45 protein-coding genes and 1 tRNA gene (1 of these 46 only partly in view) are annotated in these 57,671 nt (G+C 70.1%); 20 read left to right on the forward strand and 26 right to left on the reverse strand.

Annotation, left to right across the window (positions count from 1 at the left end):
• Positions 1-231: 231 nt before the first annotated feature.
• The 10 genes from BM076_RS36440 to dnaA all read right to left on the reverse strand — a co-directional run bounded on the left by BM076_RS36440 (position 232) and on the right by dnaA (position 13,258).
• Entirely contained in the window at positions 232-372 is a 141-nt protein-coding gene (locus tag BM076_RS36440) for a DLW-39 family protein (protein ID WP_177246315.1), read from the reverse strand.
• Positions 373-485: 113 nt separating this feature from the next.
• Positions 486-559, reverse strand: a tRNA-Ile gene (locus BM076_RS04130).
• A gap of 72 nt (positions 560-631) precedes the next feature.
• The gene (locus BM076_RS04135) at positions 632-1,261 is read right to left on the reverse strand and encodes a DUF3566 domain-containing protein (protein WP_407640615.1); all 630 of its coding nucleotides are present in this window, start codon (positions 1,259-1,261) and stop codon (positions 632-634) included.
• Positions 1,262-1,265: 4 nt separating this feature from the next.
• Positions 1,266-3,917 carry a DNA gyrase subunit A gene (gyrA, locus tag BM076_RS04140; RefSeq protein WP_407640616.1) on the reverse strand — a complete coding sequence of 884 codons (2,652 nt, stop codon included), beginning with the start codon at positions 3,915-3,917 and terminating at the stop codon, positions 1,266-1,268.
• Positions 3,918-3,962: 45 nt separating this feature from the next.
• Positions 3,963-5,963 (reverse strand): DNA topoisomerase (ATP-hydrolyzing) subunit B, encoded by a 2,001-nt coding sequence (gyrB, locus tag BM076_RS04145; protein WP_093711957.1) that lies wholly within the window; start codon positions 5,961-5,963, stop codon positions 3,963-3,965.
• Between the two features lie 400 nt (positions 5,964-6,363).
• On the reverse strand, positions 6,364-6,834 hold the full coding sequence (locus tag BM076_RS04150; RefSeq protein ID WP_093712228.1) for a DUF721 domain-containing protein: 471 nt from the start codon (positions 6,832-6,834) through the stop codon (positions 6,364-6,366).
• A 155-nt stretch (positions 6,835-6,989) separates the two neighbouring features.
• Entirely contained in the window at positions 6,990-8,150 is a 1,161-nt protein-coding gene (recF, locus tag BM076_RS04155) for a DNA replication/repair protein RecF (RefSeq protein ID WP_093711958.1), read from the reverse strand.
• Positions 8,151-8,268: 118 nt separating this feature from the next.
• Complete coding sequence (gene gnd / locus BM076_RS04160; RefSeq protein ID WP_093711959.1) at positions 8,269-9,147, reverse strand: phosphogluconate dehydrogenase (NAD(+)-dependent, decarboxylating); 879 nt, start codon at positions 9,145-9,147, stop codon at positions 8,269-8,271.
• A gap of 140 nt (positions 9,148-9,287) precedes the next feature.
• Entirely contained in the window at positions 9,288-10,418 is a 1,131-nt protein-coding gene (gene dnaN, locus BM076_RS04165; protein ID WP_093711960.1) for a DNA polymerase III subunit beta, read from the reverse strand.
• A gap of 812 nt (positions 10,419-11,230) precedes the next feature.
• Positions 11,231-13,258, reverse strand: a complete 2,028-nt coding sequence (gene dnaA, locus BM076_RS04175; RefSeq protein ID WP_093711961.1) for a chromosomal replication initiator protein DnaA — start codon at positions 13,256-13,258, stop codon at positions 11,231-11,233.
• A gap of 378 nt (positions 13,259-13,636) precedes the next feature.
• Between dnaA and rpmH the strand changes: the two genes are divergently transcribed.
• The 9 genes from rpmH (at position 13,637) to BM076_RS04220 (ending at position 20,355) form a co-directional block, all read left to right on the forward strand.
• Positions 13,637-13,774 (forward strand): 50S ribosomal protein L34, encoded by a 138-nt coding sequence (gene rpmH / locus BM076_RS04180; protein ID WP_003975051.1) that lies wholly within the window; start codon positions 13,637-13,639, stop codon positions 13,772-13,774.
• Between the two features lie 19 nt (positions 13,775-13,793).
• Entirely contained in the window at positions 13,794-14,192 is a 399-nt protein-coding gene (gene rnpA, locus BM076_RS04185) for a ribonuclease P protein component (protein WP_093711962.1), read from the forward strand.
• A complete protein-coding gene (yidD, locus tag BM076_RS04190) occupies positions 14,189-14,506 on the forward strand; it encodes a membrane protein insertion efficiency factor YidD (RefSeq protein WP_093711963.1) in 318 nt (105 codons plus the stop codon). Before rnpA ends, yidD begins: the two co-directional genes overlap by 4 nt.
• Positions 14,506-15,747, forward strand: a complete 1,242-nt coding sequence (gene yidC / locus BM076_RS04195; protein ID WP_093712229.1) for a membrane protein insertase YidC — start codon at positions 14,506-14,508, stop codon at positions 15,745-15,747. Before yidD ends, yidC begins: the two co-directional genes overlap by 1 nt.
• Positions 15,748-15,781: 34 nt before the next feature.
• Entirely contained in the window at positions 15,782-16,279 is a 498-nt protein-coding gene (locus BM076_RS04200; RefSeq protein WP_407640623.1) for a Jag family protein, read from the forward strand.
• A 179-nt stretch (positions 16,280-16,458) separates the two neighbouring features.
• Positions 16,459-17,196 (forward strand): 16S rRNA (guanine(527)-N(7))-methyltransferase RsmG, encoded by a 738-nt coding sequence (rsmG, locus tag BM076_RS04205; RefSeq protein WP_093711965.1) that lies wholly within the window; start codon positions 16,459-16,461, stop codon positions 17,194-17,196.
• 246 nt (positions 17,197-17,442) lie between these two features.
• Positions 17,443-18,567 carry a ParA family protein gene (locus BM076_RS04210; RefSeq protein ID WP_093711966.1) on the forward strand — a complete coding sequence of 375 codons (1,125 nt, stop codon included), beginning with the start codon at positions 17,443-17,445 and terminating at the stop codon, positions 18,565-18,567.
• Positions 18,564-19,661, forward strand: coding sequence for a ParB/RepB/Spo0J family partition protein (locus BM076_RS04215; protein ID WP_093711967.1), 1,098 nt, complete (start codon positions 18,564-18,566; stop codon positions 19,659-19,661). The genes BM076_RS04210 and BM076_RS04215 overlap by 4 nt, the downstream gene beginning before the upstream one ends.
• A gap of 76 nt (positions 19,662-19,737) precedes the next feature.
• Complete coding sequence (locus BM076_RS04220) at positions 19,738-20,355, forward strand: GNAT family N-acetyltransferase (RefSeq protein ID WP_093711968.1); 618 nt, start codon at positions 19,738-19,740, stop codon at positions 20,353-20,355.
• Positions 20,356-20,458: 103 nt separating this feature from the next.
• On the opposite strand, the gene trxA is transcribed toward BM076_RS04220, so the two are convergent.
• The 7 genes from trxA to BM076_RS04255 all read right to left on the reverse strand — a co-directional run bounded on the left by trxA (position 20,459) and on the right by BM076_RS04255 (position 30,651).
• Complete coding sequence (gene trxA / locus BM076_RS04225; RefSeq protein WP_093711969.1) at positions 20,459-20,788, reverse strand: thioredoxin; 330 nt, start codon at positions 20,786-20,788, stop codon at positions 20,459-20,461.
• A 50-nt stretch (positions 20,789-20,838) separates the two neighbouring features.
• Positions 20,839-21,822: a thioredoxin-disulfide reductase gene (gene trxB, locus BM076_RS04230; protein WP_093711970.1), complete on the reverse strand. Its 984-nt coding sequence runs from the start codon at positions 21,820-21,822 to the stop codon at positions 20,839-20,841.
• A gap of 95 nt (positions 21,823-21,917) precedes the next feature.
• Positions 21,918-22,787 (reverse strand): anti-sigma factor, encoded by an 870-nt coding sequence (locus tag BM076_RS04235; RefSeq protein ID WP_093711971.1) that lies wholly within the window; start codon positions 22,785-22,787, stop codon positions 21,918-21,920.
• A complete protein-coding gene (sigM, locus tag BM076_RS04240) occupies positions 22,784-23,455 on the reverse strand; it encodes an RNA polymerase sigma factor SigM (RefSeq protein WP_093711972.1) in 672 nt (223 codons plus the stop codon). Before sigM ends, BM076_RS04235 begins: the two co-directional genes overlap by 4 nt.
• A 59-nt stretch (positions 23,456-23,514) precedes the next feature.
• Complete coding sequence (locus BM076_RS04245; protein ID WP_093711973.1) at positions 23,515-25,581, reverse strand: protein kinase family protein; 2,067 nt, start codon at positions 25,579-25,581, stop codon at positions 23,515-23,517.
• Positions 25,582-25,711: 130 nt separating this feature from the next.
• Positions 25,712-28,282, reverse strand: coding sequence for a murein biosynthesis integral membrane protein MurJ (gene murJ / locus BM076_RS04250; RefSeq protein WP_093711974.1), 2,571 nt, complete (start codon positions 28,280-28,282; stop codon positions 25,712-25,714).
• 26 nt (positions 28,283-28,308) lie between these two features.
• Positions 28,309-30,651: a DUF6049 family protein gene (locus tag BM076_RS04255; protein ID WP_245795708.1), complete on the reverse strand. Its 2,343-nt coding sequence runs from the start codon at positions 30,649-30,651 to the stop codon at positions 28,309-28,311.
• Positions 30,652-30,893: 242 nt separating this feature from the next.
• Here BM076_RS04255 and BM076_RS04260 point away from each other — a divergent pair, with 242 nt between their 5' ends.
• Positions 30,894-32,333, forward strand: coding sequence for a CCA tRNA nucleotidyltransferase (locus BM076_RS04260; protein ID WP_093711975.1), 1,440 nt, complete (start codon positions 30,894-30,896; stop codon positions 32,331-32,333).
• Between the two features lie 104 nt (positions 32,334-32,437).
• Here BM076_RS04260 and BM076_RS04265 read toward each other — a convergent pair whose 3' ends face one another.
• The 3 genes from BM076_RS04265 to BM076_RS04275 all read right to left on the reverse strand — a co-directional run bounded on the left by BM076_RS04265 (position 32,438) and on the right by BM076_RS04275 (position 35,612).
• Entirely contained in the window at positions 32,438-33,742 is a 1,305-nt protein-coding gene (locus BM076_RS04265) for an MFS transporter (RefSeq protein WP_093711976.1), read from the reverse strand.
• Positions 33,743-33,861: 119 nt separating this feature from the next.
• The gene (locus BM076_RS04270) at positions 33,862-34,944 is read right to left on the reverse strand and encodes an inositol-3-phosphate synthase (protein WP_093711977.1); all 1,083 of its coding nucleotides are present in this window, start codon (positions 34,942-34,944) and stop codon (positions 33,862-33,864) included.
• 23 nt (positions 34,945-34,967) lie between these two features.
• Positions 34,968-35,612, reverse strand: a complete 645-nt coding sequence (locus BM076_RS04275; protein WP_093711978.1) for a PadR family transcriptional regulator — start codon at positions 35,610-35,612, stop codon at positions 34,968-34,970.
• An 878-nt stretch (positions 35,613-36,490) separates the two neighbouring features.
• Here BM076_RS04275 and BM076_RS04280 point away from each other — a divergent pair.
• Positions 36,491-38,800 carry a transglycosylase domain-containing protein gene (locus BM076_RS04280; RefSeq protein WP_093712231.1) on the forward strand — a complete coding sequence of 770 codons (2,310 nt, stop codon included), beginning with the start codon at positions 36,491-36,493 and terminating at the stop codon, positions 38,798-38,800.
• A 48-nt stretch (positions 38,801-38,848) separates the two neighbouring features.
• Entirely contained in the window at positions 38,849-40,378 is a 1,530-nt protein-coding gene (locus tag BM076_RS04285) for a glycosyltransferase family 87 protein (protein ID WP_093711979.1), read from the forward strand.
• Positions 40,379-40,409: 31 nt separating this feature from the next.
• Here the strand turns inward: BM076_RS04285 and BM076_RS04290 are convergent, their stop codons facing one another.
• The 3 genes from BM076_RS04290 to BM076_RS04300 all read right to left on the reverse strand — a co-directional run bounded on the left by BM076_RS04290 (position 40,410) and on the right by BM076_RS04300 (position 43,040).
• Positions 40,410-41,453, reverse strand: coding sequence for an alanine racemase (locus tag BM076_RS04290; protein ID WP_093711980.1), 1,044 nt, complete (start codon positions 41,451-41,453; stop codon positions 40,410-40,412).
• Between the two features lie 31 nt (positions 41,454-41,484).
• Positions 41,485-42,606, reverse strand: a complete 1,122-nt coding sequence (locus BM076_RS04295; RefSeq protein WP_093711981.1) for a lipid II:glycine glycyltransferase FemX — start codon at positions 42,604-42,606, stop codon at positions 41,485-41,487.
• 125 nt (positions 42,607-42,731) lie between these two features.
• Positions 42,732-43,040 (reverse strand): hypothetical protein, encoded by a 309-nt coding sequence (locus BM076_RS04300; RefSeq protein WP_093711982.1) that lies wholly within the window; start codon positions 43,038-43,040, stop codon positions 42,732-42,734.
• Positions 43,041-43,301: 261 nt separating this feature from the next.
• Between BM076_RS04300 and rpsF the strand changes: the two genes are divergently transcribed.
• The 4 genes from rpsF (at position 43,302) to rplI (ending at position 45,079) form a co-directional block, all read left to right on the forward strand.
• Entirely contained in the window at positions 43,302-43,592 is a 291-nt protein-coding gene (gene rpsF, locus BM076_RS04305; protein ID WP_093711983.1) for a 30S ribosomal protein S6, read from the forward strand.
• Positions 43,593-43,725: 133 nt separating this feature from the next.
• Positions 43,726-44,331 (forward strand): single-stranded DNA-binding protein, encoded by a 606-nt coding sequence (locus BM076_RS04310; RefSeq protein ID WP_093711984.1) that lies wholly within the window; start codon positions 43,726-43,728, stop codon positions 44,329-44,331.
• 42 nt (positions 44,332-44,373) lie between these two features.
• Positions 44,374-44,610 (forward strand): 30S ribosomal protein S18, encoded by a 237-nt coding sequence (gene rpsR / locus BM076_RS04315; RefSeq protein WP_037911393.1) that lies wholly within the window; start codon positions 44,374-44,376, stop codon positions 44,608-44,610.
• Positions 44,611-44,629: 19 nt separating this feature from the next.
• Positions 44,630-45,079 (forward strand): 50S ribosomal protein L9, encoded by a 450-nt coding sequence (gene rplI, locus BM076_RS04320; RefSeq protein ID WP_093711985.1) that lies wholly within the window; start codon positions 44,630-44,632, stop codon positions 45,077-45,079.
• A 130-nt stretch (positions 45,080-45,209) separates the two neighbouring features.
• Here rplI and BM076_RS04325 read toward each other — a convergent pair whose 3' ends face one another.
• A complete protein-coding gene (locus BM076_RS04325; RefSeq protein WP_093712232.1) occupies positions 45,210-46,598 on the reverse strand; it encodes an MATE family efflux transporter in 1,389 nt (462 codons plus the stop codon).
• A 682-nt stretch (positions 46,599-47,280) separates the two neighbouring features.
• On the opposite strand from BM076_RS04325, the gene dnaB reads away from it, so the two are divergent.
• Positions 47,281-49,794, forward strand: coding sequence for a replicative DNA helicase (dnaB, locus tag BM076_RS04330; protein ID WP_322934423.1), 2,514 nt, complete (start codon positions 47,281-47,283; stop codon positions 49,792-49,794).
• 35 nt (positions 49,795-49,829) lie between these two features.
• Here dnaB and BM076_RS04335 read toward each other — a convergent pair whose 3' ends face one another.
• Positions 49,830-50,396: a dihydrofolate reductase family protein gene (locus tag BM076_RS04335; RefSeq protein ID WP_093711987.1), complete on the reverse strand. Its 567-nt coding sequence runs from the start codon at positions 50,394-50,396 to the stop codon at positions 49,830-49,832.
• A gap of 195 nt (positions 50,397-50,591) precedes the next feature.
• Between BM076_RS04335 and BM076_RS04340 the strand changes: the two genes are divergently transcribed.
• Complete coding sequence (locus BM076_RS04340) at positions 50,592-52,160, forward strand: PH domain-containing protein (protein ID WP_093711988.1); 1,569 nt, start codon at positions 50,592-50,594, stop codon at positions 52,158-52,160.
• Positions 52,161-52,248: 88 nt separating this feature from the next.
• On the opposite strand, the gene BM076_RS04345 is transcribed toward BM076_RS04340, so the two are convergent.
• Positions 52,249-55,503, reverse strand: coding sequence for a discoidin domain-containing protein (locus tag BM076_RS04345; RefSeq protein ID WP_245795749.1), 3,255 nt, complete (start codon positions 55,501-55,503; stop codon positions 52,249-52,251).
• 367 nt (positions 55,504-55,870) lie between these two features.
• Between BM076_RS04345 and BM076_RS04350 the strand changes: the two genes are divergently transcribed.
• Positions 55,871-56,857, forward strand: coding sequence for a class I SAM-dependent methyltransferase (locus BM076_RS04350; protein ID WP_093711990.1), 987 nt, complete (start codon positions 55,871-55,873; stop codon positions 56,855-56,857).
• Between the two features lie 318 nt (positions 56,858-57,175).
• Positions 57,176-57,671, forward strand: partial view of a serine hydrolase domain-containing protein gene (locus BM076_RS04355; protein WP_093712233.1) — the 5' end (the start) only. The gene runs 917 nt beyond the window's last position; the window shows 496 of its 1,413 coding nt (coding positions 1-496); its start codon is at positions 57,176-57,178; its stop codon lies off the right edge, out of view.

Consider the following 57,671-nt stretch of genomic DNA (forward strand, 5'->3'; position numbering starts at 1 on the left):
GTCGTCACGTCCCCCTCGCCAGACTTGATTTGCACAAGCAAAGCTAGAGATTTGCTCAGGCAAACTCAAGCCGTTCCTGTCACGGTCCGGCAACAACGAGACCCGGCCCGGCGCCCGGCGACAACGAAGCCCCGGCGGCACTCAGCTCATGAGTGCGGCCGGGGCCCGGAGACGGTGTGTGCCGTGCGTACCGTGCATACGTTCAGGCCGACGTGCCGGCCGTCCGTACGCTCAGGCGGACGTGCTGGATCCCGCCGGAACGGTGTCGGTCGCTTCGGTCCACAGGTCCTGCTCGGCGCGGTCCGCCTGAATCTGTCGGTACACGAACAGTCCGGCGACGGCGGCCAGGGCGACCAGAAGAAACTTCTTCATCGCGTGACCTCCTCCTTGATTCCGTGGGAAGAGCTTCTGACGCGCCCGACTATACACAGCGGGACAAAAGCCAAAGGCCCCCGACCGTCAACCGGTTGGGGGCCTTCACGCGGTGGGGCTACCAGGACTTGAACCTGGGGCCTCTTCCTTATCAGGGAAGCGCTCTAACCGTCTGAGCTATAGCCCCGCGCTGCACCGAAAGATTAGCGCACCCCGGGCCATGTCCCAAAATCGGTATCCACGGCCCCGGGGTACGCGGCTACTCGTCCTCCGCCAGCGTCAGCTCGATACCGCCGACGAAGCCCGCGGACAGGTTGTAGACGAAGGCCCCGAGGGTGGCCAGCGCGGTGGCCAGGATCACGTCGATCACCGCGATCACGGTGGTGATCATCATCACCCGGGAGAGCGACAGGAACGACACCAGGTCGAAGCCGCCGCTGCCGCCCTGCTCGGAGGTGGTCGCCTCGCTGATGGTGTCGCCGACGGTGCTGAAGACGCCGATCGCGTCCAGCACCATCCACAGCACCGCCACGGCGATGATCGTGCAGATGCCCAGCGCGATGGAGAGCAGGAAGCTCACCTTCATCACCGACCACGGGTCGGCCTTGGCGATCCGCAGCCGCGCCTTGCGGGTGCGCGGCACCGACCGGGCCGCGGGGCGCGGCTTGCGCACCCCGGCGGCCGCGGGGTTGCCGCCGCCCGACGCCGACGGCGGCGCGCTGGGCGCCGGCGGCGCGTACGCCTGGGCCGGCTGGTGCGGCGGCGGCTGACGGGTGTCCGTCACGGTGTATCCCCCCTCTTGAGGGCCGCTGAGGTTGGCCGAGCCACGGCCATGGGCACCACCCCCGGTCCGCCCGGCCCCACCTGTGGCGCCCGTGGCTCCACTCACGGCTTTACTCCTCCGCTTCACCGGCCACGGGCTCCAGACCCGCGACCGCTCCGTCGTCCTCGCCGGCCTCGGCCACGATGGCCGACTCCGGGTCGTCGTCCGCTTCGGCGTTGCGCGCGATGCCGACAACGGCGTCACGCTTGCCGAGGTTGATCAGTTGGACGCCCATGGTGTCACGGCCCGTCTCCCTGACCCCGTTGACCCGCGTACGGATCACGCCACCGCTGAGCGTGATGGCCAGGATCTCATCGGTTTCCTCGACAACCAAAGCGCCGACCAGAGAACCCCGGTCCTCCACGATCTTCGCCGCCTTGATCCCGAGTCCGCCGCGCCCCTGGACGCGGTACTCGTCCACCGTGGTGCGCTTGGCGTACCCGCCGTCCGTGGCGGTGAAGACGAACGTACCGGGCCGGACGACATTCATCGAGAGGAGTTCGTCACCGGGGCGGAAACTCATCCCCTTGACGCCCGACGTCGCGCGGCCCATCGGGCGCAGCGCGTCGTCCGTCGCGGTGAACCTGATGCACTGCGCCTTCCGGCTGACCAGCAGCAGGTCGTCCTCGGCGGAGACCAGCTCGGCGCCGATCAGCTCGTCGGACGTCGCCGCGGTCGCGCCCTCGCCGTCCGCGTCGCCCTCGGCCGCGCCGGACTCGCGCAGATTGATCGCGATGACACCGCCGGCCCGCGGCGAGTCGTAGTCCTTGAGCGCGGTCTTCTTCACCAGACCGGCCTTGGTGGCCAGCACCAGGTACGGCGCCGCCGCGTAGTCCTTGATCGCCAGGATCTGGGCGATCCGCTCGTCCGGCTGGAAGGCCAGCAGATTCGCCACGTGCTGGCCGCGCGCGTCCCGGCCGGCGTCCGGCAGCTCGTACGCCTTGGCGCGGTAGACCCGGCCCTTGTTGGTGAAGAACAGCAGCCACTGGTGGGTGGTGGTGACGAAGAAGTGGTCGACGATGTCGTCCTGCTTCAGCTTCGCGCCCCGCACGCCCTTGCCGCCGCGCTTCTGCGACCGGTAGTCCTCGGTCTTGGTGCGCTTGACGTAGCCGCCGCGGGTGATCGTGACGACGATGTCCTCCTCGGCGATCAGGTCCTCGATGGACATGTCACCGTCGAAGGGCACCAGCTTGCTGCGCCGGTCGTCGCCGAACTTGTCGACGATCGCCTGCAGTTCCTCGCTGATGATCTGCCGCTGCTTCTGCGGCGAGGCGAGGATCGCGTTGTACTCGTCGATCTTCTGCTGCAGTTCGTCGTGCTCGGCGACGATCTTCTGCCGCTCCAGGGCGGCCAGCCGGCGCAGCTGCATCTCCAGGATCGCGTTCGCCTGGATCTCGTCGATCTGCAGCAGGCCCATCAGGCCCTCGCGCGCGACCTCGACGGTCTCGCTGCGCCGGATCAGCGCGATGACCTCGTCGATCGCGTCGAGCGCCTTGAGCAGGCCGCGCAGGATGTGGGCGCGCTCCTCGGCCTTGCGCAGCCGGAAGCGGGTGCGCCGGACGATGACCTCGACCTGGTGGTTCACCCAGTTGCGGATGAACGCGTCCAGCGACAGGGTGCGCGGCACGCCGTCGACCAGGGCCAGCATGTTGGCGCCGAAGTTGGTCTGCAGGTCGGTGTGCTTGTACAGGTTGTTGAGCACGACCTTGGCGACCGCGTCCCGCTTGAGGACGATGACCAGGCGCTGGCCGGTGCGCGAGGAGGTCTCGTCGCGGACGTCGGCGATGCCGCCGATCCGGCCGTCCTTCACCAGGTCGGCGATCTTCTGCGCGAGATTGTCCGGGTTGACCTGGTACGGCAGTTCGGTGACCACCAGGCACTGCCGGTTCTGGATCTCCTCGACCGCGACGATCGCGCGCATCGTGATCGAGCCGCGGCCCGTACGGTAGGCGTCCTCGATGCCCTTGCGGCCGACCACCAGGGCGCCGGTCGGGAAGTCCGGGCCCTTGATCCGCTCCATGAGCGCGTCGAGCAGTTCCTCGGCGCTCGCGTCCGGGTTGGCCAGGCACCACTGGGCGCCGTCGGCGACCTCGCGCAGATTGTGCGGCGGGATGTTCGTCGCCATGCCGACCGCGATGCCCGCCGAGCCGTTGATCAGCAGGTTCGGGAAGCGGGCCGGCAGGACCGTCGGCTCCTGGTTGCGGCCGTCGTAGTTGTCCTGGAGGTCGACGGTCTCCTCGTCGATGTCCCGGACCATCTCCATGGACAGCGGCATCAGCTTGCACTCGGTGTACCGCATCGCGGCGGCCGGGTCGTTGCCCGGGGAACCGAAGTTGCCGTTGGAGTCCACCAGCGGCATCCGCATCGACCACGGCTGCGCGAGGCGGACCAGCGCGTCGTAGATCGAGGAGTCACCGTGCGGGTGGTAGGTGCCCATCACGTCGCCGACGACGCGCGCGCACTTGTAGAAGCCCTTCTCCGGCCGGTAGCCGCCGTCGTACATCGCGTACAGCACGCGGCGGTGCACCGGCTTGAGGCCGTCCCGTACGTCCGGCAGCGCGCGCGAGACGATGACGGACATCGCGTAGTCGAGATAGCTGCGCTGCATCTCGGTCTCGAGTCCGACCGGTTCGATGCGCAGCCCGCCCGCTTCGTTGCGCTCGTCCATCTCGGACGGCGGCACGTCGGGCACGGGGGGAATGTTGGGGGTGTCGTCGGCCATCGCTGTTACAGAGTCCTTTCGTACGGCCCGGGTTGGCTGGCCGACTCAGATGTCCAGGAAGCGGACGTCCTTGGCATTGCGCTGGATGAAGGAGCGGCGGGCCTCGACGTCCTCGCCCATCAGCACCGAGAACAGGTCGTCGGCCTGGGCGGCGTCGTCGAGCGTGACCTTGCCGAGCACCCGGTGGTCGATGTCCATCGTGGTGACCCGCAGTTCCTCGGCGTTCATCTCGCCCAGACCCTTGAAGCGCTGGATCGAGTCCTCGCGGATCCGCTTGCCGGCCTGCTTGCCCAGCTCCACCAGCGCGTCCCGCTCGCGGTCGGAGTAGGCGTACTCGAAGTCGTCCCGGCCCCACTTGATCTTGTACAGCGGCGGGCGGGAGAGGTAGACGTGCCCGGCCTCGACCAGCGGCCGCATGAAGCGGAAGAGGAAGGTCAGCAGCAGGGTGTTGATGTGCTGGCCGTCGACGTCGGCGTCCGCCATCAGGATGATCTTGTGATAGCGGAGCTTGGAGATGTCGAAGTCCTCGTGCACACCGGTGCCGAAGGCGGAGATCAGCGCCTGGATCTCGGTGTTCTGCAGGATCTTGTCGATCCGCGCCTTCTCCACGTTGAGGATCTTGCCGCGGATCGGGAGGATCGCCTGGTACTGCGGGTTGCGGCCGGACTTGGCGGAGCCGCCGGCCGAGTCGCCCTCGACGATGAAGATCTCGCACTTGGTCGGGTCGTTGGACTGGCAGTCGCTGAGCTTGCCGGGCAGCGACGCGGACTCCAGCAGCCCCTTGCGGCGGGTCAGGTCCCGCGCCTTGCGGGCCGCGACCCGGGCGGTGGCCGCCTGGATCGACTTGCGGATGATGTCCGCGGCCTCGTTGGGATTGCGGTCCAGCCAGTCGGTCAGGTGCTCGTGCACGACCTTCTGCACGAACGTCTTCGCCTCGGTGTTGCCCAGCTTCGTCTTCGTCTGGCCCTCGAACTGCGGCTCGCCGAGCTTGACGGAGATGATCGCGGTCAGACCCTCGCGGATGTCCTCGCCCGCGAGGTTGTCGTCCTTCTCGCGGAGCAGCTTCTTGTCCCGCGCGTAGCGGTTGACCAGGCCGGTCAGCGCCGCGCGGAAGCCCTCCTCGTGGGTGCCGCCCTCATGCGTGTGGATGGTGTTCGCGAAGCTGTAGACACCCTCGCTGTACTGGGTGTTCCACTGCATCGCCACCTCGACCGACAGCAGCCGGTCCTTGTCCTCGGACGCGATGTCGATGACCGTGGGGTGGATCAGCTCGCCCTTGCGCGAGTTCAGGTACTTCACGTAGTCCACGAGGCCGCCCTCGTAGTGGTACGTGACCGACAGCGGCTTGCCCTCCTCGTCCACGTGGTCGGCGCGCTCGTCGGTCAGCGAGATCCGCAGGCCCTTGTTGAGGAACGCCATCTCCTGGAAGCGCCGCGAGAGCGTCTCGAAGGAGTAGTCCGTGGTCTCGAAGATGTCGCCGTCGGCCCAGAAGGTGACCGTGGTGCCGGTCTCCTCGACCGCCTCGTTCTTCGCCAGCGGCGCGGTGGGCACACCCAGCTTGTAGTCCTGCGTCCAGCGGTACCCGTCGGTGCGCACCTCGACCGCGACCCGGGAGGACAGCGCGTTCACCACGGAGACGCCGACGCCGTGCAGACCGCCGGAGACCGCGTAACCGCCGCCGCCGAACTTGCCGCCGGCGTGCAGCACGGTCAGCACGACCTCGACGGCGGGCTTGCCCTCGGAGGGCACGATGCCCACCGGGATGCCGCGGCCGTTGTCGACGACGCGCACGCCGCCGTCGGCGAGGATCGTGACGTCGATGGTGTCCGCGTGACCGGCCATGGCCTCGTCGACGGAGTTGTCCACGACCTCCTGGACCAGGTGGTGCAGGCCCCGCTCACCGGTCGAACCGATGTACATACCGGGGCGCTTGCGCACCGCCTCAAGGCCCTCCAGCACGGTGATCGCACTGGCGTCGTAGGACTTGCTGGAATTCTCGTTGGGGTTGCCGGAATCGGCCACGAAGCGCCCTTTCTGGCACAGCACGAGCCATCACCCGCGGAGCGGGACAGGCTGCGTCTTCGACATGTTCCGCTGGGGTCCCCCTGTCTGCTTCCTGTCTGCATGCCAGGGGAGGGCGGTCTGCCTATCAGTCTACCGGTAGCGCCGACATGAATGGGGCTTTGGCGGTACCTGAGTTCCCATGTGCCGTACGAAACCGCCGTCGCGCGACTCCCTACACGCAGCCCTGGTGCCCAAACCGCTCACACGGGCGTCCAGGGCTTCCGGCTGTCAACCTCCGGCTACGCTGAGCAGGGGCACCCGCCGCGGCCGGTTCTCGGCCGTCCGGCCTGCGGCTTCACGGGGTCGCAGCACAGCTGTTCGTGACCTCATCCGTACGCGTACGGCACAGGCGTGCACGGGCGCCCCAGCCGGTACGGGCACCTCAGCCGTACGTGTCACCGGGGCCGACGCTGCCGGGCGCGCGCAGCCGGCCGTAGGAACGGGACGGGCCCGCCGGGCCCAGCACCTTGATCAGCTTCACCGTGCCGTGGCCGAGGTCCGCGTTGAGCCGGGCGACCAGGGTCGGCGCCAGCAGCCGCAGCTGGGTCGCCCACGCCGTGGAGTCGCACTGCACGGTCAGCACGCACTCCTCCTCGTCGTAGCGGGCCGGCGCGCAGTGCAGCGCCACCTCGGGGCCGACGAGCTGCGGCCAGCGGCCCATCACCCCGCCGACGGCCGCCGGGGCCTCCCAGCCGCGCTCGGTGATCAGCCGGTTGATGGCCGCGCCCAGCGGCAGCGGGTCGCGGCCGTCGGCGCGCGCGCCGCTGCGCAGGCCGCCGCGCCTGGCCTGCTTCTTCTGCACGGCCGCCGCGCCCCTGGCCCTGGCCTGCTCCTTCGCGGCGCGCAGCGCCACCCGGGCGAGGTCGACGCCGGTGTTCGCGGCCTCGCCCTGTCCCGCAGGCGTCGCAGGCGCCGCCTGCCCGGTCTGCTCCGGCAGCGCCGCCGCCTTGCGGCCCGCGCCGTCCGTGCGCCCGGTCCGCCTGCCGCCGTCCGCGCCGCTCCGCTCGCTCACAGCCGCTCCACCGTCCCCTGCTCCACCGCGAACCGGGCCCCCACCAGGACGTCCGGCACATCGTCGTCCACCGCCGCCGTCACCAGCACCTGCTCGCCCGGCGCGACCAGCTCCGCCAGCCGCTCGCGCCGCCGGGTGTCCAGTTCCGCGAAGACGTCGTCCAGCACCAGCACCGGCTCCCCGCCGTCCGCGCACAGCAGCTCGTACGAGGCCAGCCGCAGCGCCAGCGCGTACGACCAGGACTCGCCGTGGCTCGCGTAGCCCTTGGCGGGCATCGGGCCGAGCTTGAGCAGCAGGTCGTCGCGGTGCGGCCCGACCAGCGTCACCCCGCGCTCGATCTCCTGCCGCCGCGACTCGCCGAGCGCCTCCAGCAGCCGCCCGTACAGATCCTCGCGCCCCTCGGCGCCGACCATCCTCTCGCCGATCGAGCCTTTGTACTCCAGGCCGATCGGGCCGCCGCCGGGGGCGAGCTGCTCGTACGCCTTGTCCGCCAGCGGCTGGAGCGCGGCGACCAGGTCGAGGCGCTGCGCCAGCAGCTCGGCGCCGGCCCGCGCCAGGTGCTGGTCCCACACGTCGAGGGTGGACAGATCCCCCGCAGACTTCGTCGCGGGAGGCGCCCCCAGGCCCTTGCCGCCGTGCCTGCGGGCCATCGCGGCGGACTTCAGCAGCGTGTTGCGCTGCTTGAGCACCCGGTCGTAGTCGCTGCGGACCCCGGCCAGGCGCGGGGCGCGGGCGGTGATCAGCTCGTCGAGGAAGCGGCGCCGCTCGGTCGGGTCGCCCTTGACCAGCGCCAGGTCCTCCGGTGCGAAGAGCACACTGCGGACGATGCCCAGCACGTCGCGCGGCCGGCCGGGCGCGGAACGGTTGATCCTGGCGCGGTTGGCCCGGCCCGGGTTGATCTCCAGCTCCACCAGCTGCTGCCGGTCGCCCTGCACCACCTGGGCCCGGACCAGCGCCCGCTCGGCGCCCATCCGCACCAGCGGCGCGTCGGTGGAGACCCGGTGGCTGGCGAGGGTGGCCAGATAGCCGACCGCCTCGACCAGATTGGTCTTGCCCTGGCCGTTGGGCCCCACGAAGGCGGTGACGCCCGCTTCGAGCGGGACCTCGGCGCGGGCGTAGGAGCGGAAGTCGGCGAGCGAAAGGTGCGCTACGTGCATCGCGTGCTGTGGCGCGGTACGCGCCGACCTCCCTGCTGGTGTGACGAGCGCCACGGGCGCGGCGGACGGTGGTCTGCACCGCCCGCCGCGCCCGTGCGCGGTGCTCTGCTTACTCCGCTTACTCCGCGGCGGTGACCGCGTGGCCGCCGAACTCGTTGCGGAGCGCGGCGATCATCTTCATCTGCGGCGAGTCGTCCTGGCGGGACGAGAAGCGCGCGAACAGCGACGCGGTGATGGCGGGCAGCGGCACCGCGTTGTCGATGGCGGCCTCGACCGTCCACCGGCCCTCGCCGGAGTCGTCCGCGTATCCGCGCAGGCCGCCGAGGTGCTCGTCCTTGTCGAGGGCGTCCACGGCCAGGTCGAGCAGCCAGGAGCGGATGACCGTGCCGGACTTCCAGGAGCGGAAGACCTCGCGGACGTCGGTGACCGAGTCCACCGCCTCCAGCAGCTCCCAGCCTTCGGCGTAGGCCTGCATCATCGCGTATTCGATGCCGTTGTGGACCATCTTCGCGAAGTGGCCCGCGCCGACCTTGCCGGCGTGGACGGCGCCGGAGTCGCCCTCGGGCTTGAGGGCGTCGAAGATCGGCTGCGCCTTGGCGACGTCCTCCTCCTTGCCGCCGTACATCAGCGCGTAGCCGTTGGCCAGGCCCCAGACGCCGCCGGAGACACCGCAGTCGACGAAGCCGATGCCCTTGGCGGCCAGCTCCTCGGCGTGCCGCTCGTCGTCGGTCCAGCGGGAGTTGCCGCCGTCCACGACGAGGTCACCGGGGGAGAGCAGCTCGCCCAGCTCGTCGATGGTCGACTGGGTGGGCCCGCCGGCCGGCACCATGACCCACACCACGCGCGGGCCCTTGAGGGAGTCCACAAGCTCCTTGAGGCTGTGGACATCGGCGAGATCCGGGTTCCGGTCGTACCCGATGACGGTGTGACCTGCGCGGCGGATGCGCTCGCGCATGTTGCCGCCCATCTTGCCGAGACCGATGAGACCGAGCTCCATCACAGATCCTTCGTTCGAAGCGTCCTGACCTGGAACGAGCCTACGTGGGGCCCCGCGGCCCCGCTCGTACGCCCCGGGCTTCCCGTCCACCCGTGCCGTCGTGGCGTCTGCCCCCGGCCCGGCCGGACAGCCGCGGCGGCTCAGCCCGACAGCCGGACCGGCATGATCAGGTACTTGTACGCGTCGTCCGCCTCGGCGTCGACCGCGGGCCGGCCGCTGAGCAGCGCGGGCTTGGTCGAGGTCGTGAAGGAGAGCTGGGCCACCGGGGAGTCGATGGCGCTCAGGCCGTCCAGCAGGAAGGTCGGGTTGAAGGCGATCGAGATGTCGTCGCCCTCCAGCTTGGCGTCGACCCGCTCCACAGCCTGTGCGTCGTCGCTGGAACCGGCCTCCAGGGTCAGCACGCCCTGCTCGAAGCTCAGCCGCACCGGGGTGTTGCGCTCGGCGACCAGCGCGACGCGCTTGACGGCCTCCACGAAGGGCGCGGTCTCGATCACCGCGACCGAGGCGAACTCGGTCGGGAAGAGCGTGCGGTACTTGGGCAGGTCGCCCTCGAGCAGCCGGGTGGTGGTGCGGCGGCCCGCGCCCTCGAAGCCGATCAGGCCCTCGCCCGCGCCGGAGCCGGCCAGCGCGATGGAGACGGTGTCCCCGCTGGTCAGCGACTTGGCGGTATCCAGCAGCGTTTTGGCGGGCACCAGGGCGACGGCGGACATGTCGGGCTGCTCGGGCTTCCACAGGAATTCGCGGACCGCGAAGCGGTAGCGGTCGGTGGCGGCCAGCGTGACGGTGTCGCCCTCGATCTCGATCCGCACACCCGTCAGCACCGGCAGGGTGTCGTCGCGGCCGGCGGCGATGGCCACCTGGGACGCGGCGGCGGCGAAGACCTCACCGGGCACCGTGCCGGAGGCGTCGGGCATCGCGGGCAGCGCCGGATACTCCTCCACAGGCAGGGTGTGGAGTGTGAACCGCGAGCTGCCGCAGACGACGGTGACGCGCACCCCGTCGGTGGAGATCTCCACCGGGCGGTTGGGCAGCGCCCGCGAGATGTCGGCGAGCAGCCGCCCCGAGACCAGGACCGTGCCCTCCTCGTCGACCTCCGCCTCCACCGATACCCGCGCCGAGACCTCGTAGTCGAAGCCGGAGAGGCTGAGCTTGCCGTCCTCCGCCTTCAGCAGCAGGCCGGCGAGCACGGGCACCGGAGGGCGGGCCGGGAGGCTGCGGGCTGCCCAAGCCACTGCCTCGGCGAGTACGTCGCGCTCCACCCGGATCTTCACCGGAACCGCCTCCTGCTTGTTGCTGGCTGTCGGGGAACAGTCTGACGCACAGCACCGACAGTCGGTGCGGGTTGGCGTCAAGCCGCGACACGAGCCGCAGGGCGGGTCCGGGCCGAGTTGTGCACACCCCCCGCTTCGAAGCAGGTTCCCAGCTATCTCTACGTAGTCGTAGTAATAGGGGTTGTGGATACCGTGGATAAGTGGTTTACCCGCAGGTCAGGCCACGTTTTTTATCCACCGCGCCTGTGGGCGGGGACGGTGGACAACCCGGGGGTCCTGTGGACGGCCGGAAGTTGTGCACACCCGATTCACAGGGAGCCCCTGGTTCTCCCCAGCGCTGTCCCCAGAAATACCCAGGTTCTCCCCAGCCCAACCCACCACCTTGGTGTGACGGCTTTCACTCTTCCGTGCGACCGGACGCGTTGCGTTGCCGAACAGTGGACAGAGATGTGGAGAAACGATCGCATGCTGTGCACAACGGCCCTCAACCTGTGGGCGAGCGGTGGACAACTCCGCGTACCCCCTTGTGGGTGTCCGCTTCGTCCACAGTCTGTGGATTCGGGTTGCCCACATATCCACACCCTGCTGAGCTGCGCGGACCACCCTTGGGACGCCCGGCTTGTGGAGACTTTCTGGACAACTCCGGTGTCCCCAGGGTGTGGACGGCCCATTCGCCACATTCCTGTGGAGAACTGCCCCTCGGCGTACGGGAATCGAACAGAGCGCGGCGCGCCGGTGGCGCGCCGCGCAACGAGAAGGGCCCCCGGAGCGGTCTCCGGGGGCCCTTCGCCGTGCTGTGCGGCGGCAGCGGCTCAGCTCTTGATGCGGTTGGTCAGCTCCGTCACCTGGTTGTAGATGGAGCGCCGTTCGGCCATCAGCGAGCGGATCTTGCGGTCCGCGTGCATGACGGTGGTGTGGTCGCGGCCGCCGAAGAGCGCGCCGATCTTCGGCAGCGACAGGTCCGTCAGCTCGCGGCACAGATACATCGCGATCTGCCGCGCGGTCACCAGCACCCGGCTGCGCGAGGAGCCGGACAGGTCGTCCACGGCCAGCCCGAAGTAGGCGGCCGTCTCGGCCATGATGGCCGTGCCGCTGATCTCCGGCACCGAGTCCTCGCCGCCGGGGATCAGGTCCTTGAGCACGATCTCGGTGAGCTGGAGGTCGACCGGCTGCCGGTTGAGGCTGGCGAAGGCGGTGACACGGATCAGCGCGCCCTCCAGTTCGCGGATGTTCCGCGAGATCCGGGACGCGATGAACTCCAGTACCTCCGGCGGGGCGTTGAGCTGTTCCTGCACCGCCTTCTTGCGCAGGATCGCGATCCGGGTCTCCAGCTCGGGCGGCTGGACATCGGTGATCAGGCCCCACTCGAAGCGGTTGCGGAGCCGGTCCTCCAGGGTCACCAGCTGCTTGGGCGGCCGGTCCGAGGAGAGCACGATCTGCTTGTTGGCGTTGTGCAGGGTGTTGAAGGTGTGGAAGAACTCCTCCTGCGTCGACTCCTTGCTCGCCAGGAACTGGATGTCGTCGACCAGCAGGATGTCCATGTCCCGGTACCGCTTGCGGAACGCGTCCGCCTTGCCGTCCCGGATCGAGTTGATGAACTCGTTGGTGAACTCCTCGGAGCTGACGTACCGCACCCGGGTGCCGGGGTACAGGCTCCGCGCGTAGTGCCCGATGGCGTGCAGCAGGTGCGTCTTGCCGAGGCCGGACTCGCCGTAGATGAACAGCGGGTTGTACGCCTTGGCCGGCGCCTCGGCGACGGCGACGGCCGCCGCGTGCGCGAAGCGGTTGGACGCGCCGATCACAAAGGTGTCGAAGAGGTACTTCGGATTCAGCCGGGCGGTCGGCTCCACCGCGCCGCCGGAGGACCCGCCCGGTCCCGGGGAGCCGGACATCGCGGTTCCGGTGTGCGCGGACTGCGCGGGCCGGCCCACGGGATCGGTGTGGCCGGCCGGACCGTCGAGCCGGCCGCCGGGCGACGCGTGCCGTCCCGTCGACTGCGGCCCCCGCTGGTCCTGGCCGCCCATCCCCGGCTCGTGCCCGCCGCGCCCGGCCTGCTGGTAGCCGCCGGGCTGCGCCGCGTAACCGCCGCTCTGCGGGGACTGCGGGTACGCCTGGTGCGGTACGACCGGATAGCCGTCGTGCGTGTCCTGGCGGTAGCGGTGGCTCGGCTGCTCCGCGTAGGAATCGCGGTCCTGGAAGCCGTTGTTCTGCGCGGGCAGGCCCCAGCCGCCGTCGGTACGGGGCGGTTGCCGCCAGCCGTCGTCGCTCTGGCGCGGCGGCCACTCGTCGCCCGGCGCGCCGGGACCGGCGTGGCGGCCCTGGCTCTGCTGCTCGGGGTAGGCGCGGCGCATCCGGAGGCCGTCGTCGTCCCGGTCGAGATCCCGGTCACGGTCCCTGTCGCGATCACGGTCGCGATCCCTGTCCCGGTCACGGTCACGGTCGTCGAAGCGGTCGTCCCTGAGGTCCGGGCGCCGGTCGTGCTGCTGCTCGTACGGGTCCGGCTCGTGGTCCTGCGGTCCGCCGGGACCGAGCGGCTGCTCGGCGCGCGGGGCCGGGCCGGGCTCCTGGTCGCCGCCGGACGCGACGGCGATCGCGATGCCCACGGCGTGACCGAACTCACGGCTGAGCACCTCGGTGATCAGCGGCAGCAGCCGCCCCTCGAGCACGCTCTTGGCGAATTCATTGGGCGCGGAGAGCACCGCGGTGCCGGCCACCAGCGCCAGCGGCTGGGTCCGCTTGAGCCACTCCGCGTCCTTGGGCTTGAGGTCCTCGCTGTCCACCAGCAGTTTCTGGAGTACGCGTGGCCACACTGCGGCAAGATCGGCAGTTACGTCAGCCACAGGGCACGCTCTCTCGTCGCTTAGTGGTGCAAGTGCAGACAACTCCCGCGAAAGTGTGGTCCTGGATTCAGGGCGCGAAGAGTCCGGAGTTCAGCCACGGTAGTCAGGGGGCATGCGTCGTTCAAGTCGTTGTCCACAGGGTGTGTACAAACGCCGAGGCCGCGACCGCCGGGTTTGACCGGATGGCCTAGCCGCGCGTACCGTATCGAGGTCGAGTTGTCGATGGCTGCTGCCGCCTGCCTACCGATGGGCGAAGGTCTTCCGGGTCTCCGGGTGATCGTCAAGCGGTGCACCCGACTGGTCCGCGAGTTTCCTCGTGGGCGCACGGTGACAGCCAGGCGACGCCCCGCCGGACACGATTTTTCCTGGAGCCCCCGAGTGAGCAAGCGCACCTTCCAGCCGAACAACCGCCGTCGTGCGAAGACCCACGGCTTCCGTCTGCGTATGCGCACCCGCGCCGGCCGCGCGATCCTCGCGACCCGCCGCAGCAAGGGCCGCGCCCGCCTGTCCGCCTGATCGTCACAGGTCTCATGCCGTGCTGCCCACCGAGAATCGGCTGAGGCGGCGCCAGGACTTCGGAGCAGCGGTCCGCAAGGGCCGCCGTGCGGGCCGACCGCTGCTGGTGGTCCATCTGCGCGACGACATCACGGACCCGCATGTGCCAGGGGGGAGCACTCCCCCGGCGCGTGCGGGTTTCGTCGTGAGCAAGGCGGTCGGCGGCGCGGTACAGCGCAATCTGGTCAAGCGCCGACTGCGTCATCTGGTCCGCGAACGCCTCTCACTGCTGCCCCCCGGTAGCCTGGTAGTCGTACGAGCGCTGCCAGGTGCCGGCAGCGCGGACCATACGGAGCTGGCCCACGACCTGGACGCCGCGCTCAAGCGGCTGCTGGGTCGCGACACCCAAGGCAGAGCCGAGGGGAGGGTGTCCCGATGAAATACCCGTTCCTGGCACTGATCAAGCTGTACCAGTGGACGATCAGTCCACTGCTCGGACCGGTGTGCCGGTACTACCCCTCGTGCTCCCACTACGGGTACACGGCCATTGACCGGCACGGCGCGATCAAGGGCATCGCCCTGACCGCGTGGCGCATCCTGCGCTGCAATCCCTGGTCGCCGGGCGGCGTGGACCATGTCCCGCCGCGCAAGCGGCCACCATGGCACGATCGGCTGCGCCGCGCACTGCGGGGCGGCTCCGACGGGCCCGTCACGCCCGAGCCCACCGGACCCTCTCACGCCCAAGGAGCCTGATCGTGGGGATTCTCGACCCCCTCTACAAAGCCGTTTCGTGGATCATCATCCAGTTCCACGCGTTCTTCAGCCTGATCTTCGACAAGGACAGCGGCTGGGCGTGGGGCCTGTCCATCGTCTCGCTGGTGGTGCTGATCCGGATCTGTCTGATCCCGCTGTTCGTCAAGCAGATCAAGTCGACCCGGAACATGCAGGCGCTCCAGCCGAAGATGAAGGCGATCCAGGAGCGCTACAAGAACGACAAGCAGCGTCAGTCCGAAGAGATGATGAAGCTGTACAAGGAGACGGGCACCAACCCGCTCTCCTCGTGCCTGCCGATTCTGGCGCAGTCGCCGTTCTTCTTCTCGCTGTACCACGTGCTCAGCAACATCGCTAAGGGCCACAAGGTCGGCGTGCTGTCCCAGAGCCAGGTGGACAGCGCCCGGAACGCGCACATCTTCGGCGCCCCGCTGTCGGCGAAGTTCACCGACGGCGCCGCCAAGGTGCAGGAGCTGGGCGCCTCGCTGACCGATGTGCGGGTCGTGACGGTCGTGATGATCGTGATGATGTCGGCGTCGCAGTTCTACACGCAGCGCCAGCTGATGACGAAGAACGTGGACATGACGGTGAAGACGCCGTTCATGCAGCAGCAGAAGATGCTGATGTACGTCTTCCCGCTGATCTTCGCCGTGATGGGCATCAACTTCCCCGTCGGTGTGCTCGTCTACTGGCTGACCACCAACGTGTGGACCATGGGCCAGCAGATGTTCGTGATCCGCCGCAACCCGACCCCGGGCAGCCTCGCGTTCAAGCAGCGCCAGGAGCGACTGCGGGCCAAGGGCAAGCTCGTCGAGCCGCCGGAGGAGGTCGCCGCCAAGGAGGCGGTCGAGGTCGCGCGCGCCAACCGCACCCAGCCCAAGCGGCAGTCGAAGGCCAAGCGCACCTCGGCCCCGGCCGGCGCCGCCGCGAACAAGCCCGCGGCAGGCAGCGCGAACAAGCCCGCGGCCAACGCCCAGAAGAGCGACTCCGGTACGCAGAAGCCGGCCGGTGGCTCCCCCCGGGCGGGCGGTGGCGCCCCGCGCGCCGGTGCCCCCCGGGCGGGCGCCCCGAAGGCGAACGGCGGCGGTACGGCCAACGGCTCGGGCGGCGGTACGAAGCAGGGCGGCGGCACGGGCAACAAGCAGGGCGGGTCGCCCGGCAAGCAGTCCGGCAACCGGCCGGGTGCCAAGTCGAAGCCGTCCAACCTGTCGAAGAAGAAGTAAGAGGAGCCGAGGCGTGAGCGACGTCAACACCACCATCGCACCCGAGAGCGGCTCCGCCGCCACCCTGAGCCGGCTGGAGCAGGAGGGTGAGATCGCCGCCGACTACCTGGAGGGTCTGCTGGACATCGCGGACCTCGACGGCGACATCGACATGGACGTCGAGGGCGAGCGGGCGTCGGTGTCGATCATCGGCGACAGCGGCACCCGTGACCTCAACAAGCTGGTCGGCCGGGACGGCGAGGTGCTGGAGGCGCTCCAGGAGCTGACCCGGCTCGCGGTGCACCGGGAGACCGGCGAGCGCAGCCGCCTGATGCTGGACATCGCCGGTTTCCGCGCCCGCAAGCGGGCGGAGCTGGCGCAGCTCGGCGCCAAGGCGGCGGCGGAGGTCAAGGCCAGCGGCGAACCGGTGAAGCTGGACCCGATGACGCCGTTCGAGCGCAAGGTCGTGCACGACGCGGTGGCCGCTGCGGGCCTGCGCAGCGAGTCCGAGGGCGAGGAGCCCCAGCGCCGGGTGGTCGTGCTTCCGGTCTGACCGGATGGTGTTGTGGTAGACGCTTGTTCGGCCCCGTCTGTTCGCAGGCGGGGCCGAAGCTTGTGAGCCGGATCGTGGCCGTCGACATCGGATCTTGGCCGCGCCGCCGGTGAGCGATCGTGTACGTACGTGTATGCAGGCAGGTGCCCGGTGGGGTGACCGAGGAAAGGACAGCCGTCGTGACGGAGGCAGCAGCGGAGCTTCCCGCGCCGCCCGAGCAGGCCAGGACGGTCTTCGGCGACCGGTTCGCCGACGCTCTGCGCTACGCCGAGCTGCTCGCGGACGCCGGGGTGCGCCGCGGCCTGATCGGCCCGCGCGAGGTGCCCCGGCTCTGGGAGCGGCACCTGCTGAACTGCGCGGTGCTGTACGAGGTCATCGACGAGGACGTGTCGGTGTGCGATGTCGGCTCGGGTGCCGGCCTGCCCGGCATCCCGCTGGCACTGACCCGGCCGGACCTCCGGATCACGCTGCTGGAGCCGCTGCTGCGCCGGACGACCTTCCTGGAGGAGGTCGTCAAACTCCTGGGCCTGACCAATGTCACGGTGGTCCGCGGCCGGGCCGAGGAAATGCTCGGCAAGCTGCCCCCGGTCGACGTGGTGACCGCCCGTGCGGTGGCGCCGCTGGAGCGGCTCGCGGGCTGGGGTCTGCCGCTGCTGCGCCCGCACGGCGAGATGGCCGTGCTCAAGGGCGACACCGCCCTGGACGAGCTGAAGGCGGCCCGCGCGGCGCTCGACCGGCTGGGCGCCGTGGACACTTCGGTGGTCCAGGTCGGCGAGGGTGTCGTCGACCCGCTGTCCACGGTCGTACGCGTGGTGGTCGGCGAGAGCCCCGGTGGTGTACGGGCGGCGACCCGGCGGGCGAAGGCCGCACGGGCGAGCCGTTCCGGCCGTGGCGGAGCCCCGCGCCGTCGGCGCTGAATTGCCGCTCTACGCCATACAAACGGCCAAACAGACATAACCCGGAGTGTCTGCGGAGTTAGCGGACCGGCGCTGTGCATCGTGTTCCACGTGAAACGTCGCTCGCTGCTTCCAGGAGTCCTCAGCCGTGGTCGCGCCGCGGCCGAGGCACGCGCCAACAAGCCCTCCAAGACGGTCCAGTCGGTGGATAGGTTCACACCTTCATCCACAGGCAGCCAAGTCTCGCTGGTTCATCACCCCTCCGGCATGGCAGGCTCTTCTCATAGCGAGCCTGAAGTCGAGGAGTGTGAGTCCTTGCGGTCCGACGCCAACATCGCGGGACCGATGGCCGATCCGGTCCCCGGTCCCCGCACAGCAGAATTTGCCGGGGGCCCCACCGCCGTGCCCCCGGGGTTCGGAGACGGTGTTTCACGTGAAACATTGCCTCCCATGGATGACACCCCGATCGGCCGTGCCGCACAACTGGCCGTCGAGGCACTGGGACGTGCCGGGGAAGGACTCCCCAGACCACCCCAGACCCGGGTGATGGTGGTCGCCAACCAGAAGGGCGGCGTGGGCAAGACCACGACCACCGTCAATCTGGCGGCCTCCCTGGCACTGCACGGCGCCCGGGTACTGGTGATCGACCTCGACCCGCAGGGCAACGCCTCCACGGCGCTGGGCATCGACCACCACGCCGAGGTCCCCTCGATCTATGACGTCCTGGTGGAGAGCAAGCCGCTGTCCGACGTCGTGATGCCGGTCCCCGATGTGGAAGGGCTGTTCTGCGCCCCCGCCACCATCGACCTGGCGGGCGCCGAGATCGAACTGGTCTCGCTGGTCGCCCGGGAGAGCCGGCTCCAGCGGGCCATCGAGGCGTACGAGCAGCCGCTGGACTATGTCCTGATCGACTGCCCGCCCTCCCTCGGCCTGCTGACCGTCAACGCCCTGGTGGCCGGCGCCGAGGTGGTCATCCCGATCCAGTGCGAGTACTACGCCCTGGAGGGCCTGGGACAGCTCCTGAAGAACGTGGAGCTGGTCCGCGCCCACCTCAACCCGAAGCTGCATGTGTCGACGATTCTGCTGACCATGTACGACGGACGGACCCGCCTCGCCTCTCAGGTCGCGGAGGAGGTGCGCACCCACTTCGGCAAGGAGGTGCTGCGCACCAGCATCCCGCGGTCCGTCCGGATCTCCGAGGCGCCCAGCTACGGCCAGACCGTACTGACCTATGACCCGGGCTCCAGCGGCGCGCTGTCGTATCTGGAGGCGGCCCGGGAGATGGCCCTGCGGGGCGTCGAAGCCTCGATCGCCGTCGAGTACGACCCGCAGGGTGAGTACACCCAGCACGATGAGCACAACCCGCACAGCATGTCGGAGGGGATCCAGTGAGTGATCGACGCAGAGGGCTCGGCCGTGGACTCGGCGCGCTGATCCCGGCCGCGCCGCAGTCGACGGGCACGGCGCCGGGCAGCGCCCCGGTGCTGGCACCGGAACGCGGTGTCGCCGCGGCGAAGGTCGCCGGTCTGGTGGACCGCAGGGTCCCCGAGCCCGCGCCGCCGGTGGTGGACATCCCTGTTTCACGTGAAACAGAGCCGGACCTCTCCGAGACGAAGGCCCCCGTACCGGGTGCCTACTTCGCGGAGCTGGAGCTGGACTTCATCACGCCGAACCCGCGCCAGCCGCGTGAGGTCTTCGACGAGGACGCGCTCAATGAACTGATCACCTCCATCAAGGAGGTGGGTCTGCTCCAGCCGGTCGTCGTCCGTGAGATCGGCAGGAACCGCTTCGAGCTGATCATGGGCGAGCGCCGCTGGCGAGCCTGCCGCGAGGCGGGCCTGGAGCGGATCCCCGCGATCGTCCGGGCGACCGACGACGAGAAGCTTCTCCTGGACGCCCTCCTGGAGAATCTGCACCGGGCCCAGCTCAACCCGCTGGAGGAGGCCGCGGCCTACGACCAGCTGCTGCGGGACTTCGCCTGCACCCATGAGCAGTTGGCGGACCGGATCGGCCGCTCCCGCTCGCAGGTCTCCAACACGCTGCGGCTGCTGAAGCTCTCCGCGCCCGTGCAGCGCCGGGTCGCGGCCGGGGTGATCTCCTTCGGTCACGCGCGGGCGCTGCTCGCGCTGGAGGACGCCGAGGAGCAGGACAAGCTCGCCCACCGGATCGTCGCCGAGGGACTCTCGGTGCGGGCGATCGAAGAGATCGTGACGCTGATGAACAGCGATCCGAAGCCCTCTCGCAAGAGCGCGGCGCCGCGGGCCGGCCGCCGGGTCTCCCCGGCACTGACCCACCTCGCCTCGCGGCTGTCCGACCGCTTCGACACCCGGGTGAAGGTGGACCTGGGCCAGAAGCGCGGGAAGATCACTGTCGAGTTCGCGTCGATAGAGGATCTGGAGCGCATCCTCGGGGCGATGGCCCCGGGCGAGGGCAAGGTGCTGGAGGAGCCGCTCGACGGAGAACCCGAGGACGACGACGTCGAGTGACGCGGGCACACCCCGGCGTTCGCGCCGGGGTGTCCGTGGGCAGTTCCGGTCACGGCAGAAATGGGGTTCAGGCCACATGGGACGTCGGCTCGCACCGCTCACCCTCGACAATCTGCCGGACATCCCCAGGCCCTGCCGTAAGTGTGTCTTCTGGGAGCTGGACCCGGTCAGCGGTGAGGCCGCCGTCCAGGCGGGCAAGCCCGAGCTGGAGAAGGAGGCGTGGATCTCCGCGGTCCTCCTGGAGTGGGGCTCCTGCGGCCGGGTCGTCTATGTCGACGAGGTCCCCGCGGGCTTCGTTCTCTACGCGCCGGCCGCGTATGTGCCGCGTTCCCTGGCCTTCCCCACGAGCCCCGTGGCCGCGGACGCCGTCCAGCTGATGACCGCCCGGATCCTTCCTGGCTATCAGGGACAGGGCATCGGGCGGGTGCTGGTGCAGACCGTCGCCAAGGATGTGCTCCGCCGTGGCTTCAAGGCGATCGAGGCGTTCGGTGACGCGAAGTGGACCGCACCCTCGTGCCTGCTGCCCGCCGACCATCTGCTCGCCGTGGGCTTCAAGACGGTCCGCCACCATCCGCGCTATCCCCGGCTGCGGCTGGAGTTGCGCTCCACGATCTCCTGGAAGGAAGACGTGGAGATGGCGATCGACCGGCTCCTCGGCGCCGTCCAGAAGGAACCGGCGCTGCGACCGCTCTGACCGGGCAGTACGACACAGCGAAGAGGGCGGCCCCCCGAATGGATCGGGGGGCCGCCCTCTGATGTTCCACGTGGAACGGCGCAGTCGCGCCGCCGCGGTGTCGTCAGCCGATGAAGTCGGCCAGGTCGCGCACGATGGCGGCCTTCGGCTTGGCACCGACGATGGTCTTCACGACCTCGCCGCCCTTGTAGACGTTGAGCGTCGGGATGGACATCACGCCGTACTTCGCCGCGGTGACCGGGTTCTCGTCGATGTTCAGCTTGACGATGGTGATGTTCTCGGCGTGCTCTTCCGCGATGGCCTCCAGGGAGGGGGCGATCTGGCGGCACGGGCCGCACCATTCGGCCCAGAAGTCCACCAGGACGGGCTTGTCGCTGGCGAGCACCTCCTCGGCGAAGGTCGCATCGGTCACGTGCTTGGTGTTGCCGGCCACGGCAGTCTCCTCGGGTCTTGATACGTGCGGGGCGTGAGGGTGGAAGCGGTTCAGACAGCGGCCTTGTCGGAGACGGCCACGGCCTGCTCGGCCTTGTCCGCGTCCGCGAGGGCGGCCAGGTAGTGCTCGGCGTCCAGGGCGGCGGAACAGCCGGTGCCGGCCGCGGTGATCGCCTGGCGGTAGGTGTGGTCCACGACGTCTCCGGCGGCGAAGACACCCGGGATGTTCGTCCGGGTGCTCGGCGCCTGGACGGTGAGGTAACCCTCGGCGTCCATGTCGAGCACGCCCTTGAACAGCTCGCTGCGCGGGTCGTGGCCGATCGCGATGAACAGTCCGGTGACGGGCAGTTCCGAGGTCTCGCCGGTCTTGGTGTTCCGCAGGGTCAGACCGGAGAGCTTGCCGTCACCGTGGATGCCGGCGACCTCGCTGTCCCAGACGAAGGAGATCTTCGGGTCGGCGAAGGCGCGGTCCTGCATCGCCTGGGAGGCCCGCAGGCTGTCCCGGCGGTGCACGATCTTGACCGACTTGGCGAACCGCGAGAGGAAGGTCGCCTCCTCCATCGCGGTGTCACCGCCGCCGATCACGGCGATGTCGTGCTCGCGGAAGAAGAAGCCGTCACAGGTCGCACACCATGAGACGCCACGGCCGGAGAGCTGGTCCTCGTTGGGGAGGTTCAGCTTGCGGTGCTGCGAGCCGGTGGTCACGATCACCGTCTTGGCCCGGTGGACGGCGCCCGACGAGTCGGTGACGGACTTGATGTCGCCGGTGAGGTCGACCGCGACCACATCGTCCGGGACCAGCTCGGCGCCGAACCGCTCGGCCTGGGCACGCATGTTGTCCATGAGGTCCGGTCCCACGATGCCGTCGCGGAACCCGGGGAAGTTCTCCACCTCGGTGGTGTTCATCAGCGCGCCGCCGGCGGTGACGGAACCCTCGAAGACCAGCGGGTTGAGGGAGGCGCGCGCCGTGTAGAGCGCCGCGGTGTAGCCCGCGGGCCCCGAGCCGATGATGATCACGTTACGGACGTCGCTCACGGGTGTTTTCCTCGTCTCTGCGAACTGCTGCGGGGGCCCTGGCTGGACTCTCGTCCTGCCTAACGGATCCTACGGGTCCAGCATTCCCGGGGCGGTCAGCGTGGATAGGTGTTCCGGTAGAGCACCGCTCCGGGGCTGGTCGCCGTACAGGAGGCACCGACGACAAAGGCGTCCACGAGGGAGCTGTTCCCGGGGTGCGGCAACAGGACGAGATAGGAGTCCGTGCCGCGGAAGGACTCGGGCCCGGCCGCCACCGGCGGGTCGGTGCGCTGGGTGGCCTTGAGTACACACTCGGGGACCGTGGGCACCGCGGGATTCGGCGGCTGCTTCGTACTGTCCCCGCCGGACACACCGGGACCGCTGAGCATCGGTGAATTCGGCTTCGCGCTCTCCGGGGAGACGGCCTTGTCCCGCAGTAGCCGCTGAACCTGCGCGGCGATCGGATCGGCGGCGGCGTCCGCCTTCTTGGCCGAGCTGGCGCTGTCGTTGTTGCTGCTGGAAATGCCGTTTCCGCCGGCCTGGTAGAGAACGACACCCAGCCCGACGACCGCCACGCTGGACGCGACGGCGATCAGCCCACGACGCCAGCGCCGGGCCCGGCCGGTGCGGCCCGGGCCGGTCGGGGCGGCGGCATGGCCTTCGGGAGCGCTCGATGTTCCACGTGGAACATGAACGGGAGTTGGTGTTCCACGTGGAACATCCGGCTCCGTGGCGGCGAGCACCGCTTCGGCGGCGAGGGCCGCGTCGATCCGTCCGGCGATGTCGGCGGGCATCCGCTGCGGTCCCGGCAGGGTGCCGAGCAGGCCCCTGATCTCCTCCAGAGAGGTCTGGACGTCGGCGCACAGCTCGCACTCCGCGATATGGGCGCGTACCGCTGTGGCGCGTTCGGGACGCAGCAGGCCCTCGGTCAGATCGGAGATCTCGGTGACCTCGGGGTGTGCGTCCTGGTCCGCAGTCGATGTCACCGCTCTTCACCTCCGCCCTGGTCCGGCCCTGTCAGTGGGACGGATGTCCCCTCCGCCCGGTTCCTTCCCCCGCCCCGGTCGGCGCTACCCGTACCCGACGTGCGCAGATGGGTGAGGAGCGGCAGCAGTTTCGCCCGGCCGCGCGCGCACCGGCTCTTGACCGTACCGGTGGGCACATCCAGCACCGCGGCGGCCTCGGCCACCGAGTAGCCCTGCATGTCGACCAGGACCAGGACGGCCCGCTGATCGGGCGGCAGGGTGGTGAGCGCCGCGATCAGCTCCCGGTGGAGTTCGTCCCGCTCGGCGGGGACCTCCGCGGATTCGTGGGGTTCGAGCAACGACTCGAAGTTCTGCTCGTCGGCCACGGTCGCGGTCCTGCGGGAGGCGGTCTTGCGGGCCCGGTCCAGGCAGGCGTTCACCGTGATGCGGTGCAGCCACGTCGTGACGGCGGACTGGCCCCGGAAGGTGTGGGCGGCCCGGAAGGCCGACACCAAGGCGTCCTGCACGGCGTCGGCGGCCTCCTCGCGGTCGCCCAGCGTCCGCAGCGCCACCGCCCACAGCCGGTCCCGGTGGCGGCGCACCAGCTCGCCGAAGGCGTCGGGATCGCCCGCCACATGCCGGGCGAGGAGATCGGCGTCGGCGACATCGCCGAGCGGATGTGACTCCAAGGCCGTTCTCCCCCGTCCCCTGTGGGTGTCGCCGTGGGTCCCGCCACGCGACCGGTCCGTCAGCCGGTCACGCTGATCTCGGAGATCTTGCCACGGAAGCCGCCGTCGGCGGGCGGCAGATGCGTCAGCCACACCAACAGATACCGGGTGGTGAGATCCGCCGTCGGCTTGAACGTCACCTTGGCGCCCGAACCGTCGGCGACCTTGGCGAAACCGCTCAAGTCGGTCGGCATGGCGGAACTCGCCTTGGGGGCCGCGAGCAGCTGGGCGGTGGTGTCGTCACCGATGAAGTCGACCGTCACCGTGCTCACGTGCTTGGCGCTGCCCAGGTCGACGACCACGCCGACACCCGGCTTGAGATTGCCGAGATCGGCCCCGTTGTACCGCAACGTCTGCCAGAACGTGCCGGCGTCACCGTCGTCGGCGTTGGGGAGGCTCTCCGGATTCTCCGTACCGTCGCCGTTCGGGTCGAAGTCCTTCAGACCGGCGATCTTCAGCGGGCTCGGGGCAGCGGCGGTGGTGGGATCCTGGCCGGCCTTCTGGCCGGTCGGTGTGTGGCCGGCGGGCTGGTCCTCGCGGGACTTGAGCGCGTCCGCGAGCTGCCAGCTGCCGAGGCCGATGGCGACCAGCAGCAGCGCCGACACGGCCCACTTCAAGGCCCGTCCCGTACGGCCCGGCAGCGCGGGCGGCGGGGTGGCGGCCGGGACCGGCGGCGCGGGAACACCGGGCGGCGCCGGCGGCTGCCGGAAGGCGGCGACCGGGTAGACCGGCGGCGCCTGCTCGGGCGGCCGGATCCGCGGAATGCCCGCGACGGCCTTCGCCAGCTCCTCCGGTGTCGTGCACGGCGGCTCCTGCCGGGAGGCCGTCGCCCCGTCGTTGACGAGCGCGCGCATGGCCAGCTCGGACAGTCCGCGGTGCACGCCCGCGCGTACCTGGTCGGGGGCGACCAGGCCGACGCCCTTGGGCAGCCCTGCCAGGCCGTGCGCGTCCTCCTCGTACGGCCAGCGCTGGGTGAGGGAGGCGTAGAGCAGTGCGCCGATCGCCTCGGTGTCCTGCCGCTGCGGGCGGTCGGAGCTGAGCCCGCGCAGGGCCGCGGCGACCGCGAGGCCGCGGATCCGGTACTGGCCGGAGACGGTGCGCAGCACCGCGCCCGGGTCGAGCCGCAGGTGCGCCAGGCCCTCGCGGTGCGCGGCGGCCATGCCCTGGGAGACCTGGCTGACCATCTGGTACGCCTCGTGCGGCTCCAGCGCGCCGGCCGCCAGCAGGTCGGCCAGCGACGAGGCGTCGGGCAGCCACTCGTGGATCACATAGACCAGGTCGTTCTCCTCGACGGCGTCGAGGACCTGGACGAAGCGGGGATCGCCGAGCAGCGCCGCGGACCGGGCGGCGGCGAGCACCTGCCGGGCCCGCCGGTGATCGGCGGGCAGCACATGGATGCCGACCGCCCTGCGCAGCTTCTCGTCGACGGCGCGCCAGCTGCTGAAGCCGTCGATCCGTGTCACGCACTCCGCGAGCTGGTAGCGCCGGGCCAGCTTGTGGCCGCTGTGCAGATCCGGCTGGGCGCTGCGCGCGGGCTTGGCGGCGGGTTTGGCGGTGCCGGCGGCCTTCTCCGTACCCGCGGGTTTGGCCGTACCGGGAGCCTTGGCCGTGGCGGTGGTCCTGACGGCCTTGGTCGTACCGGTGGCGGTGGCAGCCTTGGCCGCGCCTGTGGCGGCCTTTCCGGCCTTGGTGGCGGTCCTGGTCCCCTTGACGTCCGCGGTGGCCGTGAGGGCGACTGTGGGGCTTTCCCGGGTGTCCGTGGCGAGGAGTTCGGCGGTGGCCTGCGGGTCGTCACGGCCGTCGGGCCGGTCCGCGCCGCCGGCCGGGCTGCGGCTGTCGGACCGGTCGCGGCTGTCGTCGCCCTCGTCCTCGCCCTCGTCCTCGCTCTCGCCGTCGTGCTCGTCTTCGCGCTCGGCCGTGAGCTCGCCCTTGTGGTCGTCCTGGGATCGTGTGCCGGAGTCGGCGCTGCTGCTGGTCTGGTCGTCCGTCGTCGTCCCGTCGGGCGTGGCGCCGTTGTGCTGAGCGGCGAGCGGGGACTCGCCACCCTCATTGGCCACTCCGACGGCGGCCGTGCTCCGATCCGCCACCGTCGTTCCTGCCTCCCCATCCATTGCGCGATCCCACGTCGAGCCGATGACAATTGTGCCCACAGTCCGGCTCTATGCACGACACACGGCGGACCACGATGGTTGCCCGCCATGCTGCGGCGGAGTTCGTTCAGCGGCCGAGCCGACCTCGCACCATCCCGATCATCGCGGTCATCTCCTCGATCCTCATCCGCTTCGCGGCGAAGACGAAGATGCCGAGCAGCAGCGCACCGCCGACCACGAGGGCGGCCAGTGCCCCCGCCACCCCGCTGCCCAGCGCGCCGATGACCACGTACACCGCCAGACCCGCGACCAGGGCGGCCGGGATGCAGGCACCGGTGAGCCGGGCGTAGGTCCGCACCACACGCTTGCCGTCGAGGTCGCCGTGCAGCCGCGCCCGCAGCCTCTTGGCGGCTACCCCGACTCCCACGGCGTACGCGATGCCGTAGGCGCCCGCCATGCCGACCACGGCCCAGCGGGACGGCAGGATCAGGAAGCACAGCGCCGCCGCGGCGGCGTTCACGGCGGCCACGACGACCGTGTTGTAGAAAGGCGTCCGCGTGTCCTCGAAGGCGTAGAAGCCGCGCAGGATCACGTACTGCACCGAGAACGGGATCAGGCCGGCGCCGAAGGCCATCAGGATGAATCCGATGTTGCGCGCGGAGTCGGTGCCGGTGCTCGCGTAGAGCAGGCTGCACATCGGCACGCCCAGCGCCAGGAAGGCGAAGGCGGCGGGCACGATGGCCACGGCCGAGGTCCGCAGGCCGTAGGAGATGTCGTCGCGGACCGCCCTGATGTCGCCGTCGGCGGCGGCCCGGGAGATCCGCGGCAGCACCGCCGCCATCACCGACACGGTGATGATCGCCTGCGGCATCTGCCAGATCAGCAGGGCGTTGTTGTACGCGGTGATGCCGGTGCCCTGGTTGCCGCTCTTGTCGGCGTTGATGCCGGCGGCGGTGGCGAGCTGGGTGACGACGATCAGGCCGGCCTGGTTGGCCAGGACGAAGAAGAACGTCCACTTGGCGAGCTTGGCGGCCTTGCCCAGGCCGTGGCCGCGCCAGTCGAAGCGCGGCCGGAATTTGAAGCCCGCGTCCCGCAGGTACGGCAGCATCGCCAGCGACTGCACCGTCAGGCCGAGCAGGGTGCCGATGCCGAGCAGCCGGGCGCCCTCGGGGGTGATGGTCGTCGCGTCCATCCGGGTGGTGCTGTAGGAGCCGTACACCCAGATGAACATGCCGAAGCTGAAGATCACCACGATGTTGTTGAGGACCGGGGTCCACATCATGGCGCCGAATTTGCCGCGCGCGTTGAGCACCTGGCCCATCACCACGTGCACGCCCATGAAGAAGATCGTCGGCAGGCAGTAGCGGGCGAAGGTGACGGCGACGTCGTAGGTGTCGGGGTTGTCGGCGATCTTCGCGGACATCAGCCGGATCAGCAGCGGCGCGGCGATCACCGTGACCGCCACGATGCCGCCGAGCACCACCATCACGACGGTGAGCAGCCGGTTCGCGTACGCGGTGCCGCCGTCGTCGTCGTCCTTCATGGCGCGTACGAGCTGCGGGACGAACACCGAGTTGAGGCCGCCGCCGATGGTGAGGATGTAGATCATCGTCGGCAACGTGTTGGCGACGGCATAGGAGTCGCCGAGGGTGGCCACACCGATCGCGGCGGCGATCACCAGGGTGCGGACGAAGCCGGTGAGGCGCGACACCAGGGTGCCGGCCGCCATCAGCGCGCTGGACCTGAGGATGTTGCCGGCGCGTGTGCTGGTGGTGCTCTCCGCCGGGCGCGGCGGCCTGGCGGCCATCGGCGGCGCGGCGGGGATGATCGGGATCTGTCCCGTGGCGTCCAGCGCCGACACCGGCTCGCCGATGTACGACGGGGTGTACGCGTACTGCGCGGGCTGCTGTTGCTGCTGTCCCGGATACGGCAGATTCGCGTAGCCGTACAGCGGATCGGCGTACCGCGGGTCCGCGTAGCCCTGGTCGGCGTAGCGCTGGTCCTGATACGCGGCCTGGCCGTACGCCGGGTCCTCGTAGGCGGGCTCGGCGTATCCGGTCTCCGCGTTGTCCGCGGGCGCCTGCTGGTACTGCTGCTGGTACGCCTGCGGTGCCTGCTGGTGCTGCTGGGGGTAGCCGTAGCCCTGCTGGACGCGCGGGTCGTGCTGCGGCTGCGGCCGCTGCGGCTGCGGGGCCGGCTGCTGATACTGCTGCTGGTACGCCTGCGGGGGTTGCTGCTGCGGGTAGCCGTAGCCCTGCTGGACGCGCGGGTCCTGCTGCGGTGGTTGCTGCTGCTGGGGCGGCGGGGCCGTACCGGGGCGCTGGTCGCGGAAGAGGTGCTCGAAGGCGTCGTAGCCGTCCGGCTGCTGCCCCTGGCCGTCCTGCTGCCGGTCCTGGGGCGTGCCGCCGACCAGATCGTCCACACCGACGTAGCGCGTGCCCGAGTTGTCGCCGTAGGGCATCTGCGGGTACGCCGACGGCTGGTGCTGCGGATACTCCTGGCCGTACGGCGGCGGAGGGTGCGCGGCACGGTCGTACAGCGCCTCGCCCACCGGATCCTGCGCGGCGGGGTCCTGCTGCTGGTACGGGTCGTAGGCGTAGGTGTTCTGCAGATACGGGTCAGGGGGTGAGGGACGCTGCTCGGGCGATGGAGGCATCTGGCCCGCAGAGTCGCGATCACCGTCATACGGCGCGTTCATCAGTGCCCCACCTTATTGTCCGCCGGCTATCCCTCCACCTTCTCACCAGTCGGGGACAGCTCCACGCTTTCCCGACCGGTGTCATCGGTGTCAGCGCCAGGGTCACCCGGCTGCCCGGGATCGCCGTCGTCCTGCCCGCCGCCGCCGTCTCCCTCCCCGCCGTCGTCCGCGGCCGCCGCCTGTCGCTTCCGCTGACGGTAGATGCGTACGCCCGCCAGCACCAGAAGGAGCAGCCCCGCCGCGATGATCAGCATCACCAGGTCGGTGACCTTGGTGATCTTGACGTCGAAGGCGACGATCTTGGTGTTCTGGTAGAGGGCGCCCTGCGTGGTGTAGAGCGCCGCGGTGACTTTGACCCGGCCGTTGGCACTGGCCTTCGTCTGGAACTTCAGGGTACGGGTGTGGCCGCCCTCGATGGTGATCGGCTGCTGGGAGTTCTTGATCTCCAGGCGGATGTCGGTGTTGGACGTGAGCCGCAGCACAAGGCCGGTGATGGGCTGGTTCAGCTCGTTCTTCACCGTGACCGGGATGGTGCCGCTGCGGCCGGAGAGCGTGAGCGTGGTCTTGGGCAGGATGTGCACCGCGTTGATCAGGTCCTGCAGATAGTCGCCCATCGAGTTGGCGAACGTCACAGCCCCGCCGGAGTCACCGCGCCATCCGGTCGACATCGCCCGCAGCACCGAGGTGCCGAACGGCACCGTCACCTTGTCCTTGTCGGTAAGGATCGGGACGAAGCTGTTCAGGCCGCCCTGTGTGGTGGCGATCAGGTCGAAGACGTCCTTGCTCAGTTCCTGCTTGCGCAGGGACTTCGGATACCGCTTGGCCGAGGGCACCTTGCGGTTGGCGGCCGGGTCGGCCTTGGCCTTGGCGACGGTGTCGAAGTCGGCGGTGGCGGCCCACGGGCTGGTGTCGACGGCGCCGATCGCCTCGGCCATCGCCTGCGCCTGGGAGACCGCCGGCATCCGTTCCGGGGTCACCAGCAGGGTGCGCTGTATCTCCGGCGCCTGCATGGTGATCATCAGCGTCTGGGCGATGAAGTCCTGCACGGCGAGGTTGGCGTTCTCGGCGTGCAGCATGTCGCCGTCGAAGTCGGTGGACAGCGGGGCGTCGGCGACCACCGCGGTGACGCCGTGGCCGATCGGGCGGGCCGCGTTGGGCGTGTAGCTGAGGGTGTCGCCCTCCACGATGCTGTCGCTGCGGGCGATGATCCGCCGCGCCCCCGCGGTACGGGCGACCGAGACGATGTCGGGGTCGACGGCCCCGTCCACCGGCCACGCCACGTCCGAGGTGGCCTTCACCCCGAGGACGGTCTCGACGGTGCCCGCGCCCAGTTCTGCCGCGGTCTTGAGGTGGTTGCGGGTGCCGGACACCTTCAGGCCGACGTGCGCGACCGACGCCAGGTCGGTGTCGCCGAACGGCAGCGCGATCACCTGGTCGCCCGCGACGGCGCTCTTGAGCGCGTTGAGCCACGCCTTGGCCACCGCGGTGCCGGTGCCCTCGGTGGTCCTGGTGATGTCGCCGCCGGGGCCCGCGACCCGGTAGGGCTTGGTCATGAAGTCGACGGAGGCGAGCAGATCCGGGTCGATGGCCCAGGTCACCGGCAGCGACTTGGCCAGGTCCACCATCTGCTGCAGCCGCCCGCCGGGCGCCAACTCCTTGGCCAGGTCGTCGTCGAGGAAGATCGGGCTCTGCTCGGAGTCGGTGTCACCGCGGGCCGACACGTGCGGCCGGTCGGTCAGCGGCCACAGATAGCCGATCTGGGTGGCCTTCGCGGCCGCCGAGTCGCCGTCGTACCAGGGCAGGAAGGTGCGCTGGATGCCGAGGACGTGCTCACCTGGCTCGGCGGCCGTCTCGCCGTTCAGCGTGACACCCAACTGGTAGACGCCCGCCGCGTCCAGGCCCAGCGACTTCACCGGGACCTTCAGGGCGAAGGGCGCGCTCTGCCCGGCCGGGATCTTCGCGACGCCGACCGTGTGGCCGTCGATCTCCGAGCCGTCCAGGTAGCTGGTGAAGCCGCTGCGGGCCGTGGCGCTCTTCATGGCGCTGCGGGACGTCAGGGGGCCGCCGGGGGCGATCCTGACGCCGACGTGGGCGTCGGTGATCGTCGACTTGCTGTTGTTGGTGACCGTGCCGGAGACGGTGACGGAGCCGTCCTTGGCCGGCACCCGCGGATCGACCTTTGTGAGGGTCACCGCGGCGGTACGGGAGCCGCTGCCGGTGGCGGCGTGCGCGCCGGGCGCACCGGCCGTCTGGACGATCTGCAGCAGCCCGGCCAGCAGCGCGCCTCCGGCGACGACCGCGACGGCCCGCAGCAGCCGTGGCGGGCGTGCCGACGGGGGTCTTCCGGGTGCCTGTGCCGCCTCGCCCACGCGTTCGCCCGTCCCTCGTTGTCGGTCTCGTCGTCGGTGTCGTCGTCGCTGTCGACGGCCGGTGTCGGTCGGCGTCGGTCGACGTCCGCCCGGCCATCTGCTGTGCGTCGAGATGTGCGTGCTGGCATGTTAACGATCGGCGCTGTGCCTAAGTGCTGCGGAGTCCGGGGAAGGACCCGGATACCGGCCCCGAGGGGAAACCCGGCAGCCGCGGGCGTCGCGGACCCGTACCCTTTGACGTTGTGCCGAACGTCAACCACGCCGCTCAGACCCCTCGGGCCCACCACCAGGTCGCGCCCGTCGCCGAGGAACTCGGCCGCCGATTCCGCGACGCCGGATTCCGGCTCGCCCTCGTCGGCGGTTCCGTCCGGGACACCCTGCTCGGCAGACTCGGCAACGACCTCGACTTCACCACCGACGCCCGCCCCGAGCAGGTGCTGAAGATCCTGCGCCCGTGGGCCGACTCGCTGTGGGAGGTCGGTATCGCCTTCGGCACGGTCGGCGCGATGAAGGACGCCCTCGACGGAGACGTCGGGAGGAGCTTCCAGATCGAGGTGACGACGTACCGCTCCGAGGCGTACGACCGCACCTCGCGCAAGCCCGAGGTCTCCTACGGCGACACCATCGAGGAGGACCTGGTCCGCCGGGACTTCACGGTGAACGCGATGGCGGTGGCGCTGCCCGAGGGCGACTTCGTCGACCCGTACGGCGGCCTCGACGATCTCGCGGCCCGCGTGCTGCGGACCCCGGGCACCCCGGAGGCGTCCTTCTCCGACGACCCGCTGCGGATGCTGCGTGCCGCCCGGTTCTCCGCCCAGCTCGACTTCGAGGTCGCCCCCGAGGTGGTCGCCGCGATGTCGGCGATGGCCGACCGGATCGCGATCGTCTCCGCCGAGCGGATCAGGGACGAGCTGAACAAGCTGATCCTGTCGGAGCACCCGCGCAAGGGGCTGCGGCTGCTGGTCGACACCGGTCTCGCCGACCGGGTGCTGCCCGAGCTGTCCGCGCTGCGGCTGGAGCGTGACGAGCACTTCCGGCACAAGGACGTCTACGAGCACTCGCTGACGGTGCTGGAGCAGGCGATCGACCTGGAGACGGACGGCCCGGACCTGGTGCTGCGGCTGGCCGCGCTGCTGCACGACATCGGCAAGCCGAAGACCCGCCGCTTCGAGACGGACGGCCGGGTCTCCTTCCACCACCACGAAGTGGTGGGCGCCAAGCTGACCAAGGCCCGGCTGACCCAGCTGAAGTACTCCAACGACCTGGTGAAGGACGTCTCCCGGCTGGTGGAGCTGCACCTGCGGTTCCACGGCTACGGCAGCGGCGAGTGGACGGACTCGGCCGTCCGGCGGTACGTCCGGGACGCCGGCCCGCAGCTATCCCGGCTGCACAAGCTGACCCGTTCGGACTGCACCACCCGCAACAAGCGCAAGGCCGCCGCGCTCTCCCGTACGTACGACGCACTGGAGGCGCGGATCGCCGAACTCCAGGAGCGGGAGGAGCTGGACGCGATCCGGCCCGACCTCGACGGCAACCGGATCATGTCCGTCCTGGGTATCCCGCCGGGCCCGCAGGTCGGCAAGGCGTACCAGCACATGCTGGAACTCCGGCTGGAGAACGGTCCGATGTCCGACGACGAGGCCGTCGCCGCGCTCCAGGACTGGTGGGCCGGGCAGCAGTAAGGACACCGAGGGGGGCGATGTTCCACGTGGAACATCGCCCCCTCCGCGCGCGCCCGCATGTTCCACGTGGAACATCGAGGCACCCTCGATTCACGCAGCCCTGCTCACGCCGTCCGTTGTTCCACGTGGAACATGCGGCCCATCGTGACCGCCACCGCCGCGTAGACCAGTGCGAGCGCCAGGACGAGCGTCGAGGAACGTCCGTCGGACGGCAGCACCAGGGCGGAGACCGCGGCGGCGCCCACGAAGGCGACATTGAAGGCGACGTCGTAGAGGGAGAAGACCCGGCCGCGGTACGCGTCGTCGACATCGGTCTGCACCACGGTGTCGGTGGCGATCTTGGCGCCCTGGGTGGTGACGCCGAGGACGAAGGCGGCGGCCATCATCGGCGTCACGGCGAAGGCGAGCGAGAGCGGCGGCAGCAGCACCGCGGAGGCGGCCGCGCACAGGGTGATCCAGCCCCCGGTCCCGAAGCGTGCGGTGGCCCATGGGGTGAAGACGGCGGCGGCGAAGAAACCGGCCGCCGACAGGCCGACCGCCAGACCGAGCAGGGCAAGGCCGTCGGTGTCACCGGAGCCGCCGGCGCCGTCCGAGCCGTCGGACCACGCGTAGCGGCTGAGCATCAGCAAGGTGACCGTGAGCGCGCCGTAGCAGAAGCGCATCGCGGTGACCGCGCCCATCGCCCGCCGGGCCGCGGGCCGCCGCCGCAGGTGCTGCCAGCCGTCGGCCAGCCCCTGGGCGGTGCCCGCCAGTGCGGTGCGCAGCCGCGGCTGCACCTGCGCCGGGTCGGGGCCGAGCCGGTCGCGGTCCAGCCGCAGCGCGGCCAGGCCCGCCGTCAGATAGATCCCGGCGCCCAGCAGGACGGTCGCCGCATTCGCCCCCGCGCCCTCGGCCAGGAAGAGATGGACGACAAAGGCGATGCCGCCGCCGGCGGTCGCCGCGAGGGTGCCCGCGGTCGGGGACAGCGCGTTGGCCATCACCAGCCGGTCCTCGTCCACCACGCGCGGCAGCGCGGCCGACAGGCCGGCCAGCACGAAGCGGTTGACGGCGGTCACCGACAGCGCGGAGAGATAGAAGAGCCAGTCCGGCACATGGAGCAGGATCAGCACGGCTGTCCCGCAGGACAGCACGGCCCGCAGCAGATTGCAGTACAGCAGCACCTGGCGGCGCCGCCAGCGGTCCAGCAGCACCCCGGTGAACGGTCCGAGCAGCGAGTACGGCAGCAGCAGCACGGCCATCGCGGAGGCGATCGCGCCGGGCGAGGTCTGTTTCTCCGGGGAGAACACCACATAGGCGGCCAGCGCGACCTGGAAGACGCCGTCGGAGAGCTGGGACAGCAGGCGTACCGCGAGCAGCCGCCGGAAGCCGGTCAGCCGGAGCAGTACGCGGAAATCGCGCACAACAGCCATGGTCACAGGGCACAGCCTCACACGACACGGAAGGCCCCGGGTACGCGACCCGGGGCCTTTCCTCATGCGGTGCGTGTCGTGCGGTGCGCGTCAGCCCGCCGCACGGCGTGCGGTGCGGATCAGCGCTCGACCTCGCCGCGGATGAACTTCTCCACGTTGTCGCGGGCCTCGTCGTCGAAGTACTGCACCGGCGGGGACTTCATCAGGTAGGAGGACGCCGACAGGATCGGGCCACCGATACCGCGGTCCTTGGCGATCTTCGCCGCACGGATCGCGTCGATGATGACACCCGCGGAGTTCGGGGAGTCCCAGACCTCGAGCTTGTACTCCAGGTTCAGCGGGACGTCACCGAAGGCACGGCCCTCGAGGCGGACGTACGCCCACTTGCGGTCGTCCAGCCAGGCCACGTAGTCCGACGGGCCGATGTGGACGTTCTTGGCGCCCAGGTCGCGGTCCGGGATCTGCGAGGTGACGGCCTGCGTCTTGGAGATCTTCTTGGACTCCAGACGCTCGCGCTCGAGCATGTTCTTGAAGTCCATGTTGCCGCCCACGTTGAGCTGCATGGTGCGCTCGAGGATGACACCGCGGTCCTCGAAGAGCTTCGCCATGACGCGGTGCGTGATGGTGGCGCCGACCTGGGACTTGATGTCGTCACCGACGATCGGGACACCGGCCTCGGTGAACTTGTCCGCCCACTCCTTGGTGCCGGCGATGAAGACCGGGAGGGCGTTGACGAAGGCGACCTTGGCGTCGATGGCGCACTGGGCGTAGTACTTCGCCGCGACCTCGGAGCCGACCGGCAGGTAGCAGACCAGGACGTCGACCTGGCGGTCCTTGAGGATCTGGACGATGTCGACCGGGGCCTCGGTGGACTCCTCGATGGTCTCGCGGTAGTACTTGCCGAGGCCGTCGTTGGTGTGGCCGCGCTGCACGGTCAGACCGGTCTGCGGGACGTCGCAGATCTTGATGGTGTTGTTCTCGCTGGCGCCGATGGCGTCCGCGAGGTCGAGGCCGACCTTCTTCGCGTCGACATCGAAGGCGGCCACGAACTCGACGTCACGCACGTGGTAGTCGCCGAACTGCACGTGCATGAGACCAGGCACCTTGCTGTCCGGGTCGGCGTCCTTGTAGTACTCGACACCCTGCACCAGCGACGCGGCGCAGTTGCCTACGCCAACGATGGCTACGCGAACCGAACCCATACCGGTTGCTCCCTGTGTAATCGTCACGCGGTTCCCCGGCTTTCGGGTCGGCCGCCGTTCTCTTGGTTGTTGTCGTGTGTGTCCTGCTCGGAGTCCGGGCGCGTGGTGTCGCGTCCGGCCCGCTCGGTCTCGATCAGCTCGTTGAGCCAGCGGACCTCGCGCTCCACCGATTCCATGCCGTGCCGCTGCAGTTCGAGCGTGTAGTCGTCGAGCCGCTCGCGGGTACGGGCCAGTGAGCCGCGCATCTTCTCCAGGCGTTCCTCAAGGCGGCTGCGCCGCCCCTCGAGGACCCGCATCCTGACGTCCTTCGACGTCTGGCCGAAGAAGGCGAACCGGGCGGCGAAGTGCTCGTCCTCCCAGGCGTCGGGACCGGAGGCGGCGAGCAGCTCCTCGAAGTGCTCCTTGCCCGCGGCCGTCAGCCGGTAGACGATCTTCGCCCGGCGGCCGGCGAGGCCGGTCGTCGGCGGACCGCTGTCCACCACCGACTCCTCGATCAGCCACCCCTGCGTGACCAGCGTCTTCAGACAGGGATACAGACTCCCGTAGCTGAAGGCGCGGAACACCCCGAGCGAGGTGTTGAGCCGCTTGCGCAGCTCGTAGCCGTGCATGGGGGACTCGCGCAGCAGACCGAGAACCGCGAATTCGAGGATTCCGGAGCGCTTGCTCAATCCCTCGTCCCCTCGTTCCGGCCGGTCCGACGCTGTCCCGTACTGTGTGCCGACCCGATGCCCCTGCCGACGGTCCCAGCGATGTATCCGTCTGATGTGTCGGCGTGATGTATCGAGTCGATACATCGGGACGATAGAACGCTTCGACACATCACGCAAGGCGGTGCACGGTGACCGGTGTCACAGCGGGTGTCACAAGATGAAACCTGTGAGGCGTCAACCGTCCGTTATGTGATGAACGTTCGCCGGGTGGGTCTTTTGACCGTGCGTACTCTGTTCGCCATGCAGAGCACCGGGAACCCCACGACGTCCGCGAGCGTCTTGGTCCTGGGTGCAGTGCGGCCCGACCCAGCCGCACTCAGGGGGACAGACCGGAAAGTCATCGATGCCTTCAGGCGATCCCGCCTGTGTAGGAGTAGCTGTTCATGAGCGAGCACCGTCGCAAGCAGCCGCCGCAGTCGCCCCCGGGCGGCCGCGCCGCCGCCCGGCGCGGAGGACAGCAGCCGACGCCCCCGGCGTCCGGCGGCCGACGAGCGGCCGGTGGCCCCCCCACCGGTTCCCGTAGCGCGATGTCCAGCGGCGGTCTGCCGCCCGGCGGACCCGGCGGTCCGCCCACCGGCTACGGCGCTGGCCCCGGCGGCTCCGGCGGTCCCGGCGGTTCCCCCGCGGGCGGCGCCCCGTACGAAGGACGCGCCGCGGCCCGCCGCGCCGCACAGGGCCGCGGCGGCGGTGGCAACGGCAACGGAGGCGGCCGGCGCAGAGGCACCGGCGGCCCCGGTGGCCCCGACGGCGGTGCGGGCCGCGGCCCCGGCCGCCGGCCCGCCAAGAAGCGCTTCATCGACTACCCGCGCTTCGGCAAGGAGGGCTGGCAGCGCTGGATGCCGTCCTGGCGGCAGGTCACGGCGCTCTTCATCGGCTTCGCCGGCACCCTCGTCGGCATCGCGGGCATCGCGTACGCCATGGTCGACATCCCCGACGAGAACAAGGCGGCCATCGCCCAGAACAACGTCTACTACTGGGCCGACGGCACCCGCATGGTCGCGCACGGCGGTGACTTCAACCGGCAGAACATCACGTACGACCAGATCCCCAAGGCCATGCGCTACGCGGTGATCTCGGCCGAGAACAAGACCTTCGAGACCGACTCCGGCGTCGACCCGATGGGCATCACCCGCGCCCTGTTCAACATGGCCAAGGGCGGCGAGACGCAGGGCGGCTCGACCATCACCCAGCAGTACGTGAAGAACTCGATGCTCGACCAGTCGCAGACGGTCAGCCGTAAGTTCAAAGAGCTGTTCATCTCCATAAAGGTCGGCGCGAAGGTCAGCAAGAACGACATCATCACCGGCTACCTGAACACCTCCTACTTCGGCCGCGGCGCCTACGGCCTCCAGGCCGCGGCGCAGACGTACTACGGCGTCGACGCGGTCCGGCTCAACCCCAGCCAGTGCGCCTTCCTGGCCGCGCTGCTCAAGGGCCCGACGTACTACGACCCGCTCGGCGCCGAGGGCATCGACCCGGCGGCGACGGCCGAGGCCAACACCAAGCGGTCCACCGAGCGCTGGTCCTGGATCCTGGACCAGGAGGTCAAGTACGGCCACATGACGCCCACCGAGCGCGCCCGGTGGACCAAGTACCCGATGCCGCAGGGCCTGAAGGTGCAGGCCGGCATGAGCGGTCAGATCAGCTACCTGGTCGACACGGTGAACAACTACGTCACCACGCACTCCAGTCCGAAGATCACACAGAAGGACCTCGACCGCGGCGGCTACCAGATCTACACGACCTTCGACAAGAACAAGGTCAACGAGCTGAAGAAGTCCGTCGAGGCCGTCCGCAAGAAGAACATCAAGCCCGGCGGCTCGCACAAGTACCAGGGCGACGACGCGGAGTACCAGGGCACCGACGCCGACACCAACGTCCAGTTCGGCGCCGCCTCGGTCGTACCGGGCGACGGCAGGATCGTGGCCATCTACGGCGGCGAGGGCTACGAGAAGGGCGAGTTCAACAACAACGCCAACACCAGTGGTGTGCCGGTCGGCTCGACCTTCAAGCCGTTCGTACTGGCGGCGGCCATGCAGTACGGCACCAACCACAGCAACGGCAAGCCCATCACGCCGGAGAGCAAGTACAACGCCAACGACCTGATCGAGATCAGGGACCACAACGGCGACCTGGTCAGGAACAAGGACGGCTCGGTCTTCAAGCAGAAGAACGAGGACACGATCAAACGCGGCTACGTCCCGCTCATGACGGCCATGCAGTACTCGATCAACAGCCCGTTCGTGCAGCTCGGCGAGGACGTCGGACTGGACAAGGTGGAAACGACCGCGGAGAGCGCGGGGCTGCTGAAGGGGAGCATGGCCGACAAGGTCGCCTCCTTCTCCATCGGTACCTCCACGCCCAGCGCGATCCGGATGGCCGACGCGTACGCCACCTTCGCCAAGTCCGGCGTGCAGGTCGACCCGTACTCGGTCACCAAGGTGATCCACAACGGCGAGCAGCTCGACGGCTTCGAGCGGCCCAAGACCAAGCAGGCCATGGACGGCAACATCGCGAACAACGTCACCAAGGTCCTGGAGAACGTGGTCAAGAAGGGCACCGGCACCAAGGCCCTGGAGCTGGGCCGTACGGCGGCGGGCAAGACGGGTACCACCGACAGCCCCGGCGGCACCCGGTCCGCCTGGTTCGTCGGCTACACCCAGCAGCTGTCCACGTCCGTGGTGATGTTCCGGCAGGACACCAAGGCCAAGAAGCTGCTGCCGATGTCCGGCACCGGCGGCAACTCCTCGATCCACGGTGGTGACCTCCCGGCCACCATCTGGACCGACTACATGAAGGCCGCGCTCGGCAACTCCGACGACCCGGGCTTCCCGGACGCCACCAAGATCGGCGACCCGCAGAACGAGCCCGGCGCCCCGTCGCCGACGCCGACCAACACCACGCCGCCGCCGACCCCGACGGACACGCCGACCACGACGCCGCCGACCACGCCCACGATGACGACGCCGCCGCCGACCACCCCGCCGACGACGCCCCCGCCCACCACACCGGGCGGCCCGTGCCTGCCGTGGGACCAGTCCTGCCAGACGACACCGCCGACCAGTCCGACGACGACACCGACGACCGACGGACCGGGGAACGGTGGCGGTGGCGGCGGGCACACGCAGCAACCCAACGACGGATAGCGCCGGAGGGGCTCTCGCTCGCACAGGCCGGTACGGCAGGATGGCGCCATGACGAGCGTGCGCGACCGCGACGAGACCGGCCGGCAAGAGCGAGAGCTGCCTGTGCGACCCTCCGACGAGGACCCGGTCGCCGCGGCAGGCAGTGAGTTCCTGGGCGGGCCCACCGGACGGTGGGCCCGCTCGGGCGGTTACCGGTGGTGGAATCCGGTCCGGGTGATGGTGCTCGTCGTCATCGGGATGTTCGCGCTCGGCATGGCGCAGAAGGCGCCCTGCTACTCCGGCGGCTGGTTCAAGGGTGGATCACCGCAGTACATCCACGCCTGCTACTCCGACATCCCGCATCTGTACTCGCAGCGCGGCTTCGCCACCGACCTGGTGCCGTACTTCGACCGGATCCCGGACTCGGTCTCCGGCAGCGGCTTCCACTACCTCGAATACCCGGTCCTCACCGGGCTGTTCATGGAGGTCGCCTCCTGGCTGACCCCGCACGGCGGCAGCCTCCAGCACCGCGCCCAGATCTACTGGATCGTGAACTCCGCGATGCTGATGATCTGCGCCGCCGTGCTCGTGGTGTGCGTGGCCCGGATGCAGCGCCGCCGCCCCTGGGACGGCCTGCTCATCGCCCTGTCCCCCGCGCTCGCGCTGACCGCGACCATCAACTGGGACCTGTTCGCGGTCGCCCTGACCGCCGTCGGCATGCTGCTGTGGTCGCGCAGCCGCCCGCTGGCCGCCGGTGTGCTGATCGGCCTGGCGACGGCCGCCAAGCTCTATCCGGTCCTGCTGCTGCTCGCCCTGTTCCTGCTGTGCCTGCGGGCCGGGAAGCTACGGGCCTTCGGCGCGGCACTCGGCGGCGCCGTCGCGTCCTGGCTGATCGTCAACGGCCCGGTGATTCTGGGCGCCAGGGCCGGCTGGACGGAGTTCTACAGCTTCAGCCGCACCCGGGGCGTCGACTACGGCTCGGTGTGGCTGATCATCATGCAGCGCTCCGGCAACCCGCTCAGCGGCGTCAGCGCGTACGTGGCCGCTCTGATGCTGCTGCTGTGCGCGGGTATCGCCGCCCTCGCGCTGTACGCCCCGCGCCGCCCGCGCTTCGCCCAGCTCGCCTTCCTGCTGGTGGCCGCGCTGATCGTCAGCAACAAGGTCTACTCGCCGCAATACGTGCTGTGGCTGCTGCCGCTGGCGGTGCTCGCCCGGCCGCGCTGGCGCGACCTGCTGATCTGGCAGGGCGCCGAGGTGCTGTACTTCCTCGGCATCTGGATGCAGCTCGCGTACGTCACCGGCGGCACCAAGCACCACGGCCTGTCCGCCGACGGCTACCACCTGGCGATCGCCGTGCACCTGCTGGGCACGCTCTACCTGTGCGGCATGGTCGTCCGGGACATCCTGCTGCCCGAGCACGACGTGCTGCGGCAGGGCGGTGACGACGACCCGGCGGGCGGGGTGCTGGACGGCGCCGAGGACGTCTTCTTCCTCGGCACCGTGCACCACGAGCCGCGGCACGCGGCGCCCTTCGCGGGGCCGCGGGTCGAATGGGGCACGGCGCTGCCCCAGGCGCCGAAGGCCGACCCGGAGAGCTGAACGGGCCGAACCGCCTTACGCGGACTGCGCCTTACGCGGACGGCTGGCGGTCCACGACCCGGTCCGGCTGGGTCGTGGTGTGCCGCAGGTGCGCCACCAGCTCGTCCCCGACCGCGGGCGGCGCCACGTCGCCCGGCAGGAACAGGATCGACACCTGCATGTGCGGCGGCTCCGCGAACCAGCGCTGCTTGCCCGCCCACACGAACGGCGACAGATTGCGGTTGACGGTCGCCAGGCCCGCCCGGGCCACCCCCTTGGCGCGCGGCATCAGGCCGTGCAGCGCCTTGGGCGCCTCCAGGCCGACGCCGTGCGAGGTGCCGCCCGCCACGACCACCAGATGGCCGTCCGCGGCGGCCTTCTCCTGCCGGTAGCCGTACCGCTCGCCCTTCGCGATCCGCGTGACGTCCAGCACCGCGCCCCGGTACTCGGTCGCGTCGTGGTCGCCGAGCCACATCAGCGTGCCGATCCTGGCCCGGAACCGGGTCTGCGGGAACTGCTGCCGCAGCTGCGCCAGTTCGGTCGCCTTCAGATGGCTGACGAACATCGTGTGCAGCGGCAGCCGCGCCGCCCGCAGCCGCTCCATCCAGGCGAAGACCTCCTCCACCGCGTCGCTGCCGTCGGTGCGGTCCAGCGGCAGGTGGATGGCGAAGCCCTCCAGGCGTACGTCGTCGATCGCCGTGTGCAGCTTGACCAGGTCGTCCTCGGCGACGCCGTGCCGCCGCATGCTGCTCATCACCTCGATGACGACCCGCGCGCCGACCAGGCCGCGCACGCCCTCCACCGAGGACACCGAGCGGATCGCCCGGTCCGGCAGCGGCACCGGCTCCTCACCCAGCCGGTACGGGGTCAGCACCAGCAGGTCGCCGCTGAACCAGTCCTTGATCCGGGCGGCCTCGTACGTCGTGCCGACGGCGAGCATGTCGGCCCGCAGCCGGGTCGCCTCGTCGGCCAGCCGCTCGTGGCCGAAGCCGTATCCGTTCCCCTTGCAGACCGGCACGACGCCGGGGAACTGGTCCGCCACGGTCAGCTGGTGGGCACGCCAGCGTGCGGAGTCGACGTACAGGGTGAGCGCCATGGCCTGGTCGGGACCTTTCCTTAGTCAGCAGTCAGCGCCGCGACATGTAGATGTCGAGCGCCTTGTGGAGCAGCTTGTTGAGCGGGAAATCCCACTCGCCCAAGTATTCGGCAGCCTGGCCGCCGGTGCCCACCTTGAACTGAATCAGACCGAACAAATGGTCGTTCTCGTCCAGGGAATCGCTGATGCCGCGCAGATCGTAGACGCTGGCGCCCATCGCGTACGCGTCGCGCAGCATCCGCCACTGCATGGCGTTGGACGGGCGGACCTCGCGCTTGTGGTTGGCGGAGGCGCCGTACGAGTACCAGACGTGCCGGCCCACGGTCAGCATGGTCGCCGCGGCGACCGGCTCGCCCTCGTGCACGGCCAGGTACAGCCGCATGCGGTTGGGGTCCTCGGCGTTCAGCTTGGTCCACATGCGCTGGAAGTACGACAGCGGGCGCGGACGGAAGTGGTCGCGCTCGGCGGTCACTTCGTACAGCTGCTGCCAGACCGGCAGATCGTCGTAGCCGCCCTGGACCACCTGGACGCCGGCCTTCTCGGCCTTCTTGATGTTGCGGCGCCACAGCTGGTTGAAGCCCTTGAGGATGTCGTCCAGCGAGCGGTTCTCCAGCGGGACCTGGAAGACGTAGCGCGGCTGGACGTCACCGAAGCCCGCGCCGCCGTCCTCGCCCTGCTGCCAGCCCATCCGGCGCAGCTTGTCCGCGACCTCGAAGGCGCGCGGCTCGATGAAGTCGGCCTCCACGTCGCGCAGCCGCTTGACGTCCGGGTCGGCGATGCCGGCCTTGATCGTGCTGCCCTCCCAGCGGCGGATGATCACCGGCGGGCCCATCTTCACCGTGAACGCGCCCTGCTGCTTGAGGTGGGCGAGCATCGGCTTGAGCCAGTCGTCCAGGTTGGGCGCGTACCAGTTGATCACCGGGCCCTCGGGCAGATACGCCAGATACCGCTTGACCTTGGGGATCTGCCGGTAGAGCACCATGCCGGCGCCGACGATCCGGCCGGTCTTCTCGTCGATCCAGCCGAGATTCTCCGACCGCCACTCCGACTTCACATCAGCCCATGCCGGGACCTGGCAGTGGCTCGCCGACGGCAGACTCTGGATGTACGCCAGATGCTGCTCACGGCTGATGGTCCTCAGGGTCAGGCTCATGCGGGGCGCTCCCCAAACTCACGACGGATTTCTGGCCCGAAGCCTACTGCGCGGGGGAAGCGCCCTCACTATGACCGCTGCCGTACGGCCCTGTCCGGAGCCCTGTCAGGGGCTTTTCCCGGGCCCTACCAGAGGCCGCCGAACAGACCTCCGTGCGCGACACCGATGTAGAAGCCGAGCGCCGCCATGCCGAGACCGATGACGAGGGCGAAGCGCTCCGCCGTGGTGGCCGAGATGAACTGGCCGTACCCGCCGGTGAGGATGCCGGCCAGGCCGGTCCAGGAACTGAGCAGGTGGAGGCTGTTGAACGCCGAGGAGACGACGGCGATCCCGCCGAGCACGAGGGTCACCGCGACCAGCGTGTTCTCCAGCGGATGGGGCTGACCGTCGGTGTTGAAGGTGAGGTGGTGGGTCCGTTCCGCGTGCTGTGCCATGGGGCACCTCCGTGCCGGAGTATGACGGAGTAGATGTGTCCAGATTGCGGGCAAAAGGGGGCGGATTTCAACCCGGGGGACCAGTGCGGGTACTCTGTACGGTCTGCACCGGTGTATGCGCCGGGGCCGCCCACCGACCAGGCCGCTGCCAGCGGCGACGGTCGATTGTCAGTGGCTCCCGCTACCGTTGCGACGCAGATACAAACCCTCCTGCCACGGAAACGCCGTGGCCGCCTGAGTCCAAAGGAGGTGGGTTCCCCTATGCGTCACTACGAGCTCATGCTCATTCTCGACCCCGATCTCGAGGAGCGCGCTGTCTCCCCGCTGATCGAGTCCTTCCTCGCCGTCGTCCGCAATGGTGGCGGCAGCGTGGAGAAGGTCGACACCTGGGGCCGTCGTCGGCTCTCCTACGAGATCAACAAGAAGCCCGAGGGCATCTACTCGGTCGTCGACCTCAAGGCCACGCCTGAGGTCGTCAAGGAGCTCGACCGTCAGCTCAACCTGAACGAGTCGGTGCTGCGTACCAAGGTCCTCCGCCCGGAACTGCACTGATCCCGGGCCGGTCCGGCTCCGTCCGGTCCGGCGGGTCAGGCACTCCGTGCTCTTGAGCACCTGAGTAACCGAGTAGTCGAGCAGTAGCCAGCTTTAGCCAGAAGCAGTCAGCACACCGCCGAGAGGTCATCCCATGGCAGGCGAGACCGTCATCACGGTCGTCGGCAATCTTGTCGACGACCCCGAGCTGCGCTTCACCCCGTCGGGTGCGGCGGTCGCGAAGTTCCGCGTCGCGTCCACACCCCGCACTTTCGACCGGCAGACCAATGAGTGGAAGGACGGCGAGAGCCTGTTCCTGACCTGCTCGGTCTGGCGGCAGGCGGCCGAGAACGTCGCCGAGTCGCTCCAGCGGGGCATGCGCGTCATCGTGCAGGGCCGGCTGAAGCAGCGGTCGTACGAGGACCGTGAGGGCGTCAAGCGGACGGTCTACGAACTGGACGTCGAGGAAGTCGGCGCCAGCCTGAAGAACGCGACGGCCAAGGTCACCAAGACCAGTGGTGGCGGCCGTGGCGGTCAGCAGGGCGGCGGATACGGCGGAGGCGGCGGCCAGGGTGGCGGCGGCTGGGGTGGAAACTCCGGCGGCCAGCAGCAGGGCGGCGGCGGTGCTCCCGCCGACGACCCCTGGGCCACCAGTGCGCCGGCCGGCGGCGGCCAGCAAGGCGGCGGTGGCGGCGGTGGCTGGGGCGGCGGCTCCGGCGCCGCGTCCGGCGGCGGCTACTCGGACGAGCCGCCCTTCTAAGGGCGGACCTCCCCACTTCTTGATCGCATTAGGAGAATCACCATGGCGAAGCCGCCCCCGCGCAAGCCGAAGAAGAAGGTCTGCGCGTTCTGCAAGGACAAGACCGCGTACGTGGACTACAAGGACACGAACATGCTGCGGAAGTTCATTTCCGACCGTGGCAAGATCCGTGCCCGCCGCGTCACCGGCAACTGCACGCAGCACCAGCGTGACGTCGCGACGGCCGTGAAGAACAGCCGCGAAATGGCGCTGCTGCCCTACACGTCGACCGCTCGATAAGGAAAGGGTGACCTGAAGCATGTCGAAGATCATCCTGACCAACGAGGTCAGCGGCCTGGGCGCCGCCGGCGACATCGTGGACGTCAAGCCGGGCTACGCCCGCAACTACCTGATCCCGCGTGGCTTCGCCATCGCGTGGACCAAGGGTGGCGAGAAGGACGTCGAGCAGATCCGTCGTGCCCGTCGTATCCGCGAGATCCACTCGCTGGAGGACGCGAACGCGGTGAAGGCGCAGCTCCAGGGCGTCAAGGTCAAGCTCAGCACCCGCGCCGGTGACACTGGCCGGCTGTTCGGCTCGATCACCCCGGCCGACATCGCCACGGCGATCAAGACCGCCGGTGGTCCGGTCGTGGACAAGCGGCGCCTCGAGGTCGGTGCGCCGATCAAGACGCTGGGCGCGCACAAGGTCACGGTGCGGCTGCACCCCGAGGTCGAGGCAGTTCTCGACCTGGAGGTCGTGGCCGCGTAATCGCGACCGCTGTGTGTTCCACGTGGAACATATGGGCCGGGTGTCCCCTTTCGGGGGCGCCCGGCCCTTTTCCGTGCCCGGGGTTCTCCGTGTCCGGGGTGCGCGCGTTCCTCGTCCGGGGTGCCCGCGCTCAGCGAGCCGCGCCCGTGACGATCCAGCGGCCGGAGCGGGACCGCAGCCAGAGCGCGGCCAGCCGGGTCAGCATCATCAGCGTCATCGCCCACCACAGGGCGGTCAGGCCCAGGCCGAGGGCGGGCACGGCCAGCGCGGCGGGCGCGAAGACCGCCAGCGTCACCAGCATCGACCAGGCCAGATACGGCCCGTCGCCCGCGCCCATCAGCACGCCGTCCAGTACGAAGACGACCCCGCAGACCGGCTGTGCCAACGCGACGACGAGCAGCGCGGACATCAGCGCGTGCCGTACGTCCGGGTCGGAGGTGAACAGCGGCCCGATCAGCGGCCGGGCCAGCGCCACCAGCAGCCCCAGGACGACCCCGCAGGCCACTCCCCACGCGATCATTCGCCGGCAGGCGGCCCGCGCCCCCTCGGCGTCCTCCGCGCCCAGGTAGCGGCCGATGATCGCCTGTCCGGCGATCGCGATGGCGTCCAGCGCGAAGGCCAGCAGCGACCAGACGGTCAGGGTGATCTGGTGGGCGGCGATCTCGGTGTCGCCGAGCCGGGCCGCGACGGCGGTCGCGATCAGCAGCACCGCCCGCAGGCTGAGGGTGCGCACCAGCAGCGGCACCCCGGCGCGGGCGCAGGCCCGTATCCCGGCCGTGTCGGGCCGCAGCACCGCCCACAGGGCGCGCCCGCCGCTCCCCCCGGTGACCTGCCGCCGGGCGCCGCGCACCACGACCCCCAGATAGACCGCCGCCATGCCGTTCTGGGCGATGACCGTGCCCCACGCGGAGCCCGCGATGCCGAGCCCGGCGCCGTACACCAGACCGGCGTTGAGCCCGGCATTGGCGGCGAAGCCGCCGACGGCCACATAGAGCGGGGTGCGGGTGTCCTGGAGGCCGCGCAGCACACCGGTCGCGGCCAGCACCATCAGCATCGCGGGGATGCCGAGCGCGCTGATCCGCAGATAGGTGGTGGCGTACGGGGCGGCCGTCGGCGAGGCGCCGAAGGCGTCGACCAGGGCGGGTGCGGCCGGCAGGACGGCGGCGATCACGGCTACGCCGAGCAGCAGCGCGAGCCAGATGCCGTCCACGCCCTGCCGGATCGCGGCGGGCAGGTCACCCGCGCCGACCCGGCGGGCGACGGCGGCGGTGGTCGCGTACGCCAGGAACACGAAGACGTTGACGGCGGTGGTGAGCAGGGCCGCCGCGACGCCGAGGCCGGCGAGCTGGGCGGTGCCGAGATGGCCGACGACGGCGCTGTCGGCCATGACGAAGAGCGGCTCGGCGACGAGCGCGCCGAAGGCGGGCAGGGCGAGGGCGAGGATCTCCCGGTCGTGGCGGCGGCCCGCGGACCGGCGGGCTGGATCCTGCTGCTGCGAGGGGGCGGCGACCGGGTTCACATGCACAGCTTAATCGTCCACAAGTAAGAGGTAAAGATACTCAGGGACTATTACTGGTGACTGCGTAGAGTGATCTCCTCCGCGTTGTTTGTTCCGATCTTGGTCCGACGGTGGATTTTTTTCTCCTGCACAGCCTATGGATGAAGAAAGCGCAGGTCAGAGCTGCTGCCCCGGAGAGATTGTCAGCTTGTCCACAGCGTCGTCCCAAGGGCTGTACACAGGTTGGGGCCACTTCTCCACAGGTATGCGGCCACCGTCCACACCCCCTGTGGATAACCAGGTTGGTCAGGGCCACCACGAGCCCTACCGTGGACCGTCCCCGACGCGCCGCGCGCGGCCACGGGTGACTCAAATATGGTCGCCGTGGGCGTAAGAAAGAGTGGCACTCGGCGGCGCACTCAACAGCGCGCCCCGGTGGGCCGACGAGCGGTCCGGTGGGCCAATGATCAGGCGGGGACGGGAGGAGGTGGCGCGGATGAGCCAGCCCGAACCCGCGGACGACCACTGGGGCGAGGCACCCCCGGACGGCGGCCCCGGCGAGCGGCTCCCCGTCACCCGCTTCCGCAAGAAGAACGGCAACGGCTCCGACGACGCCGACGGCAACCGCTGGTCCGAGGGCGGTGGCGGCTTCGAGCGCGTCCCCCCGCAGGACCTCGACGCCGAACAGTCCGTGCTCGGCGGCATGCTGCTGTCCAAGGACGCCATCGCCGACGTCGTCGAAGTCCTCAAGGGCGCCGACTTCTACCGCCCCGCCCACGAGACGATCTACGCGGCGATCCTCGACCTCTACGCCCGCGGCGAGCCCGCCGACCCCATCACCACCGCCGCCGAACTCACCAAACGCGGCGAGATCGCCCGCATCGGCGGCGCCCCCTACCTCCACACCCTCGTCAACGCCGTCCCCACCGCGGCCAACGCCGAGTACTACGCCGAGATCGTCCACGAACGCGCCGTCCTGCGCCGCCTCGTCGAGGCCGGCACCCGCATCACCCAGATGGGATACGCCGCCGACGGCGACGTCGACGAAATCGTCAACAACGCCCAGGCCGAGATCTACGCCGTCACCGAACAGCGCACCTCCGAGGACTACCTCCCCCTCGGCGACATCATGGAGGGCGCCCTCGACGAGATCGAGGCGATCGGCTCCCGCAGCGGCCAGATGTCCGGCGTCCCCACCGGCTTCACCGACCTCGACTCCCTCACCAACGGCCTCCACCCCGGCCAGATGATCGTCATCGCCGCCCGTCCGGCGATGGGCAAGGCCCTGGCCCTGGACACACCTCTGCCCACGCCGACCGGCTGGACGACGATGGGCGCGGTCCAGGTCGGGGACGAGCTGCTCGCCGCCGACGGAACGCCCACCCGTGTGGTCGCCACGACCGAGGTCATGACCGGGCACACCTGCTTCGAGATCACCTTCGACGACGGCACCACCGTCATCGCCGATGCCGACCACCAATGGCTCACCGAGACCCGGTCCTCACGACGAGCGGCCCGGCAGTACGGCGCGGACGACCGGCGTGCCCGTGCCGCGATCAGGACGAGCAAGGAGATCGCCGCGACCCTGCGCTGCGACACCCTGGCAGACGCCCGCTTCAACCACACGGTGAAGAACCCCGCCCCGCTCGACCTGCCCCCGGCCGATCTGCCCGTCCCCCCGTACACCCTCGGCGCCTGGCTCGGCGACGGCCACAGCGACTCCGCACGGATCACCTCGGCCGACCCCGAGGTCGTGCGGCGCGTCGAGCGCGAAGGTCTCGAAGCCCGCCGCTCCGGTTCCTCGATCACCTACTCGCTCGGCTTCGCCGTGGAGCGCCCCGCCCCGGCCGAACGCTCCTGCGTCGTCTGCGGAAAGGCGTTCGTTCCCAAGCTCGCCCATGTGCGCACCTGCGGGCGATCCTGCGGGGGCAGGGCGCGGATCGTATCTGCGCCGGTGCCTCACACCGCATGCGTGGATTGCGGCACGGAATGCTTCTCGGCCTCGGCCGAGCCCCGGTGCGCGACCTGCGCGAGGCGGCACGGGAGCCTGCTGGTCGTGCTCCGGGACCTCGGCGTGCTCGGCGACAAGCACATCCCGCAGGAGTATCTGCGCGCCTCGGTCGAGCAGCGGCGGGCACTGCTCGCCGGGCTCCTCGACACCGACGGGACGGTCAACAGGAAGGGTTCTGTGCAGTTCGGCGTCACCAACCGCGCGCTGGCCGAAGGCTTCCGCGAACTGCTCATGAGCCTCGGCTACCGGTGCGGTACGGCTGCCAAGCGGGTCAAGGGGCGTTCGGAGGAGACCTCCACGCTCCACATCGTCACCTTCACGACCGACGACGACGTCTTCGGGCTCGAACGCAAGCGTCGCATGCACAGGGAGCGCCGCCGCCCCAGCACGGCCCGGCTCACCCAGCGGGTCATCACTGCGGCACGCGAAATCCCGAGCGTCCCCGTCCGTTGCGTCCAGGTGGACAATCCGGATCACATGTACCTGGCCACCCGCTCGATGGTGCCCACCCACAACAGCACCCTCGCTCTGGATTTCGCGCGCGCCTGCTCCATCGCCAACAAGATGCCCAGTGTCATCTTCTCCCTGGAAATGGGCCGCAACGAGATCGCGATGCGTCTGCTGTCCGCCGAGGCGCGGGTGGCGCTGCACCACATGCGGTCGGGGACCATGACCGACGACGACTGGACCAAGGTCGCCCGCCGGATGTCGGACGTCACCGAGGCGCCGCTCTACATCGACGACTCGCCGAACCTGTCGATGATGGAGATCCGGGCCAAGTGCCGCCGCCTCAAACAGCGCAACGACCTGCGCCTGGTCGTCATCGACTACCTCCAGCTGATGCAGTCGGGCGGTTCACGGCGCCCCGAGAGCCGCCAGCAGGAGGTGTCCGACATGTCCCGTAACCTCAAGCTTCTCGCCAAGGAGCTCGAAGTGCCGGTCATCGCCCTCTCGCAGCTCAACCGTGGTCCCGAGCAGCGCACCGACAAGAAGCCCATGGTCTCCGACCTGCGCGAGTCCGGTTCCATCGAGCAGGACGCCGACATGGTCATCCTCCTCCACCGCGAGGACGCCTACGAGAAGGAATCCCCCCGCGCGGGCGAGGCCGACCTGATCGTCGCCAAGCACCGCAACGGCCCCACCGCCACCATCACCGTCGCCTTCCAGGGCCACTACTCCCGCTTCGTGGACATGGCCCAGACCTGATCCTTCTCCACCGGTGGAGCCTGCTCCCGCGTTGCTCAGCGCCTCGTCGCGTACCTGGTCAGGACGGTGCCGCCGGGGAAGGTGCGGGTTTCCAGGTGGTTCAGGTGGATCCAGGTGTGGAGGGCGGTGAAGAAGGGGGTGCCGCCGCCGATGAGGACGGGGTGGGTGACGACGGCGTATTCGTCGACGAGGCCGGCGCGTACGGCGGCTCCGGCGAGGGTGGCGCCGCCGATGTGCATCGGGTCGCCGTCCTCGGCCTTGAGGCGGGTGATCTCGGCGATCGCGTCGCCGGTGACCAGGCGGGAGTTCCAGTCGACCTTGTCGATCGTCGAGGAGAACACCACCTTGGGGGTGTCCCGCCAGTTCCGGGCGTACGCGATCTCCGCGGCGGTGGCGTCCGGCCGCTGGTCGCCGGTCGGCCAGTGCGAGCTCATCGTCTCCCACAACTTGCGCCCGTACAGCGACAGGCCGCCCGCCTGCTCGTGCTCGAGCCACCACTGGAACAGCTCCTGATTCGGCGGCCCGCTCCAGCCGATGTCGTCGCCGGGCGTGGCGATGTAGCCGTCCAGCGACAGGTTCATGGCGTAGATCAGTTTCCGCATGGCTCAGCCTTCCGTCCGTGGGCGCGTCCGGGATGAGGACCGGCGCCGCGCGGAAAACTCATCGGTGGGCGCTCACTTCGCCCCCGCCTTCCCCGCCGCCGGGGCAAGGGCGGGGCAAGTCGGCAGTGAGGCGGGTGGGAACGCTGCCGTGATGGGGAGACGTATGTGCCGGTGGGGCGGTGGCACGATGCCCGGGTGAGCGGGGAACGGGAAGACGTGGTGTGCGGGCCGCTGCAGCAGCGGGTGCTGTGGGGGTTCGTCGGGCTGGCGCCGGTGGGGGTGGCGCTGGTGGTCGTGGGCGTGGTGATCGGCGGCGGGAGCACGGCGGGGCTGGTGATCGCGGGGGCGGTCGTCGGGGTGGTCGGGATCGGGTGCGTGCATCCGGCCACCGCCCGGGTACGGGCGGACGCGTACGGGGTGCACTCGTCGACGGTGCTGCGACGCAGGCACGTGCCGTGGGGGGACATCGCCGACCTGGAGGTGTACGTCCAGCGCGGGCGGTCGCAGGACATGAACCGGGTACGGGTGGTGCAGAACAACGGGCGCAGGTGGCGGCTGCCGCTGCCGATCGGGACCCAGGACATGCGCTACGGCGTCGAGTTCGACACGAAACTGGCCGCGATGCGGGCGCTGCACCGCGTGTACGGGACGCCGAGGACCGAGCGGGCGCCGGTGATCTCGCCGCGGGCGGCCGGCCACGCGGGCGCCGGCAAACCGCTGGCGGTGTGCGTGCTGCTGCTGATCGCCGCGGGCGTCTCCGCGTCGTTCACGCCGGTGGTCAACGAGACGCACCAGGCGTGGAGGGCGGCCCTGCCCTGCACCTCCTGGACGCCCGCGGCCGACCGCGACGAATGCCTGAGCGCGGAGTCGGCGGTGATCGAACGGACGACGGTCGGCCGGCCGAAGCAGCGCAGCTTTCTGTACTTCGCGGACGACCGGCCGCTGCACCGGCTGTCGGTCTCGCGGGACGGCGCCCGGGGCTTCCGGCCCGGCGACGCGGTGGAGTTGACGTTCTGGCGCCACCAGGTGCGGGTGGTCACCGGGGCCGACTACATATGGCACGACCACTTCGTCGGCACGCAGAGCCCGGCCGTCCTGGCGGCGCTGTTCGTGCTCGGCGCGGGATATCCGGGCGCGATCGCGGCGAACCGCCGCCGGGGCCGCCGGCTGGCCGCCGACGAGGTGCTGCCCTCGGTGCTGCCCTTCGTGGCCGTGATCGGCGGCACGGCGCTGTGGCTGCTGCCGCTGTGCTACTTCCATCCCCTGGACATGTTCGGCTCGCCCGCCCCGGCGGCGTGGGCGGTCGCGGGCCTGCTCGCCACGCTGGTCATGGCCGCGGCGGCCTGGCGCGCCACGGCCCCGGGCGAGGTCACGAAAGCGACGGCCGGCACCAGGACCAGAACCAGGACCGGAACCGCCGGGTCGGACGACGTCTTCCTCCCGGCCCGCTTCCTGGAGGCCACCGACTACAACCCGCACCGCTTCGGCACCCACATCGTCCTCGGCGGCGGCCGGCTGCCGGCCGTGGTCCCGCACGCCGGGCCCGGCCGGTTCGCGGCCAAGGACATCCCGGTGGCCCGGCTGACCGTCGGCGACGTACGCCGTCTGCGCGGCGGTGACGACGAGACCGTCCCTCGCGCCTGGCACGTCGCCACCCTCGACGACGCCGGCACCCCCGTCCACCTCGCGGCGGCCCCCGCCGACCTGGCCCGCATCCTGCGCGAACTGTCGGCGGCCCGGCAGCCGGACCCCCAGGGTTCCTGAGCGACGTACGCCGCCCCGCCGCCGGCACCCTGCGGAGAGGGCACCGGAGACGGGGCGGCGGCCGGAAGGACGGTCGGAGGAACGGGACTTACGTGGTCGTCCAGACGAAGACGGCCGGGACCGTACCGGAGGCGGCCGAAGCACCGGTGACGGCGGCCTTCACCGTCACCGTGTACGTACCGCGCGCCGTGGCCGCGCCGCTGAAGGTGCCCGACGGGGACAGCGAGATCCCCGGCGGAAGACCGGTCGCGGTGTACGTGGTGCCGCTGGGCGCCGCCGGGTCCAGCGCCCAGTCGACCCTGGACCGCACTGGACTGCTCATGCCGTGCGGATTGGGCACGGCGTAAGGCGCGGCCGACGAAGCCGAGGCCGAGGAAGAGGCCGAGGAAGAGGCCGAGGAAGAAGCCTGGGCCGCCGCCGCGTTGACCTGCGTCGGCACATTGAGCGTCCCGCTCAGCGGCAGATTCCGCGACGAGTCGCCCACCAGGATCTGGTAATTCCCGGCGGCCGTCGTCCAGTTGTTGCTGCCGGTGTTCCAGTACGCCAGGTCGTGCGTGGAGACGGTGAAGGTGACCTGCTGGGACTGGCCGGGGTTGAGGGTGACGCGCTGGTAGCCGCGCAGCTGGTGCACCGGCTCACCGGTCGAGGCCGGATCGCCGACATAGAGCTGGGCGACGTCGGTGCCCGCCCGCGACCCGGTGTTGGTGACCGTCGCGTGGACGGTCGCGGTACCGCCGTTCAGCGCGCCGACCTGGAGGCCGGAGAAGCCGAAGGTGGTGTACGACAGGCCGTAGCCGAAGGGATAGAGCGGCTCGATGTTCTGCGCGTCGTACCACCGGTAGCCGACCTTGAGGCCCTCGCTGTACTGCACGGTGCCATTGGTGCCCGGCCACTGGGCGGCGGTGTGCGCGGGCACGTCCGCGAGCGACTTCGGGAAGGTCACCGGCAGCTTGCCGGACGGATTGACGTCGCCGAAGATCAGCGACGCCATCGCCGTACCGATCTGCTGGCCCGCGTAGAAGCCCTCGAAGACGCCCGCGACCTGGTTCAGCCACGGCATGTTGATCGCCGAATTGGTGTTGAGCACCACGATGGTGTGTGGATTCGCGGCGGCCACCTGGGCGATCATGTCGTTCTGGTTGGTCTGGGTGCTGCCGACCGTCGGCAGGTCCAGCGTGGTGGTGTCGTGCTCCTCGTTGCCGTAGTTGTCGCTGGCGAAGACGATCGCGACGTCCGAGGACCGGGCGAGGGTGACCGCCGACGCCAGATTGGTGGCGTCGTTGTACTGCACGGTGGTGCCGGTGCCCGCGACCCGGTTCTGGATGCCGGTGATCGGCCAGACCGTGCCCGAACTGGTCACCGTCGCGCTGCCGCCGCCGATCGACTGCACGCCCGCGCCGCCGTCCCAGCCGATCACGGCGATCGAGTGGGTGGTGGCGGTGGACAGCGGCAGGATGCCGTTGTTCTTCAGCAGGACGGTGCCCTCCTCGGCACCCTTGCGCGCCACGTCGACATGCGCCTGCGTGGTGACGACCGCGTCCCGCGAACCGCTGGGCGCCTTGTCGAAGAGGCCGAAGGCGAAGAACTGCGTGAGCAGCCGGCTGACCATCGTGTCCAGCGTGGTCTGGCTGACCGTCCCGTTGGCGACCGCCTGGGCGAGGAAGTCGGCGTAGAAGTACCCGTTGGGCATCTCCACGGTCAGACCGGCGTTGGCGGACTCGGCGGTCGCGTGCGTGCCGCCCCAGTCACTGGTGATGAAGCCGCCGAAACCGGCCTGCTGGTAGAGGCCGACATTCATCAGCGCCGGATTCTGGCAGGCGGGCACCGAGTTGACGATGCTGTACGCGCACATCGCCGCCGCCGGCGACCCCTGCTGCACGGCCGCCTGGAAGGCGGGCAGATACAGCTCCTGAAGGGTGCGGTTGTCGACGACGACCGTGCCCGCCGGATTCTCGATGTTGTAGACCGCGACATGCTTCATCTCGGCCATCACACCCTGGCTCTGGATGCCCTTGATGTCGGCCGCCGCCAGCCGCCCGTTGAGGTACGGGTCCTCGCTGAAGGTCTCGAAGGACCGGCCCCAGCGCGGGTCGCGCACGATGTTCAGCGTCGGGCCGAGCGCCACCTGCACACCCTTGCCCGCGAATTCGGCGCCGATCGCCGCCCCGTACTGCTGCTCCAGCGCGTCGTCCCATGTCGCGGCCGACGCGTTCGCCGACGGCATCTGCGTCACACCGCCCAGACCGTCACCGACGCCGTGCGGGCCGTCCTGGAGGCCGATGTTGGGGATGCACAGCGACGGGATGCCGGTGATGTTTCCGATGTACGGGGACGCGTTGTTGTTGCCGTGCAGGATCGACACCTTCTGCGCGTTAGTCATCTGCGCCATGACCTGCTGCACACGCGTCGCGACCGGTGCGGTCGAACCGACCCACGGGCAGTCGCCGTTGCCGCCGCCGGGCGGCGTCGTGGTGCCGCCGGGGGTCAGCAGCGTGAACTCCCACAGCGAATAGCCGTACTGGGTGGCGCGCTGCGTCCCGTACAGCCGGACGTAGCGGCCGGTCGCGGTGAACGACAGATTCTCGGTGCCGCCGGTCCCGGTCGTCGTGGAATACGCGTTGTTCCACGTGGAACCATTGTCCGAGACCTGGATCTGATACGCCTTCCCGTACGCCGTCTCCCAGATCAGCTGCGCGCCGCAGATGGTCTGCGAGGAGCCGAGGTCCACCTGGATCCACTGCGGGTCGGACGCGGCGCTGGACCAGCGGGTGCCGGCGTTGCCGTCGAAGGCGGCGGAGGCGGGGGTGCCGGCGTTCTCGGTGGACGAGGCGGTCGCGGGCTTGCCGAGCGCGGCCGTGGTGGTACCGCACGTCGCCGGGGGCGTACCGCCGCCGGAGCCGCCGTACACCTGGAACTCCCAGAGCGAGTAGCCCCATTGGGTGCCGCGTTGCGTGCCGTACATCCGCACGTAGCGGCCGTTGCCGGCGACGCTCAGGGTCTGGACGCCGCCGGTGCCGGTGGTGGTGGAGTAGACGTCGTTCCACGTGGAACCGTTGTCCGAGACCTGGATCTTGAAGGCTTTGCCGTAGGCCGTCTCCCAGTTGAGGACGACCTGGGTGATCGGCTGGCTGGAACCGAGGTCGACCTGGATCCACTGCGGGTCGGACGCGGCGCTCGACCAGCGGGTGCCGGTGTCGCCGTCCACGGCGGCGTTCGCGGTGAAGGCGTCCTGGACGGACGACGCGGTCGCGGGCTTGCCCTGCGAGAGCAGGGTCGGCGTCGCCGCGTGCGACGACGAGGGCACCAGCGACAGATACGCCGAGGCGATCAGCACCAGCGCCATGAGGAAGACGATGTGGGGGGACCGGAAACGTTTACGGTACGCGGAGAGCCCTGGTGGGGTGACCCTCATGTGTGTGCTCCTACGTGTCGGATGTACGTGCCGGATGTACGGACGACTCGCGGATCGGACCCGCGAGCTTGTGGGGGGTGTACGTGCACGGGTACGTGGATGGAGCGGTGGTGCGGCCGGGGAGGATGCTGCGCCGAACTGTGTGAGAGCGCTCTCTGGCCGACGTGATGTCTACGCCCGGCGAAATCGGCTGTCAAGGTTCCGCGCAGCGGCGGCCGGACGGCGGACGGGCCGTCGCCCGGGTCGTTGCCCGGACCGTCGTACGGGCCGCGCCGCGGGCGGGTGGCATCGTGGGGGGATGAGCGACAGTCACGAGGGCGACGACGCGGCGGCCGGGGACGGGACGGACGGCAGGGCGAGGGCCGAGGCCAGGGTCACGGTCGAGCTGGAGGGCGTCCCGGAGACGCTGCTGTGGAATCTGTACAACAGGGCGGCCGAGGCGGGGCGTTCGGGACGGCGGCTGCTGGAGGACCCGCTCGCCGTGGAGCTGGTCGAACGGATCGACTACCCCTTCGAGCGCTTCGGCGGCGCGGCCATGGCGCAGTGGCACGCGCTGCGGGTGCGCTGCCTGGACGACGAGGTGCGGCGGTTCGTCGCCGAGCACCCTGACGGGCTGGTGATCGCGCTCGGCGAGGGGCTGGAGACGCAGTTCTGGCGGGTGGACAACGGCCGGGTGCGCTGGCTGACGGTCGATCTGCCGGAGACGGTGCAGGTCCGCGACACTCTGCTTCCGGATGATCCGCCACGGCGCCGTTCGCTGGCCTGCTCGGCCCTCGACCCGCGCTGGCTCGACGAGGTCGCCGCCTCCGAGGACCTGACCAAGGGTGTATTGGTCACCGCCCAGGGCCTGTTGATGTATCTGCCGCCGGCCGAGGTGAAGCGGCTGATCGCCGTCTGCGCCGAACGCTTTCCCGGCGGCCGGATGCTCTTCGACGCGCTTCCCCGTGCGATGGTGCGCCGCAGCCAGGTTGCGGCGGACGCGGCCGCCTCCGCCGGCGGGAACGCTTCCTCCGACGAGGACGCCTCCTCCGGCGGGGCCGGCGCCGCCGCCTCCGGCTACCGCGCGCCGCGCTGGGAGTGGGGCATGGACGGCGCGGAATACCGCAAGGTCGCCACCGCCTCGCCGCGGATCACCGAGGTCCGCAGCCTGCGCCTGCCGCGGGGCCGCGGCCTCTACGCGATCGCGCCCGTCTCGCACCTGATCCCGTTCCTGCGCGGGATGCGGATGACAATTGTGTCGCTCCGCTTCGCGGCCGCCGATTACCGTGGCGGCGACAGCTCGTAGGAAGCGATTCGCCGGTCCGGCGCGGCACGGCACGTCGGCCGGGCGGAGGCGGAGAGAAGAGGCGCACGCCGAGTGACGACCGAGCCCCAGCCGGAGCCCCGGCACGCACCCCCGCCCGCGCCCGGCCCCGACGGCCCCGGAGTCGTATCCGAACCCGGAGTCGTACCCGAGCCCGGAACCGTATCCGAACCCGGAACCGAACCAGGGGCCGTACCCGTACGCCAGGCCGTACCCGGGCCCGTATCAGCGCAACCGGCGGCGGCGCCGTACCCGTATCCGCTGCCGAGCCCCGCGGGTCCGCCCGCGCCGGACGGCGAGCTGCTGCCCGGCACCCGGCGCGCGCTGCTGCGCCGGATCGCGGTCGGGCAGGCGGAGGGCCGTACGCCGTCGCTGGTCGGCGCGGTGGTACGGGACGGGCGGATGGTGTGGTTCGGGTCGCGGAGCATGATCGACGGGCACGCGCCGGACGCCGACACGCAGTATCGGATCGGCTCGATCACCAAGACGTTCACCGCGGTAATGGTCATGCGGCTGCGCGACGAGGGCCTGCTGGAGCTGAGCGATCCGCTCGCCCGGCACCTGCCGGAGGTCCCCGGCCTGCCGGGTCTTGCCGCCGTCCCCGATACGGCGACCCGCGGTCTGACGGTCGGTCAACTCCTCACCCACACCTCGGGCCTGGCCTCCGAGACCCCGCCGCCCTGGTGGGAGCGGACCCCCGGCGAGCTGCGCCCGGAGCTGACCGATCTGCTCGGCCCGACGCCGGTCAAGCACCCGCCCGGCCGCCGCTACCACTACTCCAACCCCGGATTCGCCC

Source organism: Actinacidiphila alni (assembly GCF_900112845.1).
GTDB lineage: Bacteria > Actinomycetota > Actinomycetes > Streptomycetales > Streptomycetaceae > Actinacidiphila > Actinacidiphila alni.

Coding starts and splice junctions, on each gene's coding strand:
- BM076_RS36440 (WP_177246315.1), bottom strand. CDS start 372: ATGAAGAAGTTTCTTCTGGTCGCCCTGGCCGCCGTCGCCGGACTGTTC.
- gyrA (WP_407640616.1), bottom strand. CDS start 3,917: ATGGCCGACGACACCCCCAACATTCCCCCCGTGCCCGACGTGCCGCCG.
- recF (WP_093711958.1), bottom strand. CDS start 8,150: ATGCACGTAGCGCACCTTTCGCTCGCCGACTTCCGCTCCTACGCCCGC.
- gnd (WP_093711959.1), bottom strand. CDS start 9,147: ATGGAGCTCGGTCTCATCGGTCTCGGCAAGATGGGCGGCAACATGCGC.
- yidD (WP_093711963.1), top strand. CDS start 14,189: ATGAAATACCCGTTCCTGGCACTGATCAAGCTGTACCAGTGGACGATC.
- BM076_RS04210 (WP_093711966.1), top strand. CDS start 17,443: ATGGCAGGCTCTTCTCATAGCGAGCCTGAAGTCGAGGAGTGTGAGTCC.
- BM076_RS04220 (WP_093711968.1), top strand. CDS start 19,738: ATGGGACGTCGGCTCGCACCGCTCACCCTCGACAATCTGCCGGACATC.
- murJ (WP_093711974.1), bottom strand. CDS start 28,282: ATGAACGCGCCGTATGACGGTGATCGCGACTCTGCGGGCCAGATGCCT.
- BM076_RS04265 (WP_093711976.1), bottom strand. CDS start 33,742: ATGGCTGTTGTGCGCGATTTCCGCGTACTGCTCCGGCTGACCGGCTTC.
- BM076_RS04270 (WP_093711977.1), bottom strand. CDS start 34,944: ATGGGTTCGGTTCGCGTAGCCATCGTTGGCGTAGGCAACTGCGCCGCG.
- BM076_RS04280 (WP_093712231.1), top strand. CDS start 36,491: ATGCCGTCCTGGCGGCAGGTCACGGCGCTCTTCATCGGCTTCGCCGGC.
- BM076_RS04285 (WP_093711979.1), top strand. CDS start 38,849: ATGACGAGCGTGCGCGACCGCGACGAGACCGGCCGGCAAGAGCGAGAG.
- BM076_RS04290 (WP_093711980.1), bottom strand. CDS start 41,453: ATGGCGCTCACCCTGTACGTCGACTCCGCACGCTGGCGTGCCCACCAG.
- BM076_RS04295 (WP_093711981.1), bottom strand. CDS start 42,606: ATGAGCCTGACCCTGAGGACCATCAGCCGTGAGCAGCATCTGGCGTAC.
- BM076_RS04300 (WP_093711982.1), bottom strand. CDS start 43,040: ATGGCACAGCACGCGGAACGGACCCACCACCTCACCTTCAACACCGAC.
- rpsF (WP_093711983.1), top strand. CDS start 43,302: ATGCGTCACTACGAGCTCATGCTCATTCTCGACCCCGATCTCGAGGAG.
- BM076_RS04310 (WP_093711984.1), top strand. CDS start 43,726: ATGGCAGGCGAGACCGTCATCACGGTCGTCGGCAATCTTGTCGACGAC.
- rpsR (WP_037911393.1), top strand. CDS start 44,374: ATGGCGAAGCCGCCCCCGCGCAAGCCGAAGAAGAAGGTCTGCGCGTTC.
- rplI (WP_093711985.1), top strand. CDS start 44,630: ATGTCGAAGATCATCCTGACCAACGAGGTCAGCGGCCTGGGCGCCGCC.
- dnaB (WP_322934423.1), top strand. CDS start 47,281: ATGCTGCTGTCCAAGGACGCCATCGCCGACGTCGTCGAAGTCCTCAAG.
- BM076_RS04335 (WP_093711987.1), bottom strand. CDS start 50,396: ATGCGGAAACTGATCTACGCCATGAACCTGTCGCTGGACGGCTACATC.
- BM076_RS04345 (WP_245795749.1), bottom strand. CDS start 55,503: ATGGCGCTGGTGCTGATCGCCTCGGCGTATCTGTCGCTGGTGCCCTCG.
- BM076_RS04350 (WP_093711990.1), top strand. CDS start 55,871: ATGAGCGACAGTCACGAGGGCGACGACGCGGCGGCCGGGGACGGGACG.